We start from the raw sequence: 57671 nt of genomic DNA, 5'->3' as shown, positions 1-57671 counted from the left end.
TCCTACCTGATGGAGCAGATGCCAGAGTTGGGCTATGGCTCCATCTCGGGCAACTACTGCACCGATAAGAAGACCTCCGCCGTCAATGGCATTCTGGGCCGCGGTAAGTACGTGATCGCCGAGGCCGTCATTCCGGAGCCGGTTGTCCGCGAGCGTCTGCGCACTACCGCCAAGCGCCTGGCTGAGCTCAACGAACGCAAGAACCTCGTCGGCTCCATCATGGCGGGCTCACTGCGCAGCGGTAATGCGCACTACGCCAATATGCTGCTGGGCTTTTACCTCGCTACCGGTCAGGACGCTGCGAATATCGTCGAAGGCTCGCAGGGGCTGACGCAGGTAGAGGCGCTTGACGACGGCTCCGTGCGCTTTAGCTGCACCCTGCCACATTTGATCGTCGGTTCCGTGGGCAACGGCAAGGGCTTGGACTTCGTGGAGAAGAATCTCACAGCGCTGGGCTGCAAGGAGGACCGTGAGCCGGGCGAGAATGCCCGTCGTCTAGCAGCGTGCTGCGCGGCAATCGTCTGGTGTGGTGAGCTTTCCCTGCTCGCGGCACAGACGAATCCGGGTGAGCTGATGGAGGCGCACGTTTCTATCGAGCGTGCGAAGTAGCGGTTTGTGAATAGTCGTTTGCGACAATTCGCAAAACCTAAGACAAATCTCAGGTAAACGCGCTAGATTTCTGTAGTAGGCAATTAAAATTTTGTGGGCAAAATATCCCGTGGTCTGATGACTGCTCTGATGACATGGGGATGTTTCGTTGCCCGTTATTTCTTAAAAATCTGTAGAGGTAGTGAAGGCACGGTTTTGATGACAACAAGCAATGTGACCCCGATCGGTATTGATGACATCGCCTTTGCGACGGGTTCGTACTGCATTGACCTCGCCGATATTGCGCCCCGACTCGGAGCGGAACCGGCAAAGTACCACAAGGGCCTGGGGCAGGAACGCTCCAGCGTGGTTGCCTCTGATGAAGATCCGGTGACGATGGCCGCGGCCGCGGTGAAGAAGATCGTTGACCGCCACGGTATCGACGGCGTGCGCACCATCATGTTCGCCACTGAGACCGGTATCGACCAGTCGAAGGCCGCTGCTGTCTATGTCCACGAGCTGGTCGGTCTTGACCCGCACGCGCGATCTGTCGAGCTGAAGCAGGCTTGCTACTCCGGTACCGCGGCGCTGCAGTTCGCGTGCGCTCTGGTGGCCCGCAATCCGGAGGAGAAGGTCATCGTTGTCGCCTCCGACATTGCCCGCTATGACCTGGACTCCGCTGCGGAGCCGACCCAGGGCGCAGGTGCTGTAGCCATGCTGGTGACCGCTAATCCGCGCATCCTGGCTATCGATGCGGCTTCGGGCGTCTTTACCCGCGAAGTTATGGACTTCTGGCGGCCGAACCACCGCAGCCAGGCGTTGGTGGAGGGCAAGCTCTCTATTAGTGCTTACATCGACGCTGTTCAGGGTGCTTACGAGGACTACCGTGCCCGCGGCGGTGTGGACTTCAGCGAGATTGACTACTTCAGCTACCACCAGCCGTTTACCAAGATGGCCTACAAGGCGCACCGGCAGCTTTCGGCCAATAACGGTGTGGAGCTCACCGCGGAGGACGAGGCCCGCCAGCTCGGCCCAACCACCGAGTACAACCGCATCATCGGTAACTCCTACACCGCATCGGCCTACTTCGGCCTGCTCTCGCTGCTGGATACCGAGAAGGACCTGGCTGGTAAGAAGGTCGCTGTTGTCTCCTACGGTTCCGGCTCGGTTGCTGAGTTCCTCACCGGCAATGTGGTCGAGGGCTACGAGTCCCAGTTACGCGCCGCAGATAATGCGCGTGAACTGGCTGAACGCGTGAAGCTCGATGATCCGACCTACTACCGCCACGCTCAGGTGACGCATGAAGATCCGGGTGAGTACTCCAACCTGGGAGACGACGCCCTGATTGGCACCGGCCCATTCAGCTTCACCGGTGTTGAGGGGTGTAAGCGCATCTACCGCGCTCGTTAGCCCCCGGGGGCACCCGCGCTAGTACTTAGACGGAACCGAATCCTCTTTTTTCGCGCCTAACAGTAATAAGAACTGTTTTTCGCGGGGAAGGGGATTTTTCGTGTCCGCACGTTTTACTGGAGGCAGTGGCGGAGGCTTGCTGCACTTTTCGGAAGATGCAGTGACAGCGGCTGCCCGAGAGATCGAGCAGCGCGGCCGTGAAGGCCATGAGCGGTGGGGAAGCGCTCCTGATATTTCCGCAGCAGATTGTGGCCAGGGTTTTGCCGCCCAGGGGCGCCGTCTGCAGCAGGCGGCAGCGAGGCTGCGTGAGCACGGGCAATCGATGTACGCGGGACTTGGCAATCATGCTCCGGCAGTGCGGGAACAGTGGCGTGTCTTTGCAGGCTGTGACAGCGCCGGGAGCGCCGACCTCGGTGGAATTGAGGTAGTGGACTGATGCCATGGGTTGCTCGAATTCTTCCGATATTGGTGCGTGTTATTGGCCGTGGAAGCCGTATTGGAGCCAAGCGCGGGGTTGGCGGCATCGGCAAGAATCTGCCCAAAGTCTTGGATAAGGTGCGACGCGCTGACGGCTGGAAGGGCAGCGCCCTGTCCAAGTTCTCTAACTCCGTGGGGTTGATAGCCTCCGCGATAACTATTGCTATGGCTTTCGATTGGGGCGGTTTGAAAGGCGATGCCGCCGACGCCGCCAAGGAGCGCTGCGATAAAGCTGCGCAGGACTGTGCGAATCAGGATGAGCAGTCCGCCAATGGCGCGCAGAGCGTCGGCGAGTGCGGCAAGAAAGTCGACGAGGTCCTTGAGGATTGCGAGAAGCAGGCCGAAGATATGGCTGAGCAAACCGACGGCATCCTCTCTCAGTGCGAAGCGCTTGTCGACGATCCGGAGGTCGGCGCCGAAGCCGCACAAGTGGCCCAGCAGGTGTGCAACAGTCTCGTCGACTCCACTGGTCAGCTCTACGATGCTCGCAATGTCTGCATCGAGCAGTGTCTTGAGCAGGCAGCGTGTGACACTGAGGCCGCGGTGGTCGCCACCCCGCCGCAGCCTCCTACTGTCCCTGCCAGTTCGGGTGCTACCTCGGCGGCCTGTGCAGAGGTGGCTGAGTCTGGGAGTGGCGAAGGAGCTACTGTAACCGGTGGCAACGGTGCTATCGCTGGTGGAATTGGGGTCGTTGCCAACGTTGATACTGGGGTAGAGGCAGGCGTTGCTGCTGGGATATCCGTTGGAGGTGCCATTGGCGCTGCCGGGGCGACCAGTATCGCTGGAATTGCGGGGGCTGTGGGTGTTGCGGGCAGTGTCGCGTCCTCACTGCTCAACTTAGACATGTGCACGGAGACGGAAGAGCCAGTGTGCGAACAGGCGCCTGCGCCAGCGCCAGCACCAGCACCAGCTCCTGCGCCGGAGGACTGTGTGCCGGAACCCGAACCAGAACCCAAGCCCGAACCTGAACCCGAGCCCGAACCTGAAAATGTTCCTGAACCGCCTCCTCCAGCTGAGAAACTAAAGCACTTGGGAATCGAGCTGCCACAGGAGACGCAAGCAGAACAGCGAGCGGAACCGCAGCCAGAACCACAAGCAGAGCCGCAGCCAGCACCAGCCCAGGATTCGGCAGCATCAGTGCAGGAATCTGCTTCAGCTGTGCCCGAGCCCCCTGAGCAGCCCAACGCCCAGGAGCTTGTGGGCGCGGTCAATTCGCCAACGGCAGGTGAGTGGTAATGGGGAGTAAGCATGCCGCGAAATATGACCGGATTGGGCAGGCCTATTACGACGCTGCTGCAATGACTAGGCAGGAGTTCGATACGGCGGTACAGAGGGCACAGAAAGAATTGCAGGGTTTGGAGGAGCGTCGTAAAGCACGCGAAATTAAGGAGAGGGAGGTGGCGGCGGGCGTCGAAAAGCAACAAAAAACCGCCCGACCGAAGGGAACCGTTACGCGGTTGTTCGGGCGGGCGGGGAAAGGGACGCCGACGGTGAAGTCGATTCGGGGCGTGTCCTGAAGCGTGGCCTAGTGACTACTTGCCGGGAATCAGCGAGTGCTCCGGGTTTTCCGGCAGCTCCTTGATGAGCCACTCCATGTCGCGGTTAGTTGTGCCCTTGATAGTGGCGGTCGGGTCTGCGAAATCTGAGTACTTCTTGTCGTCACCGACCGTGGCCAGCAGGAAGCCTGTGAGTGCGGCGCGCGCGACCTCCTGGTACTTCACCTTGGAGGAAGAGAAGCCCGCTAGACGACGGAGAAGAGTTGTTTCCGAGAAGCTGCCCTGGTCAGCCTTGTCTACTTCGCGGTAAACGACATCGCCCTTCCACTGAACAGCCAGGCGAGCCGGGTTACCGCGATCGAGCCACTGATCCTCGCCAGGGGCCAGGACGAGGCCCGGAGCCGAGACATTAGTTGCAGCGGCGCTGGAGGAAGGCGCGGTAGTTGCGGGGAAGACGCAGCCAACGCCGGAGATGAGGTCGTGACCAGCGGCGGCGAGGACGGCTACGCCAGCGCCCATGCCGTGGCCGGCAACGCCGAGTTTCTTCGGGTGGACGACGACCTTGCCCTCTCCGAGGCGGACACCAGCGAGAATCTGGAGCGCTGTCTCCAAATCGTTGGCGAGACCACGGTGATCTGCCACGATGCCATTTTCGGTGTCCGGAGCAGCGACCGCGATGCCCCACGAAGCTAGGTGACGCAGCGTGGCGTGGTACTCCTCAATCGGTGTGCGCCAATCGTGTGCGAAGGCGATACCGGGGATGCCATTGCCCTCGGCAGGCGTGTAGACCTTTCCCGGCAGGCCAGTAAAAGCGAGATCACCGACCATGACGCGGTGCGGTCCACGCTTGGAAAGATTAGATGTCAGAGTCTTCAAGTTGTCAGCCACAGTGAATAGCTTAACTATAAGGTGCATACCTTTGCTGAAAAAGTGCCAGGATGAGCGAGAATGTCTATTTCGTTATGACGATTTTCCGCTTCGCGGGTTATTCTGTAGGACATGTGTGGAATCGTTGGATATGTGGGCCATCAGCCCGCCCTGGATATTGCTGTCGATGCGCTACGACGCATGGAATACCGTGGCTATGACTCCGCGGGGGTTGCCATTGTCGACGATCAGGGGCATATCACTGTAGAGAAGAAGGCCGGTAAACTCGCCAACCTCGAGGCTGCCCTTGATGCGGATGGGCGCGACAAAATCACTGGAACCACCGGAATTGGGCACACCCGCTGGGCTACCCACGGTCGCCCAATTGATGAGAATGCCCACCCACACCAGTCCTATGACGGCAAGGTGGCTATCGTCCACAACGGCATTATCGAGAACTTTGCTCCGCTACGTCAGGAGCTGGAGGATGCCGGCATTGAGCTGAAGTCCGAAACCGACTCCGAGGTCGCCGCGCACATGCTCGCCCGTGCCCTGGACGGTTCCGACGGCGGATCTACCGCTGGTGATTTCGAGGCCTCTGCGCTGTCCGTGCTCAACCGCCTCGAGGGTGCTTTTACGCTGCTGTTTACTCATGCAGACCACCCGGACCGCATCATCGCTGCTCGTCGCTCCACTCCGCTGATTGTCGGTGTGGGCGAAAACGAAATGTTCCTCGGCTCCGATGTTGCGGCTTTCATCGCACACACCCGCGAGGCCGTGGAGCTGGGTCAGGACAACGTCGTCATCATCACCGCAGATGATTACCGCATCCTGGATTTCGCCGGCAACGAGCAGCAGGGTCGACCATTCACCATCGACTGGGATCTCGCCGCAGCCGAAAAGGGTGGCTATGACTCCTTCATGATGAAGGAAATCCACGAGCAGGCTGCCGCCGTCCGCGATACGTTGGCCGGTCACCTCGTTGACGGCCGCATCGTTCTCGACGAGTCCCGCCTGAGTGACCAAGATCTGCGTGACATCGAGAAGGTCTTCGTCGTCGCCTGTGGTACCGCATACCACTCCGGTTTGTTGGCCAAGTACGCCATTGAGCACTGGGTTCGTATCCCGGTCGAGATTGAGGTCGCGTCCGAGTTCCGCTACCGCGATCCGGTGCTGGACCGCCAGACGCTGGTGGTCGCTATTTCGCAGTCGGGCGAGACTGCTGACACCCTTGAGGCCGTGCGACACGCAAAGAGCCAGGGCGCCCGCGTGCTGGCTGTCTGTAACACCAACGGTGCACAGATTCCACGTGAGTCTGACGCCGTGCTCTATACGCACGCCGGCCCGGAGATTGGTGTTGCTGCAACCAAGTCGTTCCTGGCGCAGGTAGCCGCAAACTACCTGGTCGGTTTGGCTCTTGCCCAGGCACGCGGCACTAAGTACCCGGACGAGGTCACTCGCGAGTTTGAAGAGCTGGAGACCATCCCGGCACTGATTGACAAGGTCGTCGCTAAGGGCGATGAGTTCATCGACACGGCCAAGGAAATCGGTGCTATTCCGACGATGCTCTTCCTCGGCCGTCACGTTGGTTTCCCAGTCGCACTTGAGGGTGCGCTGAAGCTCAAGGAGCTTGCCTACATTCACGCAGAGGGGTTCCCGGCAGGCGAGCTCAAGCATGGCCCAATTGCACTCATCGAGGATGATCTTCCGGTCGTCGTCGTAGTGCCATCGCCGAAGGGGCGCGCCGTGCTGCACTCCAAGATTGTCTCCAACATCCAGGAGATTCGTGCCCGTGGTGCCAAGACCATCGTGATTGCCGAAGAAGGGGATCAGTCGGTGGTTCCTTTTGCGAACTACCTGATTGAAATCCCGGAGACGTCCACGCTGCTCCAGCCGCTGTTGTCTACGATTCCGATGCAGTTCCTGGCAGCTGAGATCGCTCGCCAGTGCGGTAACGAGGACATCGATAAGCCGCGCAACCTGGCTAAGTCAGTCACCGTCGAGTAGTTCGTCCTGCTTTCGTCGGTACTGCTCAATCTCCGCATCGAGTTCTTCATCCGTGAGGGACTCGATGCGTTTTGCTTCTTCCTCGGATAGGTCCCAGACCTCATCGGATACATGGCAAAATGACAACATCCAATCGAGGTTGCGTTTCTGAATCGTCTTCATCTTCCGTGTCACACGCTGATGAAAAGTTTGCTTGCCGACGTTCTTTAGCGGCCCAACCGGAACGCTAGTCGCGGTGTCCCCATTACGGGAAGTCCACACTTCTGTTCCGTCGGGGTATCTGTCGATATCCCAGCCCTCGTGCGTTTTTAGATTGTGGTGTCGGCGGCAGAGACAGTGCAGATTCTCAGTGTCAGTCGGCCCGCCCTGCTTGGGATTGTCGTGGTTGTACGGCTGAATATGGTCCAGGTCGCACTTGGCTGCCGGGACGTCGCAGCCGGGGAAGCGGCAGGTACCGTCACGCCCACGGACGCGAGCCACCTGGCTCTCGGTGGGGCGGTAACCATCCACCTTGCTGTCGGCGGAGATACGGATGTGAGTTGCGCGGGCAAGCCATTCTTCGGTGGCTACCTCGCTCAACCAGCCGACGCCATCAATCCATGCTGGCCCACCGCCGACCTCGCGGTAGACATTGATGACAATCTCGGCATTGGTCGATTTCTGTGCCAGCTGTAGTAGCGCTTCCGCCTGCGTGCACTGTTCACCACGATTGATTGCTGTGTTGCGAATCCCCTGAATCCTGGCCATGAGCTCGGTCGCGCGGTCGTTTTCAAGGATTGCTGTGACCTTTTTGTGCTTGCCATCGCCCGTGTCGGAGAGTGCGACCGCTTCGCCTTCTGGAACCCGTTGGGTGCCGTCGTTGCGGGCGCAGTCGTTGTACTCAGAAACCAAGTCGCCGATTAGACGAGACAGCGTGTAGACACCAACCATTGCTTGTCGAGGTCGCGTCGGAGTGAGCATTTCCAAAAGATGGGGCTCTACCGTGTCGAACTGATCTGGTGACAGCCCGGCAACGCCATTGGCGATGGCGCGGAGATGGGCTAACGAGAAACAGAAGGTGGATTCGATGAGAGCCCGGACTTTTGGTAGGCGTTCGAACATCAGCGCAATTTCGCACAGCGTAGAACACTTGCCGCGGCTAAGGCCGGTTCGAATGCTTATGCGGGCAAGATGGTGATTGACATCGACCTCCTCACCGGGAGCGCAGATATCGATCAGTTGAAGGTCTGCGGCGTTGATGGCACGGGCCGCGCTGCTAATCGGGTCGTCGGATTGCTGGTTGGCCCATGAGGGCTTTTGACCTGGTGCTGGAAGTTCTGTGGGCGGCGATGACATTGGTTATCCCCCTGATTACTACGTGTCCGCCGGAGAATTGAAGATTGAGTTCTGTGGTGGAGAGAAGCATGGAGAGGCTGTGTCAACCAGTCCCGCCAACCCCTGTGCACCGGACAAAGAACTTTCGCTTACAAATTTTCCCTACAACCCAAATCGTACACCTGTTTGAAAAACTGTCAATAGAATTCTGGAAATATGTTCTAAAATTCTGTGCTGAATTAGATCCGGCCCCTCCGTCCGAGCCTCCTCCGTCCGAGGCCCCTCGGCAGGGCGCCGTACAAAGGCAGGACTCGCTGTCGCGGATGATGCGGGACATTACCAGCTTCAGCGCCATCCAGTTCCTCCAAGAACTCGTGAATGCGTTCGAGCGTATTGGGGGAGTAGAGCAGTGCGAGGTGATCAGACCAGTCGCCACCGCCAGTGGCATTGTTGACGTTCGTAATGTGGTGACCCTCTTGTTCGGGCAAAAAGGCGCCGGTCCACGGGCGAACCACGGTGTCAAAAGGGGTGCCGATATTCAGGTAGTGCGGACCACGTCGGGTAATGCCACGCGCTGCGCGGTTCAGAGTCGCAATGTAGTCAGAGTCCAGCAGCTGTTGAATGCAGGCACGGCCGACAAGGCGGTCGACGAGTTTGTGCATCGGTAGGCCGCATCGCTCAAGGGCACTGAGCCTTCGGCGCATGCCCCACGCAGTAGTGCCTCGGTGGTTTCCCGCAAGCGAGATGACTGCACGCACGGGGCTGTTGTCGGAGGCGTACTGCTCGGCTTCTTCTTCGTTGAGGCCACGGTTCAGAGCTTCGTCGTAAAGCGAATCGATGCTCGCGTTGGCGTAGCTGCGGCAGTGTAGACCGCCCTGGGAATGACCGATGAGGTCGAGGCGGGGTAGGGAGAGTTGGGCACGGAAGCGGTCGAGAAGGTCGGTGACTTCAGCGAGCGCATCGCTTAAATCGGTGGTGGCTTTGACGCTACGGAGACGGCTGACCAGCGCGGCGGGGTCGGAGCCGTAATCGAGTGAGAATACGGGGCGATTCCGGGCGAGGAACGGCCCCAACATGGCGAAGGAGTTGAACGAGTTCATCCAGGTGCCGTGAACCAGGACAATTGGTGTGCGACCGTTGTATCTGTCCAGGTCAGGAGTGACTTTGCCGTCGAGGATTTCGCGAACGTCCTGCACGCCGTGGGGGATCCATTCGGGATGACGCAACGAGCGCAGGTATGCCTGGGGAAAGGCGCGCAGTAGAGGGCCGAAAACTCGCGTGCTCGGGGAGTAGTCATCCATAGGGGCTAATCGTAGGCTGGGTTTATGACGTACTGCTACACAGCTGCCGAAATTCGCGCCGCGGAACAGCCCTATCTGGACGCACAAACGCGTGACGACGAACTCATGCGCCACGCAGCCGCCGCTGTGTCGGAGGTGGCGGAGCGGATGCTCTCAGAGGCATCTCCGGAGCCTGGTCGCGGTCGCGTGCTGCTGTTGGTTGGATCGGGAGGCAATGGTGGCGATGCACTCTATGCTGGCCGAAACTTGTCCTCGGATGGGCATGGCGTGGATGCGGTTTTGCTGGGCTCGAAGCCACACGAGCGGGCACTGAAAGCTTTTGAACTCGCAGGTGGGCGGGTGCTGCCGTTGGGGTGTGACCGGGAGACGGGTTTATCGAAGATTCTGTGGTCGATTAGTGAAGACTACGCACTGATCATCGACGGCATCGTGGGGCTCGGAGGTCACGGCGCGCTGCGTGAAGAGGCCGCGTGGTTGGTGCGCGAAGCGCGGTTGGGCAAAGTTCCCATTCTCGCGGTTGATGTGCCGAGCGGCGTAGAAACCGATACTGGGCGTACTTTTGACCCGCCTGCCCAGACCATCAATCCAGACCCTGATTTGGAGGAGAGACAGAACCCGTACTTGCCATCTCACGTGGAGGCCACGACAACGGTGACTTTCGGCGGTCTGCGCTACGCGCACTCGCTGTCCGAATCCTGTGGCACCGTCGAATTACACGAAATTGCGCTCGATGCCTTCTCCCTCGAACTTCCAGGACTGGGGCAGACGCTCTATGAAAACGGTACCTACAATGCCGTCCACCACCAGACTCCGACCGTGGAGTTCTACGAAGCCCTAGGCGGGAGCTTTCCGGCACCACTTGGCGCGATGACCCCGCTCGAACCCGGTGCAGCTGACCACAAGTACTCCACTGGAGTTACAGGAATCGCTGCCGGAAGCGAAGCGTATCCGGGCGCAGGTCAGCTGTGCGCCACCGCTGCCGTGCATGCGACCAGTCCCGCGGTCATCTATGTCGGCGACGCGGCCGCACGCAACCGCATCACCGCAGCCTTGCCGACGGTCATTGCGCAGCAGGACTCGGTGGATCGCAAAGAGGTACGCGTCGATGCCTGGGTCGTCGGTCCCGGTCGGGGCACTGATGAGAAAGCCGCCGAGGAACTGCGAGACATTCTGACCACTGACAAACCAGTGGTCATCGACGCTGACGCACTGACACTGCTGTCGAAGCATGAGGACATCCGACAGCTCGTTCGTGAGCGCGGCCAGGAGCGCAACCTGCGCACTGTTCTCACGCCGCACGCCGGTGAATTCGAGCGCCTGACCGGGCACGAGGTCACTAACCCCATCGCAGATGCGCGTGAACTTGCCGAGCAGTTCTCCTCCGAAGTGTTGCTCAAGGGACGCCGCACTGTGATGGTCAATCCGACAACGCAGCGCACAGTCGTGGTTGACGCGGGTAGCTCCTGGGCAGCCACGCCGGGCTCTGGCGATGTACTGTCCGGGCTCCTCGGCGCCTGGGTAGCGCGTGGCGAAGCCCTCTATCTACCAGCAATTATTCATGCGCGCGCCGCATTTTTGGCCGCGCAGACAGAGTTCGGACCAGCACCCTGCAGCGCCCAGGACATCGCCGAATCCATCCGAGATGCCACCGCATGGTTCACCAACGAAGGCAGCAGTGGCAAAATACGGCTATGACTTCCTCGGCACCAGCCATCCTGACCCATACCGTTAATCTCGACGCGATCACCCACAATGTGAAGACCGTCAAGGCCATCGCAGGGGTGTCGGAATTCATGGCCGTCGTCAAGGCGGACGGCTACTCGCAGGGTGCGCTGCAGACCGCGCGTGCCGCGCTGGCCGGCGGGGCAACGCAGCTCGGTGTCGCAACAATCGACGAGGCGCTCTCCCTCCGCGAGGAACTCCGCGCCACGCTTGACGACGGCCACACCATCCCCATCCTCGCCTGGATCTGGGACGCAGCAGCCACCTCGTTGGTGCAGCGCGCTGTGGCTGCAGATATTGACCTCGGTCTGCCGTCGATGGCTCATGCGCTGGCCGTGGCCAATGCCGGGCGGGCGCTGTCGGTGACACCACGTGTGACGGTGATGGTCGATACGGGTTTGGGCCGCTCGGGATTCTCTATGGCCAATGGGGACTTTGAGCATGCGGTCGCTCAGCTGGTTGAGCTGCACAAGACCGGTGCTCTGAATATCACCGGTGCTTTCACGCACTTTGCGTGCGCGGATGAGCCGGGCAACGAGAGCGTCGATAAGCAGGCGCAGAATTTCCGTGCTGCGATTGCGGCACTGCGTGAGGCGGGGCTGGACGAGCTGATTAACCATGCGGCGAATTCGCCGGCATCGTTGTCGCGTCCGGACCTGGCCTTCGACATGGTGCGCCCAGGGCTGGCGATTTATGGTGGCGAGCCAATTGTGGGTGCCACCCATGGATTGCGTCCGGCGATGCGGTGGGAGGCGTCGGTCATTTTGGTCAAGAAGCTGCCGGCGGGGCAGTCGGTGTCCTACGGGCAGACGTGGACAGCTGACCGCGATACCACCGTCGGCATCGTGCCCTGTGGCTATGCCGACGGCATGATGCGCTCGGCCTCCGGGCATTTCGAGGTGAGCATCAATGGCACGCGCTATCCGCAGGTAGGGCGCGTGTGTATGGATCAATTCGTCGTCGACCTGGGACCCGACACCGATGTCGAGGCCGGCGACACTGCGGTTATCGTTGGTGATCCCGCACTGGGGGAGCCCGGTCTCGATGACCTCGCGAAGGCATCCGGCACCATTAACTACGAAATCCTCACTGCGCCAAAGGGACGCAGCGAGCGAAAGTGGGTGCGCAGCCGCATCGCGCCAACCGCAGAGGACATGCGTGACCTCGGCGAGGAAATTGGCCGGGAGTTGGCAGCTGGGGATCTGGTGATTCTCGATGGCCCACTCGGCGCGGGCAAAACGACCCTCACGCAGGGCATCGCCCGCGGCATGAATGTGCGCGGTCGCGTGACGTCGCCGACGTTCACAATCGCCCGCGAGCACCGTCCGCTGGCAACCGACGGCGTCACCCTCATCCACGTCGACGCCTATCGACTCTTCGGCGAAGAGGGACCCGGCTCCGATGGCGAGGCCTTCGATGCGCTGGACTCGCTCGATTTGGACACCGACCTTGAGGACAGCGTCGTGGTCGCCGAGTGGGGAATGGGGCTCGCCGAGGTGCTCTCCGAGCGCTATCTACAGGTGAGTATCGATCGTTCGCGTGACGACGATGCCCGCGTCGTCACCTGGACGTGGAGCAAGTAGCTTCAAGTCGGTTCAAGTAGGTTACTGAGTATGAACATTTTGGCCGTTGACACATCGACTCCACAGGTCACCGCGGGAATTGTCCGCGATGGTGAAACCGTGGCCGAAAAGCTGCACCTGGATGCCCGTGCGCACAACGAGGTGCTGGTGCCGCTGATTCAGCAGTGCCTCACTGACAGTGGGGTGGCGGCAACCGAGCTAGATGCCGTGGTTGTCGGCTGTGGGCCGGGGCCGTTTACGGGCTTGCGCGTTGGTATGGCCACCGCAGCCTCCTTCGCCGACGCTCTGGGAATTCCCTGCTACGGCATCTGCAGCCTGGATTCGCTTGCGGGTGGGGTTGGCGATGAACTGGTCGTCACCGATGCCCGCCGCCGCGAGGTGTACTTCGCCGCCTACCGCGATGGCCAGCGGGTTTTCGGTCCGGCAGTGGCCAAGCCAGCCGACGTCATGGAGCTGCTCAAGGAAGAACTTGCAGCAGAAGCCGCCGACTTCGCGCCGAGCCAGGCCCGCGGCAGTCTCAGCCACATCGAGCAAATTGCCGGGCTTGAGGTTGCTGCCGAACAAGTCTTTCCCACTCCGACAGCCATGGTTGAAGCGGTCGACTTTGACTCCGCGCCGGGCCCACTGGTGCCGCTGTACTTGCGCCGTCCGGATGCCGTTGTCCCGAAGGCTATGAGATGAGCGTCGTCAAGCTAGTGCGTCTCGGACCTCCTGCGGCCAAGGCGTGTGCGGCGATTGAGGCGGAGCTGTTTGCCGGCGACGATCCCTGGCCGGAATCGGCCTTTATGGCAGAGCTGGCCGCGCCGAACAATTTCTACGTCGGGCTGATTGCAGATGTAGACGAGGACGAAGAACTGTGCGGCTATGCGGGGATTACCAAGCTGGGGCCTGCGGGGGCCGCCGAATACGAGATTCACACCATCGGGGTGGGGAAGAAGTGGCAGCGCCGGGGCTTTGGGACGCAGCTGATGGACGCGCTGATGGCAGCTGTGGCGGAGGATCCGGGCCCGGTGTTTTTGGAAGTTCGCACAGATAACGAACCCGCAATCGCTATGTATCGGCGCTATGGCTTCGAAAATATGGGGCTGCGAAAGAACTATTATCCGGGCTCTGGGGCGGATGCGTACACGATGTGTCGGCCTGAGTTGGCCAGCTAGATGTTGACGTATTGACTAATCTGCGTTAAACCAGGCACATGGCTAAAACCTTTGCAAAACAGCTCGTAGAAACCCTAGAGAAGCAGGGGGTCAAGCGAATCTTCGGACTCGTTGGAGATAGTTTGAACCCCATTGTCGACGCTGTGCGCGAGTCCTCCATTGAGTGGGTGCACGTTCGCAACGAAGAGGCTGCCGCCTTCGCCGCCGGCGCGGAGTCCCTGGTCACCGGCGAATTAGCAGTGTGTGCGGCCTCCTGCGGCCCGGGTAATACCCACCTCATTCAGGGCCTGTATGACTCCCACCGCAACGGCGCAAAGGTGCTGGCGCTGGCATCGCACATTCCTTCCCGCCAGATTGGCTCGAACTTCTTCCAGGAGACCCATCCGGAGTTCATCTTCAACGAGTGCTCCGGTTACTGCGAGATGGTCAACTCCGCTGAGCAGGGTGGCGTTGTTTTGCATCACGCTATCCAGTCGACCATGACTGGCCACGGTGTTTCCGTGCTGGTTCTGCCGGGCGACATTACAACGCATGAAGTGGAAAATGATGAGTTCGTCACCTCCACAATCAGCAGCGGTCGCCCAGTCGTATTCCCTGACGCCGGTCAGGCCGCCGCGCTTGCCGACGCAATCAACGAGGCTAAAACGGTCACGCTTTTCTGTGGCGCAGGCGTGAAGGACGCCCGCGAACAGGTGCTCAAGCTTGCGGAGAAAATTAAGTCGCCGGTGGGACATGCGCTGGGTGGCAAGATGTACATCCAGTACGACAATCCCTATGACGTCGGCATGTCCGGCCTGCTGGGCTACGGCGCCTGCCACGATGCCTCCAACGATGCTGATCTGTTGATTCTGCTCGGTACTGACTTCCCGTACAACGACTTCCTGCCGACTAAGAACGTCGCACAGGTCGATATCGATGGTCGTGCCATCGGTCGTCGTACCACGGTGAAGTACCCAGTCGTCGGCGATGTGGCTGCCACAATCGAAACCATCCTGCCGCACCTGGATGAAAAGACCGACCGCTCCTTCCTGGACAAGCAGCTGCGGAACCACGAGCGCCTGCTCAGCCACGTCATCGAGGCATACACCCACGACGTTGAGAACATGCGACCGATTCACCCGGAGTATGTGGCCGACCTGATTGATAAGTACGCCGATGACGATGCCGTATTCACGGTCGACACCGGCATGGGCAATGTCTGGGCTGCACGCTACGTCACACCGAATGGCAAGCGAGAGCAGATTGGTTCCTTCCGTCACGGCACTATGGCCAATGCACTGTCGCAGGCCATTGGTGTGCAGGCTGCTGACCGGGACCGTCAGGTCATTACCTTCAACGGTGACGGTGGCCTGTCAATGCTGCTCGGTGAGCTCATCACCGTGAAGCAGGAGCAGCTGCCCATCAAGATGTTTGTGTTCAACAACTCCTCGCTCGGCATGGTCAAGCTGGAGATGCTGGTTCAGGGGCTGCCGGAGCACGAGACCGATCACGACGCGGTGGACTACGCCGGAGTCGCAGAGTCGTTGGGTATCAAGGCCATCCGAATTGAAGATCCGGCCGATGCGCCTCGCCTGATTCAAGAGGCGCTGGCATACGACGGTCCGGTGCTGGTGGATATGATCACCGACCCGAATGCCCTGTCCATCCCGGCAAACATCACCTGGGACATGCTGATGGGATTCTCCAAGGCCGCTACTCGCACCGTCTTCGGCGGCGGCGTTGGTCAGATGATCAACATGGCACGGTCGAACCTCCGCAACATCCCGCGGCCATAGTGGGGGTAGCGCTCTCGAGATGCGGGAGCGGGTGCGGTGCGGTACCTCTGTTTCCATGATTAAAGGTTTTCTGGTGAACCCTGACCTGACGCATCGCATCGTCGAATTTGAGTTGGAGGCCGCTGCTACATTCCTCGGCGGAGTTTCCTCCGACCGTGTTTCGGTGGCGTTTCAGGAAGACGGCGCCGATTACGCCGCTCTCTACAACCCGACGGCCAAGGCTGAGGGCGCTGAACCGAATCCGGTCGCGTCCCTCGGCCGCAATGAGGCTGCTACGGGCAACTCGGCTTTCTTTACCGACCCCACCACCGCAATTTGCGGAACGGTCGTATTTGTCGACGCCGAGGGCAAGGATATCGGCGACGAGGAAATCGAGCGTATTAAGCACGGTATGCGCGCCGTGCGCCACTACCGCGATGACTACCCAGAGGAATACGCTCTCTGGCGTGCCGCTGTGCGGAACCTCGGTCGCCTCGAAATTTAAACTCGGTCGCTGGTAAGCGACCCGGTGGTGCGCTAGTACCATGACTGCTATGACCGAGTTGACCCTGCTGGCAATCGAGAGTTCCTGCGATGAGACTGGCGCTGCAGTGATGCGTGTGCGCTACGACGACACCGACACCAGCACCCCCGCCATTCCCGAGGTGGAAGTGCTTGCCGACGTCGTCGCATCCTCCATGGAGCAGCACGCCCGCTTCGGTGGTGTGGTCCCGGAGATTGCTTCCCGCGCTCATTTGGAAGCCTTGCAGCCAGTAGTCTCCGAGGCGCGCGCGCAAGCAGCTGCCAAGCTCGGTATCGATACTTTTATCCCAGATGCCGTCGCCGCTACCGTGGGGCCCGGTCTCGCCGGTGCGCTGCTGGTCGGTTCGGCAGGCGCGAAGGCTTATGCCGCCGCCTGGGGTGTGCCTTTCTACGGCATTAATCACCTTGGTGGCCACGTTGCTGTCGGAGCTCTCGATGGCGCAGATCTATCCAACGCAGTGGCGCTGCTAGTTTCCGGCGGGCACACGCAGCTGCTGCGCGTACAGGGGGTTGGTCGTCCGATGGGGGAGCTCGGATCGACGCTTGACGACGCGGCCGGAGAGGCATACGACAAGGTTTCGAGGTTGCTCGGATTGGGTTACCCGGGCGGCCCGATTATCGATAAGTTGGCTAAGCAGGGTAACCGCAAGGCCATCGCGTTTCCTCGCGCCATGATGCGCCAGCAGGATGCGCGCCATGACTTCTCCTTCTCCGGCTTGAAAACCGCCGTGGCCCGCTATGTCGAGGCGGCGGAGAAGGAAGGTCGTGAATACTCCGTAGAGGACGTCTGTGCTTCCTTCCAGGAGGCGGTCTGCGATGTATTGACCAAGAAGGCCGTTCGCGCAGCTCAGGATGTGGGGGCCACTACGCTGCTGCTCGGTGGTGGTGTGGCTGCGAACTCGAGGTTGCGTGAACTCGCAGCGGCGCGAGCTACCTCGGCAGGAATTACGCTGCACGTGCCACCGATTAAGCTGTGCACCGACAACGGTGTCATGATTGGCGCAGCTGCCGCCTACCTCATTGCCGCGGGGGTCAAGCCCTCTGGCTACGCCTGCCCGACCGACCCCTCCATGCCTGTGGAAGATCCTGTAATGCAATAAGCAGTGATTGCCCCTCGGATCCATGTTAAATTTCGTTAACTGACTTTGACTTGTTTCTCTGCCATGGATCGCAGGACAATTACAGGAAAGCGCTTGCCCAAAAATGAGTAAAGACTACAGCGAGTGGGAACTTCAGCCATCCGATAATTCGCATAATCAGACTGAGCTGTTTGCGCCGCAGGGTGAACTGCAAACAACGCAAGCACCGCAAGTTGAACATCAGCGCGGTCGTGCTCGGGGAGTGCTATGGGCAGTCATCGCGCTGCTGCTTGTGGTGATTGTCGCTGTAGCGGCGGTGCTTTACCTAGTTGTGAGTGGTCGAGGTGAGCAATGGTTTGGTGCAGGTGCCAAGGATGAAGTAACGCCGAAGCTCACTGTTACTGCGACTGCGACGGAGACCGTGAAGGTGAAGTCGCCGGAGAAAGCCAAGAAGGAAACTACGAGTACGGCTACGCCCGATTATCCGATTAGTGGGGATTGCGAGGCATCGGCGTTCCCGACTACGGAGGAAAACTTTACGATTGTCGCCTGTGACGGATGGTGGGCGCTGGGTGGGCGCGCAAACAGTGGTGGACTGGCGGTCTACCAATGGGACGAAGGTGCCTGGCAAAGGAGGGAGCCAGACAGTCGTTACACAACCGGTTCTGGTGGCCCGTGCTTTAGCGATGAGTACATCAAGGAACACGGAATGACGGTTACTGTGTTCGGTCGTATGGCGTGTAACCCCGACAAGCTGACCAATTAGCATTAGCGCTCACTATTGTTGAGTGTTAGCACTTGCAGGGGTAGAGTGCTAACGAAGGTTGTTTGACACACAGTTGTTCACCCGCGACGACGGCTGTGCACGGCAGACCAACCGGCACAAGAACATCACATCACCGCATGTATGGAGGAATTCATCGTGGCGAACGTCAACATCAAGCCGCTGGAGGACCGCGTCCTCGTCCAGATCAACGAAGCAGAGACCACCACGGCTTCTGGCCTGGTTATCCCGGACTCCGCTAAGGAGAAGCCGCAGGAAGCTACCGTTATCGCAGTTGGTCCGGGTCGTTGGGCCGATGACGATGACCGCATTCCTATGGACGTCAAGGAGGGTGACATCGTCATCTTCTCCAAGTACGGCGGCACTGAGCTGAAGTACCAGGGCGAAGAGTACCTGCTGCTGTCGCAGCGCGACATCCTGGCTGTTATCGAGAACTAAAGGGAGGACGTACCCACACATGGCGAAGCTTATTGCTTTTAACGAAGAGGCTCGCGAAGGCCTCAAGCGCGGTGTGGACACGCTTGCCGACGCAGTCAAGGTCACGCTTGGCCCGAAGGGTCGCAACGTTGTCCTGGACAAGGCCTTCGGCGGTCCGCTGGTCACCAATGATGGTGTGACCATCGCCCGCGACATCGACGTTGAGGATCCGTTTGAGAACCTCGGCGCGCAGTTGGTTAAGTCCGTTGCGGTCAAGACCAATGACGTTGCCGGTGACGGTACTACTACCGCAACGCTGCTGGCACAGGCGCTGGTCCACGAGGGTCTGCGCAACGTTGCAGCCGGCGCAAACCCGATTTCGCTGAACCGCGGTATTCACGCTGCATCCGACAAGGCGGTTGAGCTGCTGAAGCAGCGCGCCACCCCGGTCAGCAGCTCTGCTGCCATCGCACAGGTGGCAACCGTTTCCTCGCGCGACACTGAAATTGGTGACCTGGTTGCAGGTGCCATGGACAAGGTCGGCAAGGACGGCGTCGTCTCTGTGGAGGAGTCGCAGTCGATTGCCACCGAGCTGTCCGTGACCGAGGGCGTGTCTTTCAACAAGGGCTTCCTCTCGCCGTACTTCATTACCGACGTCGAGGCTCAGCAGGCAATTCTTGACGGTGCACAGGTGCTGCTCGTTCGCGAGAAGATTTCCTCCCTGCCGGAGTTCCTGCCGATTCTGGAGAAGATTGCCGAGTCCGGCAAGCCGACTCTGATTATGGCTGAGGACATCGAGGGCGAGGCCCTGTCCGCGCTGGTTATCAACGCTATGCGCAAGACCTTGAAGGTTGCCGCAGTGAAGGCACCGTACTTCGGTGACCGTCGTAAGGCGTTCATGGATGACCTGGCAGTTGTCACCGGTGCAACCGTCGTTACGGCTGACACTGGCATGCAGCTGAAGGACGTAGGACTTGAGGTGCTGGGTAACGCACGCCGTATCACCATTACCAAGGACGAGACCGTTCTGGTTGACGGTGCCGGCACCGCTGAGGCCGTAGAAGAGCGTCGTAACCAGATCCGTGCCGAGATTGAGCGCACTGACTCTGACTGGGACCGCGAGAAGCTGGAAGAGCGTCTGGCGAAGCTCTCTGGCGGCGTGGCTGTCATTAAGGTCGGTGCTGCTACCGAGACCGAGGTCAACGAGCGCAAGCTGCGTGTCGAGGACGCCATTAACGCTGCTCGTGCGGCAGCTCAGGAAGGCGTCATCGCCGGCGGCGGTTCCGTACTGGTGCAGATCTCCCGTGAACTCGAGGCATTCGCTGACGAGTTCGAGGGCGACGAGGCAGTCGGTGTCCGTGCAGTTGCCAAGGCTCTGACCCGTCCGGCTTTCTGGATTGCTGAGAATGCTGGTAAGGACGGTGCTGTCGTTGTCTACCACATTGGTGAGCTGGAGAACGGCAACGGCTACAACGCTGCTACTGACACTTACGAGAACCTGATTGAGTCCGGCGTCATCGACCCGGTCAAGGTCACTCACTCCGCAGTCGTCAACGCAACCTCCGTGGCGCGTATGCTGCTGACCACCGAGGCTTCTGTTGTGGACAAGCCGGAGGAAGAGCCGCAGCACGATCACGCTCACTAATTGTCAGTGAGCTAGTGCCCGGGCCTTTGGCACGTAAAATGCTCCCCACCTTTCAATCTGAGGGTGGGGAGCATTTTGGTTTTTATGTGAACTGGATGGAGTCCGAGAGAGGGGAGGGACTACATGGCAGTAACTAGAACGCGTTCAAGTTCGCGTTCACGTGCGGCCGGCTTAGCTCGAAGGATTTCATTTCGTTCAGATTCGCTGAGACCGCCCCAGACACCGTATGGCTCACCAACCTTGAGTGCGTGACTACGGCACTGCATAAGAACAGGGCAAGAACGGCAGATAGCCTTCGCACGGGCTTCACGCAGGCTGCGTGCGCGTCCGCGCTCGCCTTCCGGGTGGAAGAAGGTCGCGGAGTCCTGCCCGCGGCAAGAGCCGTGCAGCTGCCAATCCCACAAATCCGCATTGGGCCCGGGCAAGTGGTCGATGTACGTCATCGGAATTGATGTCTCCTTCATTGAGCTTTCTTGAAGCAGTGAGCTCAAGTGTGGAGGCCAACAATGAACGGTTGGTAAACCTAAGGAGGCCAGCCGGGATACTACGCAAACAATTCCGTCAAACTCTTACCAAATTTTTAGAAACGGCCAGGTCGTCGAGAACGCAAACCGTCGACAAAGCCTGCGCAGTAGTCCCATGGGGCGTAACGGGAGGGGTCTGGATCGAATTGTGGCTCGTGAACCGGGGATGCCTGGCCAGACAGGAGCATCAGGTAGTGGTTTTCCAAAACCTCCCAGTTATAAAAGTGCTCGTCACCGCAGTCCTCACACAACATGCAGACGCCCAGTAATCCCTCTGGGCTCAAAGCGGTGCGGAATAGGCGAACTGCGGCCAGATCTTCAAGAACCTCTCGACGTTCCTGGTCTGTCAGTGGAGCAAACGGCTCATCCGGCTCGAGAAAGCTTGCCGGGTCATTGGGATCTCCTTCGAACGGATCCCGCGGCATGGATGAGAAAAAGTTGTGGTTCACAACCACTACCGTAACAGCTCTGTACGGCAATCCTGTCGATTGGCGATGCACTTAGTTGGGGTTTAGTTCACCTTGGAATAACCCTCAGCTAGCTTTCGGCTAACCCTTGTCGGGCACCTGTCGCTCCGCCTAATTGTCGCGTTTCATCACTGAAGGACTACCCTGTATATAACGTTTGGCAACCACGAAGCGATAGCGCCCCTGGCCGGATGTCGGCAAGGGTGGAGCAGGAGGAGTCCATGACCAACCCCACGGGAATTAGCCTCGGCGGAGACAATCCCAACAAGATTCCACTAGTCGGCCTTACATTCGATGACGTCCTGCTGCTGCCGGATGCTTCGGACGTTATCCCCTCCGGCGTTGATACTTCGACGCAGCTCACTCGTGAGCTGCGTCTGAACATTCCGGTTGTGTCCGCTGCTATGGACACCGTCACCGAGGCCCGCATGGCTGTTGCCATGGCCCGCCAGGGCGGTATGGGTATCCTGCACCGCAACCTGTCTATCGAGGAGCAGGCTCAGCAGGTCGAGATTGTGAAGCGCTCTGAGGCTGGCATGGTGTCCGACCCGGTGACCTGTTCCCCGGATGACACCATCGCCGAAGTAGATGCCAAGTGCGCTCGTTACCGCATCTCGGGCCTGCCGGTCGTCGATAAGGACGGCAAGTTGGTCGGTATCTGCACCAACCGTGACATGCGTTTTGAGGCAGACCTGAACCGCAAGGTTTCCGAAATCATGACCCCGATGCCGCTGGTCGTGGCTGAGCAGGGTGTGTCTGGCGATGCGGCGCTGAACCTGCTGCGCGCTCACAAGGTGGAGAAGCTGCCGATCGTCGATGGCGAAGGCCGCCTGACTGGTCTGATTACCGTCAAGGACTTCGTCAAGAAGGATCAGTACCCGAATGCTTCCAAGGATGGTTCCGGCCGTCTGCTGGTCGGTGCTGGCATCGGTACCGGCGAGGACTCCTGGAAGCGCGCGCACGCATTGGCTGACGCAGGCGTAGACGTGCTCGTTGTTGATACCGCTCACGCCCACAACTCAGGTGTACTTGAGATGGTCTCCCGCGTTAAGAAGGAATTCGGCGAGAACATCCAGATTATCGGCGGCAACCTGGCTACCCGTGGCGCTGCACAGGCCATGATTGACGCGGGTGCAGATGCCATCAAGGTCGGTATCGGCCCAGGCTCGATTTGCACCACTCGCGTTGTCGCAGGTGTGGGCGCCCCGCAGATCACCGCCATCATGGAAGCCTCTGTCGCAGCTAAGAAGGCTGGCGTTCCGATTATCGCCGATGGCGGTATGCAGTTCTCCGGCGACATCGCCAAGGCTCTGGCAGCCGGTGCATCCTCCGTCATGCTCGGTTCGATGCTGGCCGGTACCGCTGAGGCTCCGGGTGAGGTCACCTTCGTCAACGGCAAGCAGTACAAGATGTACCGCGGCATGGGCTCGCTGGGCGCCATGCAGGGCCGCGGCCTGACCGGTGAGAAGCGCTCCTACTCCAAGGACCGCTACTTCCAGGCTGATGTCAAGAGCGAAGAGAAGCTAGTTCCGGAAGGCATTGAGGGGCGTGTTCCGTTCCGCGGCAGCATCGACTCCATCGTTCACCAGCTGGTCGGTGGTCTGCGCGCAGCTATGGGCTACACCGGTTCCGCTACCGTCGAGCAGCTGCATGACGCACAGTTTGTCCAGATCACCGCTGCAGGCCTGCGCGAGTCGCACCCGCACGATATCCAGATGACTGTCGAAGCGCCGAACTACTACCAGCGCTAAACTGGCTTAGTCGAGTTAAATTCCACGGAAAGGGCATGTGAGGAAAGCTCATGCGCGACATCGTTGAAATCGGTATTGGCCGCGAGGCACGCCGGACCTACGAGTTGGACGATATTGCACTCGTTCCCACTCGTCGTACCCGGTCGTCCAAGGACGTCGATACCTCCTGGCGAATTGACGCCTACGATTTCGAACTCCCGATGATGATGCATCCGACAGATGCCATCGCCAGCCCGGAATCCGTCGCTGAGTTTGCTCGTCTGGGCGGTTTGGCGGTTCTCAACGCCGAGGGTATCTGGGCCCGTCACGCCGATGCGCAGGACAAGATCGCCGAGCTGGTGGAGTTGGCAAAGAATGCCGCCACCAAGCGTGAATCCGAGGCAGCGAACCGCAAGCTGCAGGAACTGCACTCTGCTCCAATTGATACTGACCTGTTGGTTGAGCGCATCAAGGAGATTCGCGCAACCGGCGCGATTACTGCAGTTCGTGTCTCCCCGCAGCATGCCCGTGAGCTGGCTCCGCTGGCTATCAAGGCCGGCATCGACTTGTTGGTTATCCAGGGCACGCTGATTTCCGCAGAGCATGTCACGGCTCAGGGTGAACCGCTAAACCTCAAGGACTTCATCGGCAGCCTGGACGTTCCAGTTATCGCCGGTGGCGTTGTCGACTACCAGACTGCGCTGCATCTGATGCGTTCAGGCGCAGCTGGTGTGATTGTCGGTACGGGCTTTACGACGTCCCCGGATGCGCTCGGTATCGATGTGCCAATGGCTACCGCTATTGCGGATGCTGCAGCTGCTCGTAAGGACTACCTCGATGAGACCGAGGGGCGCTACGTCCACATCATTGCCGATGGCGGCATTGATACCGTCGGTGACATTGCCAAGGCAATCGCCTGCGGTGCGGATGCTGTGGCACTGTCCAGTGTGCTGGCAACCGTCCACGAAGCTCCGGGGCAGGGCTACGCCTGGCCGTCTGTTGCGGCACACCCGAAGTACCCGCGCGGTGCGGTGTGGCCGGTCGTCGACGATGAGAAGGAATTGGTCAGCCTGGAAGAGGCTCTGTTTGGCCCGTCCGCTTCGCCGTTCGGTGACCGCAATCTCGCCGGTGGCCTGCGTCGCGCGATGGCCAAGTGCGGCTTTACCAACCTGAAGTCCTTCCACCGCGTTGAGCTGTCGGTACGTCCAAAGGGTTTTTAATCAAAGTAATCGGATAGTTTTTTCGCAAAACTACCTTACTGAAAAGCCACCTCCGCTTAGGGTTAGGAACATGAGTTCCGCGCATTAGCGTTACGCCCTTAGAGAAGGTGGCTTTTCCCATGAGTAAACAACGCGATTTCGATGTTGTAATCGTCGGTTCCGGTTTCGGTGGTTCTGTTTCTGCTTTGCGGTTGACTGAAAAGGGCTACCGAGTGGCAGTTCTCGAAGCTGGTCGACGGTTCGAAGATAAAGACTTTGCCAAGACCAGCTGGCGGCTTCACAAGTACCTGTGGGCTCCTAAGCTGGGACTCTTTGGTGTCCAGCGTGTGCACATGTTGAAAGATGTCATGATTCTCGCTGGTGCCGGCGTCGGCGGTGGTTCTCTTAACTACGCAAACACTCTGTATAAGCCGGGCACCGAGTACTTCCAGCACCGTCAGTGGGGGCACATTACCGACTGGGAGTCAGAACTCACTCCGCACTATGACAATGCATCTCGCATGCTCGGGGTGGTCACCAACCCATCCGACACGCCTGCCGACGTCGTCATGCGTGAGGTAGCCGAAGATATGGGTGTGGGCCATACTTTCCGCTCGACTCCGGTGGGTGTGTTCTTTGGCGCCAAGACCGGTGGTCAGGGTGCGCCGGGGCAAACAGTTTCCGATCCTTACTTCGGGGGGATTGGCCCGGACCGTACTGCTTGTACGGAATGTGGTGAGTGCATGACTGGTTGCCGTCACAATGCTAAGAACACCCTGGTTAAGAACTACCTCTACTTGGCGGAGAAGTTTGGTGCGCAGGTCTTTGACCGCACTACCGTTACCGGTCTGCATCCTCAGGCTGATGGCTCCTGGGTTATTGACACTGAGCGCACTGGTCGTTGGGTAGCTAAGGGCAAGCAGCAGTTTAGCGCTAAGCGCGTCATTCTCGCCGCCGGTGCATGGGGCACCCAGAATTTGCTGCATCGCCAGCAGGCCGATGGGCACTTGCCGCTGCTGCCGAAGTCTTTGGGCAAGCTGACCCGCACTAACTCCGAGGCTATTTTGGGCGCGATGGGTACGAAGGTGGACCCGGAAAATGACTTCTCTAACGGTGTAGCCATCACTTCGTCATTCTTCCCAGATGAGGACACCCATATCGAGCCAGTGCGCTATGGCAAGGGTTCTAATGCCATCGCAATGCTGCAGATGATTATGACCGAAGGAGGTCGTGCAACTCCGCGTTGGCTGCAGGCTGTGGGAACCGTCGTAAAGCATCCTAACTACCTGACGCAGCTCGTGAATCTGCGTAAGTGGTCGCAGCGCACCGTGATTTCTCTGGTGATGCAGAATCGCGACAACTCGATTACGACGTACCTGCAGAAGATTGGGCCGGTGCGTTTCCTGATGAGTAAGCAGGGCGAGGGCGAGCCGAATCCGACGTGGATTCCGTCGGGTAACGAAGCTACGCAACGTGCGGCGGACAAGCTCAGTGCACGTGGTCGGAATGGTCGTGTGCTGGCTGGGGGCACTATCGGTGAGTTGGCAAACATTCCTTTGACAGCTCACTTCATTGGCGGCGCAACGATTTCAGATTCACCCGAAAACGGCGTTGTTGATCCGTACTTGCGTGTGTGGGGTTACCCGACGCTCTCGATTCACGACGGTTCGGCGATGGCAGCCAACCCGGGAGTGAACCCGTCACTGTCGATTTCCGCGAATGCGGAGCGTGCAACGTCGCTGTGGCCGAATAAGGGTGAGGAAGATCAGCGTCCGGCGCAGGGTGAGTCCTACGTGCGCCTGGATCCGATTGCTCCGGTGAACCCGGCTGTGCCGGAAGATGCTCCGGCTGCACTGAACCTGGGTATGCCTGCAGTCCGTAAGTCTTGATAAGCTTTAGGGCGTGTCTGAACAGGTGACTAAGCCCGTCCTCGTCGTGGACTTCGGTGCGCAGTATGCGCAGCTCATCGCGCGACGTGTGCGCGAGGCAAAAATTTATTCCGAAGTGGTCTCGCATGATGCGACGACCGAAGAAATTAAGGCCAAGAACCCGGCTGCGCTGGTGCTGTCCGGCGGCCCGTCCAGTGCCTACGCCGAAGGTGCCCCGAAGCTCAACCCAGAGTGGCTTGAGCTGGGCATTCCGGTGTTTGGTATTTGCTACGGCTTCCAGGCGATGACTGAGGTGCTCGGCGGCACGATTGCTGCTACCGGTGACCGTGAGTACGGCCGCACGCAGCTGAACGTCGTCGACGGTGGCGGTGTCGCTCACACTGGTGTGCCGGAGACACACGAGGTGTGGATGAGCCACGGTGACGCGGTGTCTAAGGCACCGGAGGGCTTCACCGTTACGGCGTCCACCAAGGGTGCTCCGGTAGCGGCTTTCGAGTGCTTGGAAAAGCGCATGGCCGGTGTGCAGTACCACCCGGAGGTCAACCACTCGCCGTATGGTCAGCAGGTTCTGGAGAAGTTCCTGTATGAGATTGCTGGCCTGGAGCCGGACTGGACTGCCGCTAACATCGCGGAAGAGCTGATTGAGCAGGTCCGTAATCAGGTCGGTGAGACCGGTCGCGCAATTTGCGGTCTGTCTGGCGGCGTTGACTCCGCAGTTGCCGCCGCGCTTGTGCAACGCGCTATTGGTGACCGTCTGACCTGTGTCTTCGTCGACCATGGGCTGCTGCGCCAGGGCGAGCGCGAGCAGGTTGAGAAGGATTTCGTTGCCGCAACTGGTGCGAAGCTGATTACCGTCGACGATTCCAAGGTCTTCCTGGATGCTCTGGCTGGTATCACCGATCCGGAGACCAAACGTAAGACCATCGGCCGTGAGTTCATCCGCTCCTTCGAGCGCGCTGTCGCACAGGCGCTGGAGGGCGCTCCGGAGGGCGAGACCGTGGACTTCCTGGTCCAGGGCACCCTGTACCCGGATGTGGTTGAGTCCGGTGGCGGTTCTGGTACCGCCAACATTAAGAGCCACCACAACGTCGGCGGTCTGCCGGATGACGTTGAGTTCACCCTCGTTGAGCCGCTGCGCCTGCTGTTCAAGGACGAGGTCCGTGCGGTCGGCCGCGAACTGGGGCTGCCGGAAGAAATCGTCGCTCGCCAGCCGTTCCCGGGCCCGGGTCTTGGTATCCGCATCATCGGCGCTGTCGATGAGGAGCGTCTGGATACCCTCCGTCGCGCCGACGCCATTGCACGCGAGGAAATGACGGCCGCAGGTATGGACGAGGTTGTCTGGCAGTGCCCGGTCGTCCTGCTTGCCGACGTCCGCTCGGTCGGTGTCCAGGGCGATGGTCGTACTTATGGCCACCCAATCGTGCTGCGCCCGGTTTCCTCTGAGGATGCGATGACCGCTGACTGGACCCGCGTTCCGTACGACACTTTGGAGAAAATCTCCACTCGTATCACCAACGAGGTGCCTGAGGTCAACCGCGTGGTCCTGGATGTGACTTCCAAGCCACCGGGAACCATTGAGTGGGAGTAAGCCACTAGTTGGCAAGGGCCGTGTCTGTGAGTTGTGCAAACTCGCGGGCACGGCCCTTTTCCGTCAGGGCCGAATTGTTCTTGGCGATGGTGATGCGCTTATCGGCGGCTAGGGTGTGGAGAGCTGCGCTCACGGCATCGTCGTCAAGCATGGCGAAGTAAGACAGCTGGTCGGTGAAGAAGACGTAGTTGTCGCGCAGACGTGCGGTGAAGAGGACCGCGAGGATGCGGGCCTCTGGTGAGTCGGCGGGATAAGGGCAGCGTTGGGCGAAGTCGTCGGGAAGTTGTGTGGCCATCGGGAGGAAGCCGAATTGCCGCGGCAGGATTGCGCAGGTAGCGGTGATGGCGGACAGAACTAGGGTCACTATGCAGGCGATCGGTGTAGAGGAGATTCGTTCGGCGACAGCAGCAATAATCCATGAGCCGGGGAAAATCAGCAGCACGCTTACGCTGGAGGTCCAAGAGATGTCGTTTGGTGACTCACGCATCGGCTCGGCGAAATAGGATGGCCGAGTTTCTTTGGTGGGTGTTTTTGCGTGGCGCGGGAAAATGGTGATGCCAATGAGTGCGAGTAGAAGCGCAATCAGGATCCACCAGCCAATGGCGCCGATGATATGGGCGTTAAGCAGCGCGAGCAGCGTAATCACTGCGGTGATGACGCCAATCGCCGTCCCCAGCCGCACGGGGTTATTGATAAATTTTGTCGTGCGTTGAGTTGCGTCTTGGTAAGGCCCTGAAGAGTGTTGGCGTCGGCTGCATTCAGTCATACTTCTTAAGTTTAGTAGCGGTGGAACTATAGATTGTTGAGAGTCGTGTGGCTAGTGTTATGACCATGAGCATTGTAAAAATTAACGCTATTACCGTTCCTGAGGGTGCGGGAGAAGAGCTCGAACGTCGCTTTTCCGCTAACTCTTCGAAAATGACCGATGTCCCGGGTTTTATTGGTTTCCAGCTGCTGCGTCCAACCGCAGGGGAGAGCCGCTACTTCGTCTTCACTGAGTGGGAGAGCGAGGAGGCCTACCAGGGGTGGCGTGAGGGCCGTGCGTTCAAGGCATCGCATGAGGGCGAAAAGCGCAAGCCGGTGTCGTCGTCGGCTGATTTGCTCGAATTCGATGTAGTCCTGGATGTGAAGGCGTAAGCATTACGCAATGTAGTGTTCGGCTGAGGTTAGAGCGTCGCGCGGTGGTGTGCGGCGCTTTTCTTCGCACATTAATATCGAACGTACGTGCTATTTAGGGTAATGTTTAATCCGCTTGTTGGGAAAGAATATTCGAGCAGTGTTCGTGGTGGGCGGGGGGGGCAGTGGGATGGCAGTGGGATGAGGTGGAACAAGAAGTGACAACGGCGGTCAATATTGCTGCGGGGCAGTCTAAGGAACAGACTATTGCGGCATTGCGGCAGGCGATGGCAGCCCAGTCTGGTGGGACTGCAACTGGTGCAACCTTTGGGCTCGGTGAGGCTCTGCCGGTGCCGGAGGCGTTGGAAAATACGTTGGCGGGAGCAGTGCGAAAAGGGGCTGTCAGTGTCATTGAACAGCCCGGTGCGGTATTGGCAGGCCTAATCGCGGAAGTTACGAAGACAGGTCATGTTGCGCTAGCTGGACTCGCTGAACAGGGGTTGCTCTCCGTGGTGGAGTTGGGCGGGAAGCTATCGAACATTGTCTGTGTGCCAGATCCTGGAATGCAGCCGCTTGAAGTAATTGGGCTGTTGGCGGACGGCGTTGACTTGGTGGTGGCTTCGTTGGCGCGCACTCCGCCGCCGTCGCAGGCACGTCCGCTGCAGGCACGACTGCGCACGAGTGGTTGTGCTCTGGTTTTTGTCGGGCAGCAGTGGCCGGGCGCTGAGTCGGAAATTTCCAGCTCTGTTGCTGGTGTTTCCGGGATTGGTACTGGTTATGGCCGGATTCGGGCAGTGGATTACCACGTCAGTGTGTCGGGGACGCGGTTTCCGCGGAGGCAGTGCCGTTGGCGGGTGGGGGAACAGGTGGAACAGAACAATGTGGTCGCCTTTCCCGCACAGAGGAGGTCCTAATGGCAGCGGCGGAATCGAGCCGTGTGGTGGCGCTATGGCTTCCTGATTGGCCAGTGCAGGCAGCGCATCTAGCATCTGTGACGTCGCAGGCTAATCCGCTCAGTCCAGTTGCAATTGTGGGTGATAGCGGAGTCGCTGCTTGTTCTCCAAGTGCGCGCCGTGCAGGGGTGCGGCGCGGGCAAAGTCGTCGCCATGCGGAAGCGTTGTGCCCGGAACTGGAGGTTGTCGAGGAAAGTGCGGTGCGCGACGCTGCGGAATTCGAATCCGTGCTGCAACGGTTGGAGGCGGTGGCAGCTGGTGTCGAAGCTCTACGGCCAGGCTTGGCGGTTGTGGCAGCGCGAGGGGTAATGCGTTATTACGGCGGACAGGATGTGGCCTTGGAAAAGCTGCTTGATGCCGCTGCGGTACCGGGCGTGGACTGCAGCTTGGGACTCGCAGACGATATTGTGACGGCTATTTTGGCAGCGCGCAGGGGAGTGCTGGTAGCTCCCGGGGAGGATGAAGGCCAAAGATTTCGGCAGGGAATCTCTCTGGTGGAGCTGAGGGCGGAAAGTGCACTGGAGATGCCCGCAGAGCTTGCGAAGTCGTGGCAGGAACTCGGCCTGCGCACATTGGGGGATGTCGCTGCGTTGCCTAAGCGGGATATAGCCAACAGGTTTGGGGCGCAGGGGGCTAGATGGCACGATTTGGCCTGCCGTGGGGAAGTGCGGTTGGTGGCACCGCGATCTTTGCCGCCAGGACTGGCGGTGAGCTACCAGTCTTGGGAGAGTCCACTCCGAAGAGTGGATGAGGCCTCATTCGTCGCGCGCTTTCTAGCTGGGCAACTGCATGAAAAACTTTTTAACCATGGGTATTCGTGTTACCGCTTAGCGGTGGTGGCGCAGTTTAGTGACGGCTCAGAGGTGCGCAGAGTATGGCGCTGCACTGAGCCACTGGCAGAACAGACTACGGCTGACAGAGTTCGGTGGCAGCTCGATGGCTGGCTGAATAACAGGAATCGGCAGCAGCCACGAGGGAACAGCGACACTGGTGCTGGAACTGTTGACGGCGCTGAGGAAAATGACGGAGATGATAGCCGCGGAATCGTAGAGCTGCAGTTAGAGCCACTGGATGTGGTCGCCGCCGGGACTGTAAAGCAGGATTTGTGGCACGGTAGTGATGATGCGCGAGCTAAAGCGCGCCGGGCTGCAGAGCGTGTGCAGGGGTTACTGGGGCCAGAGGCAGTACAGCAACCAGTCATGCAAGGCGGGCGTGGCCCAGGCGAAAGAGTGGGATTTGTCGCTTTCGGAGAAAACCCCAAAAACACAAAAACCGCGGAAATTAATCAGCCATGGCCGGGAGCTGTTCTTGCTCCCAATCCGGCAATTATTCCTGCGACTGCGAATGCAGAGGTGGAAGTGCTCGACGCCGATGGGCACACCGTGGGCGTAACTGGGCGAGCGACCATGACGGCGGAACCGTCCCTGGTGCGACATGGAGTAACAACATATCGCGTGTCATCGTGGGCTGGGCCCTGGCCGATTGATGAGCGCTGGTGGGTACCCGATGAGGCTCGCCGAGCGGCAAGAATACAAATCCGTGCGGTAGCGAATGACGGTACCATCGCCGCCTGGTTGCTCATAGGGCATGCCGGCGCATGGAGAATCGAGGGTGCTTACGCGTAGAGACGCAGTGGAGGAGGAGTGCGTCGGTGGGCAAACCGATTACTTCGATTGGAAGTCAATAACCAGGCGGTTCGGATTGCTCAACGAGAAAACCTTGAACGGGGTCTTATCTCCCTTGAGCCCGACGACATACTGAGTCTGCCCCTCGAAGGTTCCGGCACCGACGACTTCCTTAATAACGGACGTCGATGTCGGCTTGACCGAGTCAGAGGGGAAGTCCTCCATCTGGAAATCAAAGGGGTAGCCCATGCCCCGCAAGTCGATTACCAGCTTGGCTGTGCCGTCGGCAGAAATCGGCTTGCCGGAGCCCTGCTGGGTTGGGACATCCTCGTAACGGACGAAGTATCCCGGTGTGCCCTCGCCGGTGAGTTCAAAGACAATACGGTCATAACCGTCGTGGGAACCGACGCGGACATCTTGAATACCCAAGTAAGCGCCATCGGAAGGAGCAGCTTCTGCAGAAGAGCTATTGAAATCGCCCTCCGGAGCAGCATCGTCATCCATGGTGGTCTGCGCCGCCGCAGATGAGCTAGTGGAGCTGCTAGAGCTGCTCGACAAATCGGAGGTGCCAGCGGTTGAGTCAGTTTTCATAGACAGTGCAGCAGCCGAGTCTGAGGAGGAGTCAGAGGAGCAGGCACCGAGAGCTAGACCCAATGCGAGGCACAGGGATGCCGCGATACGGGTACGAGTGCGCGAAGCATCCAGCGATTTCGTATTCATACGTCCGACGGTATGTGCGCAGTTGCGGAATTTCAACAAGTTGAACTGCAAAAGTCGAGGTCAAAGTTATTTGTTGTCAAAGTGTTGCACAATAGTAATAAAACAGGGGTGAACGCTGCGACCTAAGACCCAATCGCAGGGGGCACTCAATTACGCTTAGGCGTATGAGCCAGGCCAAATTTGATACCACCTGTTCCGCTCAGATGACTGAGCCGCTTCCCGGTACTGCGAAGACCGGAAAGCTCTTTATTGCGTTGGAGCACCAACTCGGTTGGTCGCACGATATTTTTGACGGCGGGGTATGGGGAGCAGAGATCACCGGTCAGGTAGAGGCCTGGCTGTCTGAACGCGGCGGCGCGTTGCAGCTGATTCGAAAGCCAGGCCGAATCGGCCAGCAGCCGTGTGATGGCGTTAACGTCTATATCGCGCATTGTGAATCAGTGGATGGCTCTGAGGTTTTTCTCGAACATCGCATGGTTGCCGATGTTGAAGACCTGATGACTCTGGATATCCGCCCTGGCCAGCCCACCGAGGGGGCCACTCGTCTGGACCATCCACTGTTTCTCATCTGTACGCACGGTAAGCGCGATCGTTGCTGTGCGATTAAAGGTCGCCCGCTCGCTGCTGCGATGCACAATCTCTACCCAGAGGTTGTGTGGGAAACCTCGCACTCTAAGGGGCACCGCTTTGCGCCGGCCAGCGTGCTGTTGCCATGGAATTACAGCTTTGGACGTCTGAGTGCGATGGATGCCAAGGGGGTCATCGAAGACGCTCAGCAGGGCATCGTGCATGCAGAGGGCTGCCGCGGCCGTGGTATCTACACCCCGCAGGGGCAGGCGGCCGAGTTGGCTGTGCGTCGTCAAGCAGATGCGTGGGGCGTAGACGATGTCGCACGCGTTGACGTCGACGGCACGACTGCAGTCGTCGCGCTTTACGACGGCCCCAGCGACCGCGACAAGGTCGTGGAATATGAAGTGGCCCTGGAGAAAATCACCACGGAAGGCGTTGTGTCTTCCTGCGGTGATGCTCCAGGGCCAAAGAAGGGCTGGGCTGCGGTCGAGGTAACCCGCCGCTAGCTAGTGGCTAGCTAATGTGCGCGGCTACCTGCGCATAATCTTCTTGGAGAGCCAGTTGCCGAAGATCTGCGCCAACTGGACGATGAAGATGATGACCAGGGTTGTCACCAGGGTGACGTTCCAGTCGAATGCCTGGTAGCCGTAGGTGATTGCGAAGTTGCCCAGTCCGCCACCGCCGATGTAGCCGGCCATAGCCGACATATCGACCACGGCGATGAAGGCGAAGGTGTAGCCCAGTACCAGCGGGCCCAGTGCCTCCGGCACGACGACCGTGCGGATGATGCGCCACGGACTTGCGCCCATCGCACGGGCGGCCTCAATCACGCCGGGGTCGATGGACATCAAGTTCTGCTCCACCAGGCGCGCGATGGCGAAGGTGGCGGCAATCGACATGACGAACACTGCGGCTTCGGTGCCGATGGTGGTGCCGACCACGTTCTTTGTCAGTGGGCCGATGGCCGTAACCAGGATGATGAACGGGATTGGGCGGACAAAGTTAATCAGGACATTGAGGACCTGGTAGACAAACTTGTTGCGCAGTACGCCACCATCGCGGGTGGTGTAGAGCAGCACGCCGATTGCTAGACCTGCGACACCGCCAATCAGCATGGCGACACAGACCATGTAGAGCGTCTGGCCGAATGCCTCGCCCAGCATCGGGCCGAGGCTATCCCAGTTGGTGTCCTTGCCACTCACCGATGGCAGAGAGTTTAAGAGACCGATCATGATGCAAGCTCCTCTACCTGTGTCAGTTCGGAAATAGCAGCAATGGCGGCATCGAAATCAGAGGAATCCGAGGCGGAATTACCTGTCAGCGGAGTCAACCGCAAAGTAAGGCGGCCGTAGGACTTCGCCTGCACATTGGCGACCGCGCCGTGTGCCACCGAGGCGGCGACACCGTGGGCACTAGTGGCCTGTGCCAGGGCACCGAGGTCAACACCGTCATTGATAGTGATGGTGACCAGGCGAGCTGCTGCGCTCTCGGCAGACTGATTCACCGAATCGCGTTCACGACCAATTGGAACATCGCGCAGTGCGGTGGTGGCGAAGCGGCGGCCAACCTCAGTCTTGGGGTTGGCAAAAACCTCGTGGACCGTACCGGTTTCGACGATGTGACCATTTTCCATGATGGCCATGCGGTCAGCGATACCGCGTACAACCGACATATCATGGGTAATCAGCACGATAGTGACACCCATTTCGCGATTGATGCGACGCAGCAGATCCAGGACGCCGGAAGTAGTTTCCGGGTCGAGTGCCGAGGTGGCTTCGTCGGCAAGCAAGAGCGTCGGTTCGGTGGCGAGCGCACGGGCGATGCCGACACGCTGCTTCTGCCCACCCGAGAGCTGCTCGGGGAAGGACTCCGCCTTGTCGCCGAGACCGACGAACTCCAGCAGCTCCTGGGCGCGAGCGCGGCGCTTGGCCTTCGGCATGCCGGCCAGTTCCAGCGGGTATTCAACGTTGCGAATCGCGTTGCGCGAATGGAAGAGGTTGAAGTGCTGGAAAATCATGCCGATATTGCGGCGCAGACTCCGTAGCTGGCGCTCGGAGATGCCGACGATGTCGGTGTCATCCAGCAAAACCTGCCCGGAGGTTGGCTTTTCCAGGCCGTTAATCATACGGATGAGCGTTGATTTACCAGCGCCGGAATAACCGATGACGCCGAGGATTTCGCCGGGTTCAACGGTTAGGTTGATGTCGGCGAGCGCGGTGACGTCGCCGAATTGCTTGTTCAGCTCGCGGAATTCGAGCTTCGTTCCCTTGTTGGTCACGAGTGAATCAGTGCCCCTTGGTCTGTGTTCCCTGGTGTTGGGCGGTGCTTAGGTGGCAGTGTCGTTAGTTCTGCTCGCGCTGCTGCTCTTCGACGCGATCCAGAATGTCCTGCAGCTCCTTAGCCGAACGGTCAACCGGAACCGAGGTGCCCTTGGAGTCCTCTGCGACTGCGTCCTGGACCTCCTTGGAGTGCCAGATCTTGGAGAGCTCCGCGTACTTCGGGTTGTCAGCATTTTCAGCCTTGGTGACAAAGACGTTGATGTACGGCTCTGCCTCCGTGGAGTTCGGGTCATCCTGGAAGATGGCGGTATTCGGGTCGATGCCGGCGCGGTCCAGGAAGGAGTTATTGATAATGGCAGGCTTACCCTCACCGTAGGCGGCCGGAGTCTGAGCGGCATCCACCGGCAGAACCGTGACCTTGGAAGCTTCCTTATCGATGTCAGCAGGGGACGGGGTCAGCAGGTCATCCTGCTTCAGCTTCAGCAGGCCAGCCTGAACCAGCACGTTAATAGCGCGGCCCTGGTTGGACGGGTCGTTCGGGATGACGACCTCGGTGCCCTTTTCCAGCTCATCAACCGACTTGTGGTCCTTCCAGAACAGAGCCAGCGGGACAATTTCGCTCGAGCCAATCGGAGTCAGGTCCGACTTTGCGCCGACGTTGTACTCAGCCAGGAACTTGATGTGCTGGAAGAGATTGACGTCGAGCTGGCCCTCATCGAGTGCGCGGTTCGGGGTCTGGTAGTCGGAGAAGGGCTGAACATCCAGATCGATGCCCTGTTCGGAAGCCTTCTGCTCGAAAACGGTCCAGGCCTTCTTGCCGGCATCCGTGGTGCCGATGCGAATGGCATCATCCGAGCTGCCACAGGCGGTAAGGCCGGTTGCGGCGAACGCGACAGTAAGTACACCGGCGGAAAAACGCTTGAGGTTCATCGAGGGGTCTCCTTATTTAATGGGATTTGTTAGCTGAAGTTTTAAGGCAGAACTAGACCAAGCTGTCTTTAATTCTGGGGTTAAGGCTAGCACTTGCCCAGGTAGTGCTGAAAATTCAACTTCAGCCTAAACAGTCGAGCGTGGCTGAGGTGTGACTTACGGATGCGTCCCGGGGGTGGTGCTTAATACACATACTAATCGAAAATACGTTTGAATACAGTCCGGAGGGTGGGTTAATGTTCGTGGCATGGAAAACATCTCGGGCGGACAGTCGGAGCAGTCCGGTCGGCCACTGAGCTGGTCGCGGATTGAGCGTATTCTATCGGGTAAATTTTCAGGAAAACTACAGCCTAATGGCAGCTTCAACGGCTGGAGGGGGCAGCTGTCAGATTCCATCGTTGGGGCTTTTGAAGCTCCGGAAAGCGGTGTTAGTGGCGGAGGTGGCGTGTCATTTTCGCCTGCGGATATTAAGGCGGAATTGCACTGTCGTTCGAGTTATTCATTCCTGCATGGCGCATCGGATCCGGAAGAATTGGTGTCCGAGGCTGCGCGTTTGGGGTTAAACGTGTTGGGGCTGGCAGATCGCGATGGTTTCTATGGAATCGCTCGTTTTGCCGAGGCTGCAGCGGAGGCTGGTATCGCCACAATCATCGGCGCGGAGCTGGGGCTTCCGCAGCGGCCCCTCACAGTGCTGGGGCGGGGGCCCGAGGGCTATCGGCGCCTGAGCCACACGCTGTGTGATGCGCATATGTCGGCAGGGGAGAAGTCCGTCGTCCGCTATCCCTCGCTGCCAGAGTTAGGGGAGGCCGCAGGTGGTTTCTGGCAGGTGCTTGCCGACGTCAGCTGGGTCGGCGACTTGGAAGAGCTCATTGCGGCCTTCGGTGCGGAGAACGTGGCGCTCGAGCACCGCCTGAGCTCCACAGCAGAGGCGGCCGATGATGAGGAGGCTATTTCGGCCGCAGCTGTGAAGTATGGCCTGCGGGAGGTGGTTTCCTCTGCTGCGACGGCGGCCTCGCCTGCGGCAAGCCGGTTGGCCGGGGCGAAGCAGGCCCTTGCTGTGCGGGAGGACTTAGACGGGTTCGAGTCACGGCTGGAGCCCGCAGGCGGAGCTTGGTTGCGTTCGTGGGAGGAGCTATCGGCGGCAACACGGTATCTGGGGGCGCAGGTGCTGCAGGCAACACAGGACATTGCAGGTGAGTGTGCTTTTACGCTTGATCTCATTGCGCCTGAGTTGCCTCGCTGGGAGGTTCCTGCTGGTCACGATGAGGATTCGTGGCTACGGGAAATTGCTCGTGCGGGGGCGCGGCGGCGGTATGGTCCGGCCGATGGAGCTGGGGATAGCTCCGTGCAAGCGCGGGCGTGGGCGCAGTTAGAGAATGAGCTGACTGTGATTCGAGAGCTGGGTTTTCCAGGCTACTTCCTCATCGTGCATGACCTCTGTGAGTTCTGTCGCCGGGCGGGAATTCTGGCGCAGGGGCGCGGTTCGGCCGCTAACTCGGTGGTGTGTTTTGCGCTGGGGATCACCAATGTTGACCCCATTAGTGCCGGGCTGTTGTTCGAGAGGTTTTTGTCGCCAGAACGGGATGGGCCACCGGATATCGATGTAGACATTGAGTCTGGTCGTAGGGAAGAGGTCATCCAATACGTCTATGAAAAGTATGGTCGTGACAATGCCGCGCAGGTGGCCAATGTCATTACCTACCGGCGGCGCGGTGCATTGCGCGATGCGGCGCGGGTGTTGGGGTACTCGCCGGGCGTTATCGATGCGTGGGTCAGAGACCGGGAAGCGTGCCCGCCGGAGCCGGTGCAGCAACTGGCGGAGCAGCTTCGTGGGCAGCCTCGTCATTTAGGCATTCACTCTGGCGGAATGGTGATTTGTGATCGGCCGATTGCGGATGTCGTGCCAGTGGAATGGGCACGCATGGAAGGTCGTTCGGTAGTGCAGTGGGATAAGGATGACTGTGCGGCAGCGGGACTGGTGAAATTCGACCTGCTTGGCCTCGGAATGCTGGAGGCCATCCACCATTGCATTGACTTGGTCTATGAACAGCATGGGCGCCGAGTGAACCTGTGGGAAATAGATGTCGCTGAACCGGAGGTTTACGAGATGTTGGCACGCGCGGACGCGGTGGGCGTGTTTCAGGTGGAATCGCGCGCGCAGCTGGCCACCTTGCCCCGACTGAAGCCGAGGGAGTTCTTTGATCTGGTGGTGGAGGTGGCACTCATTCGCCCAGGCCCCATTCAAGGCGGTAGCGTGCACCCCTACATTCGCCGCCGAAATGGACTCGAACCAGTGACCTATGAGCATCCAGTGCTGGAGAAGTCCCTCGGGAAGACACTGGGCATCCCGCTATTTCAAGAGCAGCTGATGCAAATGGCCGTCGATGCGGCGGGTTTCAGTGGGGCGGAAGCGGACTCGCTGCGTCGCGCTATGGGGTCGAAGCGCTCAGTGGCCAAAATGGAAGCGCTTCATGCCCGTTTTCTGGCTGGGCTGGAGCGCACCAGTGGCATTGATGCGGATATTGGGGAACAACTGTGGAACAAGATAGTGGCCTTTGCCGCCTACGGTTTCCCGGAATCACACGCGCAGTCGTTTGCCTCCTTGGTGTATTTCTCGGCTTGGTTTAAGTACCACTATCCGGCGGAGTTCTGTGTCGCATTGCTCCGTGCCCAGCCCATGGGGTTTTACTCTCCGCAGTCGTTGATTGCCGATGCTCGCCGGCACGGTATCGGCTGCGATGGTCCGGATATCTCGGTTTCAGGCGTGGAAGCCAGCGTCATCGATGGGCGTATTCGGTTGGGGCTCGGTGCCATTGCTGGTGTGGGCAATGATGTGGCGGAACGTATCGTCGCAGCGCGGCCATTTGTCAACGCAGCAGATGTCGCCCGCAGAGCTCGGCTGAGTGTTGGGCACATGGAAGCACTGGCGCGCGCAGGGGCGCTTGGGTCGCTGGGGATTGACCGTCGGCAAGCACTGTGGGCGGCGGGCGTGGCGGCGACGGAAAGTGAGGGCATGCTGCCGGGGCTCACGCTTGCCGACGCACCTGCGTTGCCCGGCATGACGGAGTTTGAGCTGGCAGCTGCCGATTTGACGGCAACGGGAGTGACCCCGGGGCAGTACCCGGTGGCCGCGTTGCGGGCAGACCTGCAGGAACGTGGAGTGGTGCCTGCGGCGGAACTGAAAACAGTGCCCGACGGAACACGAGTAGAAGTGGCGGGAGTCGTGACGCATAGGCAACGTCCGGGGACCGCTGGTGGAGTGACATTTTTGGGAATGGAGGACGAAACTGGGCTGGTGAATGTGCTGTGTACGCCGGGGCTGTGGAATCGATTTCGGCCGGTAGCGGTGAATTCGCGGGCGATGGTGGTGCGCGGTATCGCGCAGACAGCCTCTGGTGCGGTGACAATCGTGGCCGATCGTCTGGTGGATATGTCCGAGGCTCTGGGGCAGCCAGTGGTGGCAGGTCGAAGTAGAGATTTTCGCTGACTACTAGAATGGATTGTCATGCGCCAGACCTATGAATCCTCGTTAGCACCGGATGGGAGTGCAATCGCCTTTATTGTCCGCGATAGCGGCTACCCGCGTGCGGTACAGCAGGAGATTACTCCGGAGGGGCTAGGGGCGGAGCGCCCCGTGAAACTGCCGGTGGAAGGCCCGGTTACCAGGGTGCTGCACTCCCCGGATGGAAAGTGGATCGCCTGCGAGGTCTCTCCGTACGGTACGGAGCGACTGCAGACCTGGCTGGTATCCACCGATCCGGAGGTCGACGGTGCCCGCCCCCTGCGTATGGATGCGGATATGCGCGCCACACTGGTGGAATGGGATAACGATCTCCTAGCGATGAACGCGGTCGATGCCCAGGGCATTAACTATGCGCGTTTGGTCAACCCGACGAACTCAAAGTATGAGGTCATTGATAAACGCACTGACAGCCAGCTGGTAGCGGCTGAAGGCGGGTTTGGCCTCGTGCGGGTGGGGCCGCGAGGCCACCGTGAGCTACTGCTGGTCGGACCGGGGCAGCAGTGGCAGCCGCTGCTGCCGTCCGATCCCGGCTCCACCACAGATGCCGGTGTCTTATTGGCGCATCCGGGGCAGGAGAAGCTGACCGCGTTCGTGCTCTCAGATCATGGCGCGGAACAGCGTCGCATCCTGCGCCTGGGTATTACTCCCGATAGCGGTATCAGCACTACTGAGCCGCGCACAGCGGAATCGACCGCAGCGGAGATTTTGGATATGAAGATCGGCATCGAAGTTGATGTCGAGGAGTTCATTGGCAATCCGGATCAAGACGTCGAAGAATTTGTCATCAGTGAGGATTCCTCCACTGCGGCTGTGCTGTGGAACAGCGGTGGGGTCAGCACGCTTGAGGTGCTTACCCTTGGCCTTCACCCGCAGACTGACGACATGCGGGTGATGGTGCGCCGCAATGTGGAATTGCCGGGCATGGTTGCGCGCGAGCTGTCAATCTCCGGTGACGGTGAGCTGATCTCCCTGACAGTAGAAGGGCCAGGCCTTGCGCCAACGGTGGAGATTCTGCGCAATATCGGTGGTGTCATTGAGCCATTGGATATGGAACGCACCGAACGGATTTTGGCTCTGGAAGAGAAGAATCTGGAGACCATGCCGGCTCCAGAGCTGGTCTACTTTGTCTCCCGCGATGGGTTGGAACTGTCTGGCTGGCTCTACCTTCCGGAGTCGGTGCGCAATAGTTCTAATGACGTCTCCGGAAACGCACTACCGCCGGCTTTCATCCACATCCACGGCGGACCAGAACTGCAGGCGAAACCCATCCACCACGATGTTCTAGCCAGCATTGTGGAGGCGGGCTTCGTGGTGTTCACTCCTAATGTGCGCGGTTCCTCGGGGTCCGGTAGGTCATTTGAGCACGCGGGCGACCGCTATGGACGCTTTGCCGCTATTGCGGATATCGCAGCGGCGCGTGCCTTCCTCGTTGATGCCGGGCTGGCGGATCCAGAACGCATTGCGCTGGGCGGGCGATCCTACGGTGGCTTCATGTCGCTGTTGGCCTCGGCATGGTACCCGGATCAGTTTGCGGTCATCGTCGATGCCTGCGGAATGACAAGTTTTGAAACCTACTACCAATCCACCGAGCCTTGGTTGGCGCAGGCCGCGTTCCCCCGATACGGCTACCCGTACCAGGATGCTGAGCTCCTGCGCGATATCTCACCGCTGCACCGTGCGGAGGAAATGAAGGCTCCAACCCTATTCATTCACGGCGAGTGGGATACCAACGTGCCTCCGCGAGAGTCTGGTCAGATGCGCAACGCCATGGACGCATACGGCGTGCCCACCGATTTTCTGGTGGTCGAGGGAGAGGGCCATAAGTTCTCGAAGCCGAGGAGCCGAGCGCTAATCGGTGAGACCATCATCGCGTTTTTCACCGAGCACGGTGTGTGCGATGCGGCGCCTGCCACGACAGCGGCAGCAGAAACCAACAACGAGCAGTAAAAGAAGCAGCGGAAAAGAACTGACGGAAGAAATGAATAGCGCCACGACCGAGCCAACGAACGCCGAGCCAACGAACTCCACAGACTGGATTACGAGCCACACCTGCCACGTGCTTTTTGACCGGCCTGTCATCCCGCCGAACACCGGAAACGCTATCCGCATGTGTGCGGGCTCTGGAGCTATGCTGCATCTGGCCAAGCCACTGGGGTTCAACTTCGATGACAAAAATCTGCGTCGCGCCGGGCTGGATTACCATGACCTGGCCGATGTGCGTATTCATGACTCCATCGATCAAGCATTGGAGACCTTTGCCAGCCAAGGGTGCCGCATTTTTGCCTTTACCGCACACGCTGACACGTGGCACACAGACATTGAGTACACGAACACCGATGTTCTGCTCTTTGGCCCGGAGCCAACCGGGTTGGAACAGTCAGTGCTCGATGATCCGCGAATTACACAATTAATCCGAATTCCGATGCTGCCAGCCCGTCGCAGCATGAATCTTTCCAACGCCGCAGCAGTGGCTGCTTATGAAGTCTGGCGTCAGCAGGGCTTTATGGGCGGTAAATAGGGTCTAGGCGAGGGCTGTTACGGGGCATTTCTGGGCATTATTCGCTCCTGTGCCTAAGATAAATGCCATGGCAGCGACAAAGCTTGATGGCAAACTCTACCGAGACGAAATCTTTGAAGACCTGGAAAAGCGCGTTGAGCGTTTGAAGGAAGCCGGCTACACTCCGGGGCTGGCCACCGTGTTGGTTGGTGATGATCCAGGCAGCCACTCTTACGTCAAGATGAAGCATCGCGACTGTGAGCAGATTGGTATCGCCTCTATCCGCCGTGACCTTCCGGCTGACACCACGCAGGAAGAGCTCGAGGCAGTAATCACCGAGCTGAATGAAAGCCCGGAGTGCACAGGCTACATTGTTCAGTTGCCACTGCCGAAGCACCTGGATGAAAACCGTATTCTGGGGCTCATCGATCCGGAGAAAGACGCCGATGGCCTCCACCCGGTAAACCTGGGCAAGCTGGTCCTCAACGAGCCAGCACCACTGCCGTGTACCCCAAACGGCTGTATCCACCTGCTGCGACGCTTCGGCGTTGAGCTCAACGGTGCCAAGGTTGTTGTTATCGGCCGCGGTGTCACCGTTGGTCGCCCAATCGGCCTGATGCTCACTCGCCGTAGCGAGAACTCCACCGTGACGCTATGTCACACCGGCACCAAGGACTTGGCCGCTGAAACCCGTCAGGCTGATGTCATCATCGCCGCTGCTGGTGTCGCTCATATGCTTACTGCAGACATGGTCAAGCCTGGAGCTGCTGTGCTCGACGTGGGAGTTTCGCGTGTCGACGGCAAGCTGGCCGGTGACGTTGCCGATGACGTCTGGGACATTGCCGGTTACGTATCCCCGAACCCAGGTGGTGTCGGCCCACTGACTCGCGCTTTCCTTGTACGCAATGTCGTCGAGCGCGCTGAAAAGCTCGCTGGCCTGGCCTAATCAGCCAGGAGGAACAACTCGTGTCGAAAAGGGAAATTGCGCAGCGTGCCCGGCGGGAAGATCTGCCGGATCCAATGCTGAACCCGCACAGCCCGAAGACCCCGCCGCCGGGGGCATCGTGGCCAATGTGGGTGCAGTATACGATTTACGGTGCGCTCTTTTTCGGCATGTCCGCCTTCGTTGTGTTTCTGGGGCTGGAGCGGTGGCGACGCGCCACATTTATGCTGGGAAGCACAATGATGCTGCTCGGCGTGGCTAGGCAGTACCTGCCGGACAGCATTTTAGGTGTGTTCTCTGTGCGATCCCGGGCCTTTGACCTATGGTTTTGCTCCATAATCGGGATGGGAATCGTATTCCTCGCAGTCAGCGTGGATGCGTTGGAAAGCTAGCTGACATTAGCTGACATCGCGAGCGAGGAAACTACGCACAATCGAATCCACTCGCTCGAACTCCGTCAAGAATCCGTCGTGACCCACGGCGGATTCAATCTTTTCTAGCCCCAAGCAGTTGCCCAGATTGCGGGCGAGGTGCTCCTGCTGGTGGAAGGGGTAGAGAATGTCCGTGTCCACACCGGCAACCATGGTCGGCACGGTTGACGAGTGCAGCGCCTCGTTGAGGCCACCGCGACCACGGCCAATATTGTGCCGATTCAAGGTATCGGTGAGCACAACATACGAGCCTGCATCGAAACGCTGGGCAAGCTTCTCCGCTTGGTGATCCAAGTAGCTTTCTACCTGGAAGCGATCTTCCGTGCGCATCGCGCCCAGCGGATCCTCACCGGGCTGCGCTGCCGCGCCAAAGCGATCATCCATCTCCAGCTCGCCACGGTACGTCAAATGCGCGACCCTGCGTGCAAAACCCAGACCTCGGGCCGGAGTCACACCGCGGTCGTAGTAGTCGCCGCCATGCCAATCGGGATCGGACTCAATGAATTGAATCTGCGCAGACTGAATACCAATCTGCCAAGCAGACGCACGTGCGCCGACACACATCACCAATGCCTTGCCGACGAAATCAGGGTGCATCAGTGACCACTCAAGCGCGCGGGCCCCACCCAAGGAGCCGCCAATGACAGCTTGGAGGCGGGAAATTCCCAGTTCCTGCAGCGCAAGGTGCTCCACCGTCACCGTGTCGCGCACGGAGATAGCGGGAAAGCGAGAGCCCCAGGGCTTGCCGTCGTCCGGATGTGGACTGGAAGGGCCGGTTGTACCGCGACAGCCACCGATGACGTTGGTGCAGATAATGCAGTACTCGTCGGTATCCAGTGCGCGGGCAGAGCCAATCATCCCGTTCCACCAACCCGCAGTCGGGTGGTACTCATCCGAGGGGCCGGAAGCGTGGGCGTCGCCGGTTAGAGCGTGCTCGAGGAGGATGACATTCGAGCAGTCGTCGTTAAGCCGGCCCCAGCGTTCGAACTCGACGGTGACGTCGGGGATGACCGCGCCAGCCTCGGTTGTGACATCGCCGATAAAGACACGCCCCGGCTCGCCCTCGGGTGGGAGGGCGGCCGGGGTAGATGGGGAAAAGCTCATGCCTTATAGACTACTTAGTCCGTTCTGTGTCCGTGTACAAACGGTCTACGCGAGTGCTGCGAAGCCGCCCTCGAGATCGGCGATGATGTCATCGATGTTCTCGATACCGACAGAGAGGCGAACGGTGGCCTGGGAAATACCGGCGCGAGTCAGACCCTCCTCATCGGACTGGGAGTGAGTGGTGGTGGCCGGGTGGACAACCAGCGAGCGGACATCACCGATGTTGGCGACGTTGGAGTGCAGCTTCAGAGCGTCAATGAACTTCCAAGCCTTGGCGGTGTCGGCATCCTTCAGGTCGAAGGAGAGCACGCCGCTGGCGCCGGAAAGGCCCAGCTTGTTCAGGGTCTCGTACCACGGGGAGCTCGGCAGGCCAGCGTAGTTGACCTTGGCGACCAGCGGGTGGTTCTCGAGGAACTCAGCGACTGCCTTGGCGTTTTCATTGTGGCGCTCGATGCGCAGAGCCAGGGTGTCGAGACCCTGAGCCAGAACCCACGCATTGAACGGAGCTGGAGCAGCACCGGTGTCGCGGAGAATGCCAGCGCGAGCGCGCAGAGCGAAGGCCGGGGCGCCCAGGTCAGCGAACTTCAGGCCGTGGTAAGCCTCGTCGGCCTCGGTGAAGTTCGGGAAGATGGAGCGGCCGTTGCGGGTCTGAGTCCAGTCGAACTTGCCGCCGTCGACGATGACACCGCCGAGGGAGGAGCCGTTACCGGTGAGGAACTTGGTGGTGGAGGAAACCACGACGTCAGCACCGTGCTCGAGTGGGCGCAGCAGGGCCGGGGTCGGAACCGTGTTGTCGACGATCAGCGGAACGTTGTTGCGGTGTGCAACCTCGGCGATGGCAGGGATATCGAGGACGTCGATCTGCGGGTTGGCGATGGACTCACCGTAGAAACCGACGGTGTTGTCCTGAACTGCTGCCTGCCAGGACTCCGGGTCATCCGGGTTCTCGACGAAAGTGCAGTCGATGCCAAGGCGCGGCAGGGTGACCTTGAACAGGGTCTCAGTACCGCCGTAAAGGCGTGGCGAAACGACGAAGTGGTCGCCTGCACGAGCCAGGGTGAGGACAGCAGCGGTCTCAGCTGCCTGGCCGGAGGAGAACAGTACGGCAGCGACGCCGCCCTCGAGGCTGGCGATGCGCTGCTCGACGGCATCCACAGTCGGGTTGGTCAGGCGGGAGTAAATCGGGCCTGCATCCGAGAGGTTGAAGCGGTTGGCAGCGTGCTCAGCGGAATCGAAGACGTAGGAGGAGGTGTTGTAAATCGGCAGGTTGCGCGCGGAGGTCTGTGCGTCCGGAGCGAAACCGGCGTGAATAGCGCGAGTGGACAGGCCCCAGTTGGCGGCGTTGCTGTTGTCGTACTTGGTGGTCATTTCAGATACTTCCTTGCGGTTTTTGAGATTGTTCAAAACGTTGCTTACAAACAATAGTGAACCAAGCTGTCTATTGCAAAGTTTTGGAAAAACCCAAGGTAAGAGGGTGTGTATATCTGTGTCGAGAGTGCTATAGTCCGCTTAGTACGGATTGGTTTGATTGGCTCTGGGGCGTGGTCGGTTGTGGGGGGGGGCGGGCGCTGCGGTGCCGAGTGTCGGGCGAGCCAAGCCGGAAGCTGTCAAGGCCGTTAAGGAAGTCAGGGCATAGAAAAAGCCCCTCACGCCATGTGCATCAAATGCAACATGAGCGAGGGGCTATCGCCCGAAACCGGCGGTCAGCCTAGGTCGGCCTAGGCCAGCCTGGGCCAACCAGGCCAGCCAGACCAGCCAGACCAGCCAGGAGCAAGCAGCTAGTCCTACTTCTTCAGACCGTCGATGATCTCGTTGAACTCAGCGGACGGACGCATAACTGCGGAGGTCTTCTCATCGTCCGGCAGGAAGTAGCCACCCAGGTCAGCCGGGGAGCCCTGAGCATCAATCAGGGTCTTGGTGATGGACTCTTCCTTCTCCGTGAGAGCCTTAGCAACCGGGGCGAAAGCTTCCTTCAGCTCGGAGTTCTCGTCCTGCTTGGCCAGCTCCTGTGCCCAGTAGAGAGCCAGGTAGAAGTGGGAGCCGCGGTTGTCGATTTCGCCAGCCTTGCGGGACGGTGACTTGCCCTCGTCGAGCAGGGTAGCGGTTGCCTTATCCAGGGCCTCAGCCAGGACGCGTGGACGTGGGTCGTCGTCATGCTCAGCGGCGTAGCGCAGGGACTCGGCCAGTGCAAGGAACTCACCCAGGGAGTCCCAGCGCAGGTGGTTTTCTTCCTGAACCTGCTGGACGTGCTTCGGTGCGGAACCGCCTGCACCGGTCTCGAACAGGCCGCCCCCGGCCATCAGCGGCACGACCGACAGCATCTTGGCGGAGGTGCCTAGCTCCATGATCGGGAACAGGTCGGTGAGGTAGTCACGCAGAACGTTACCGGTTACGGAAATGGTGTTCTCGCCGCGGCGGATGCGCTCGAGGGAGAACTTGGTAGCGGACACCGGATCCATGATGCGGATATCCAGACCCTCGGTGTCGTGATCTGCCAGGTACTCGTTGACCTTGCTGATCAGGTTGTTGTCGTGTGCACGCTGCGGGTCCAGCCAGAACACTGCAGGGTCGCCAGTGATACGAGCGCGGTTGACGGCCAGCTTCACCCAGTCGCGGATTGGGGCGTCCTTGGTCTGGCAGGAGCGCCAGATGTCACCCTCGGCGACGTGGTGCTCAATCAGAACCTCGCCAGCGGAGTTGATGACCTGCAGGACACCGTCAACCGGAATCTGGAAAGTCTTGTCGTGGGAGCCGTACTCCTCAGCCTTCTGAGCCATCAGGCCGACGTTCGGGACAGAGCCCATGGTGGCCGGGTCGAAAGCGCCATTGGCGCGGCAGTCCTCGATAACAGCCTGGTAGACGCCTGCGTAGGAAGAGTCCGGGATGACTGCGAGGGTGTCGCGCTCCTCACCGTCCGGGCCCCAGCCCTTGCCGCCGTTGCGGATTAGTGCAGGCATGGAGGCGTCAACGATGACGTCAGACGGAACGTGGAGGTTGGTGATGCCCTTATCGGAGTTGACCATGTAAAGGGCCGGACCTTCCTTCAGGTCCTTCTCGATAGCGGACTTGACGGCCGCCGCAGTAGCGTCGTCAAGCTTGTGCAGACCATCGAGCATGGCGCCCAGGCCGTTGTCCGGAGTCAGGTTGGCGGCAGCCAGCTTGGACTCGAACTTCGGGAAAACAGATGGCAGGAAGGCCTTGACAACCTCGCCGAAGATCAGCGGGTCGGAGACCTTCATCATGGTGGCCTTCAGGTGCACGGAGAACAGGATGTTCTCGCGCTGTGCGCGGCGAATCTGAGCGCGCAGGAAGTTGTCCAGGATGTGGACGTTCATGCCCGTGCCGTCAATAATCTCGCCCTTGAGGACCGGCATGTCCTTCTTCAGGGTGATGATCTGGCCGTCGTTAGCCTCGAGCTGGTAAGTCAGCTTGTCGTCTTCCGGCATGACAACCGACTTCTCATTGTGGCGGAAGTCGTTGGAGGCCATGGTGGCGACGTTGGTCTTGGAGTCTGCGGACCAAGCGCCCATGCGGTGCGGGTGCTTGCGGGCGTAGTTCTTCACCGGCTCCGGAGCGCGGCGGTCGGAGTTGCCCTCACGCAGTACCGGGTTAACGGCAGAGCCCTTGACCTTGTCGAACTTGGCGCGGTCGGCGGTCTCCTCGTCGCCTTCCGGCTGCGACTTGTACTTCGGAATGTCATAGCCCTTTTCCTGCAGCTCTGCGACAGCGCGCTTAATCTGCGGGACGGATGCAGAGATATTCGGCAGCTTGATGATGTTGGCGTCCGGCTCCTTGACCAGCTTGCCCAGGGCTGCCAGCGCATCCTCTACCTTCTGCTCGTCCGAAAGACGCTCCGGGAACTGAGCCAGAATGCGGCCTGCGAGGGAGATGTCGCGGGTTTCAACATTGACACCAGCCTGGCTTGCAAATGCCTCCACGATTGGCTTCAGCGAGTAGCTCGCCAGCAGAGGGGCTTCGTCAGTACGGGTCCAAATAATTGTCGCCATAATTCATGTCTCCTATCTGTTTTGTTCCACGATAACCCAGTTTTGAATCTTGGGTTGTGTCGGGGCATAGCGCAAAAACAGTGATAGTGATATGAATAACGCAATTATGTGAGGCAAGTCACGAAATGTGCAATTATTTGTCGCTTATTCGCCGCTTTTCATTCCATTTTTCGCTTTACGACGGTCCCAGCGCTCAAACCCTTCAAATACGAAAAACCGCGCTGGGGTGTCGTGCACGCCGGCGCGGTTGTTCAGGGCAGCCTAGTTAGTTCTGCGTATTGTTCGGAGGATTGTTCTGGCCGAACTGGTAACCCTGAATGTTCTGAGACTGGGGGTACTGCGGAGCATAGCCCTGCCCCGGCGCCGACTGGGTAGTCCTGACCAGTTTCTGGCCGCGGAACCATGCGCGCATGTCCTTGAGGAACATAAGAACGCAAGCCGCGATCAGCATGGCACCTGCGAGGAAGAGGACTACATCCACCCAGGAGCTCAAGAACAGGAGGGGGATGATGGTCATAGCCAACGCCAGTGGTGCCACGGTGACGCAGAAAAAGATTGGTGCCGTCGAGTCTTCACCGCGGAGGATGGAGTGAATCCAGTATGCGGTCAAGGTGACAAGCATCATTCCCAGCAGTAACAGGAGCGGAACAAGAACGAGGGCGGCTGCAGCGCCCATAATGTAGCCGATGTCATCCCAAGAATCACCCAACGATGACTCTAGGCTGCCGAGATCGTTGGCGCCCTGGATGCCGAGCGTGATTGCGTACAGAACTGCGATGATGCCAATCAGAGTTGAAAAACCGACCAAGCCGGTAGTGATTCGGGGGATGAGTGGCATGCGCTGCCACATGTTCTGCAGTGTGGCGTTTGCAGGCAGCGGTGGTACATCCGTGGTCACCGTGGTGGTTACTGTCGCAGGACTGGTTTGAGTCGGGGCGGACCACTGTGCTTGCTGGGTTTGCGTCTGGAACGAGGATTCCTGCGCAGTGGGTACCGGGCGATTTGCCAGCTCGCGCAGCGTCGCGATGGTGATGGTGGCGTTCTCATCGGACAGCAAAGCGTCGTATTCGCGACGACGTCCCTCATCGCCAAGCACCTGCAGCGCAGTGAGCTTCTCCTGGAACTCGCCGGAGTACTCCGAGACGCCAGCATCTCGCAGTTCGGAGAGCTGATTAGAAAGATTTGCATGGAGTTCTTCGGTGCTGGCTGCGCTATCCAGCTTCAGAGACTCGTAGAGGTTATAGCGGTCGCCCATAGTGGATCAAGATCCTATCGGTATTGCAGTTCGAAATATCTTTTAAAACAATTTACCCGGTAGCTAGTACGGAAGCATCGAAGACCCGGAGCGCTCGATGGGTAGGAAGTCCGTGGCGCTCGGAGGGAATGGTAGTCCTCGGCAAACAATGCCGATTGCAAAATGTATTAGTAGAACTTGAGTGAGCGACTTCCACTAATGGCCGTAGATGTTATTCCGCGCACAAATACCCGGGGAACAGGCGGATTAAATAGCGAAATTTTTGTGTTGCGGAGTAGAGTCTCATTTTTCCCTTGCGGCTCCCCTCACGGTTTTGGGAGCCCGTCTTGGGTCGAAAGTCGAGGGGAACTGAGAGTCCACCAACTGGCGTAAGAAGAGAAAAGGAGACGGTCGCAATGACGTCGTCAAGCGAAGTAACAACCCACAACGACGACCACAAACCGCGTGCGCGTCGTGCGGGAGCGTTTAGCTCGCATCGCCGTCCTGTTCCGGTGCAGGACGACATCTCTGATCTACGCCGAATCTTGGTGATTGTGGCTCTGTCGGTCGGTGCATTCGGCATCGGCGTTACCGAGTTTGTGGCCATGGGCCTGCTGCCTTACATCGCTGATGCCTTCGGACGTGATGAGGATGCCGCAGGGCGCATGATTTCGATGTACGCACTCGGTGTTGTCGTGGGCGCACCGCTAATTACCGTGCTGACCGGCTCGATTCCGCGCAGGCGCATGCTCCTGCTGCTGATGGCAGCATTTACCATCGGCAATGGTGCGACGGTATGGGCAGGCACACTGGGCTCCTTCGAAGCGGTCATGGTCTCGCGCTTCATTGCCGGTCTGCCGCACGGCGCGTATTTCTCGGTGGCGGCGCTGGTGGCGGCCTCCCTGGCTAAGCCGGGACAGCGCGGCAAGATGGTGGCTCTGTCGGGCGTGGGGTTGTCGGTGGCGACTGTGATTGGTGTGCCGGCCGCGCAGGTGCTGGGACAGATTTACGGTTGGCGCAGCGCCTTCGCGTTTGTCGCGGTCATCGGGCTGATTGCATTTGTTTCGCTGTGGTTCGCCGTGCCGCATATGAACCGCATGCCGAAGACACGTCCGATGGATGAGCTCTCGGCTCTGGTGACACCGCAGGTGCTGCTGACCGTCGCGATTGGCACCGTTGGTTTCGGCGGCATGTTCGCGGTTTACACCTACATCACCTGGACTATGACTCGCGAAGCGGGCATGAGCGAAAACCACATCTGGATTGTGCTGATGGCCTACGGCATCGGCATGGTTGTCGGTACTTACATCGGTGGCTGGCTCTCCGACCGCATCGGGGAGTGGGGCATCATGGTTGCGCTGGTGCTGATGGTAATCATGCTCAGCGTCTTCTACTTCACCTCACAGAATGCTGTGCTGGGCACGATCAACTTCCTCCTTATCGGTCTGCTGGGATCGGTATTGGTGCCTAATCTGCAGACCCGTCTGATGGATGTCGCCGGTCGCGCACAGACGCTGGCGGCAGCACTCAACCAGGCCGCATTGAACATGGCCAACGCATTCGGAGCGGCGCTCGGTGGTTGGGTCATTGCGTCCGGTTATGGCTACCGCGCACCGGCTTTGGGCGGCGCGACGTTGGCGATGTTGGCTATCTTCATCGCTCTGCCGACCATTGTTCTTTACCGCCGCTCACAGGCGAAGAAGGCCGAGCGCATCGAACTGCGCTAGGGGTCTTCAAGGCGTAGTGCACGCATAGGTAACGTATGAGGGCATGAGCCTTACAATCGCGACAATCAATGTCAACGGCATCCGCGCCGCCGTCAAGGAGCGCAGCGAAACCAATCTGGGATTGCTGGAGTGGCTGAAGCACACCAGTTCCGATGTCGTTTTGCTGCAGGAAGTCCGCGCCACCGACGACCAGGCACGCAAGGCCCTCGCGCCCGCTTTCGATGCCGGATGGCATTGGGTCGGTGCTGAAAACCTGGGTGCCAAGGGGCGCGCCGGCGTGGGCATTCTCTCGCGCTTTCCGCTTAACGACGTCCAGGTGGGCATCGGCTCCGAGGAGTTCGAAGAATCCGGTCGGTTTATCAGTGGTGTTGCCCCGGCAGCGGACACCGGCCTGGATGTGGATGTCCAGATTGCCAGCCTCTACCTGCCCTCTGGTGCCGCCCTGAGCGAGAAGCAGGATGAGAAGTACCGCTTCCTCGATGCCTTCTCCGACTACCTGGCCGAACTGGGTGCCAAGGGGCGCGACGGTCACCACGCAGTCATCGGCGGCGACTGGAACATCTGCCACCGCGAACAGGATTTGAAGAACTGGAAGACCAACCGCCGCAAGAGCGGTTTCCTACCGCAGGAGCGTGCCTGGATGGACTCGGTCTTCGGCTGCTGGCCCGATGAGGTTCCCCAGGATTCGCAGGTACAGGCCAGCGACAAGGAGCTGGAATCCGGTGCCTTCTCCGATGGTTCTGTGTGGGAGGCCCCGAAGCTCAATGCAGATCCGGTGTGGTTTGATGTCACTCGCCGTCTGCACCCAGAGGCCGACGGTCCCTGGTCCTGGTGGACCTACCGCGGTAAGGCGTTCGATACCGATGCCGGCTGGCGGATCGACTACCAGGCGGTAACCGAACCAATGCTCAAGCGTGCCGTCAGCTCGGTAGTGGATAAGCCTGCCGCCTACGACCTTCGCTGGACGGACCACGCGCCGGTGATCGTGGAGTACGCCTAAACCCGGCATACGCCTAACCCCGAGCGGACTAGTGTGCTCCGACGTCAGCGAACTCTGGGATTATCTCAGGCTCGGGAGCAGTTACGAGATGCCGGTTCTGCCGCAACATGGAGGCGATGCCGTCAACGATGGCGTCGGCCCATTTGTCCTGCATAGCGGGGTCGGCCAAATCGCGGGTGAGTTTTTCAGCGCCCACCGCTCCCAGCGATAGCGCAATTGTCGGCGCATGTGGCCGCGAACTCTGGTTCACCGCCACTGCCGGCGCCAGGCCGGTGCGAAACTCGGTTGGCACCCCGTTTGTGCTGTAACTGCTGTGCGGATTGAAACCTCGGTACACCATTCCGTCGCGCACACCCGCCGCCAACTGCCAATCGGCAGGAGCATCGTCCTCAGGTTCGAGAGACTTCACCACAGCGGATACCGAAAAGCCACGATCGCCGATGTTATCCCCAGAAAGAGTTTGGCCCTCTGATGAGCGACCGACGATTACGGTGGCTGCGCTCGCCGTGTCGTCGGCAAGCGAATGCGCGCCAACGATTGCGCCGCGCTGACGGAGCTTGTCGCTGGCGCGTTGCACGATGCTGTCGATGTGAGCGGAAGTATCCCCACTCAAACGCAGCGCGCGAGGCAGGTAGGCGTTGATAGCCTCGATGGCCTCGCGGTGAGAGTCGACGGTGATGCGCGCGCCGGCGAGCGGATCGACAGCCTCGTCGGGGGAGGGGACGATTGGCTGGCGCGGAGGCATCCACAGCGGATTGGGGCGCGCCGGGCGGTGTGGGGAACTGTTGACAACAGCGTGCAACTCTTCCGGTGAAAACATCTTGTTGACCGCGAAAATCATCACCGAGCTGTTGTGATACACAGGCGTGAGCCCCGGCGCGTGCCATGCCCAGGAACGCATCGACAGCGCCTCCGTGCCATCCGTGTTCACACCCGGCGGGGAACTAATGATGTAGTGCACTCCCAATTTCTTCGCCATGGCATCGAACTCTGGATGTGAGCCCAGCAGGTCAACGTTTATCGGCAGCTTGTTGCTCGCCTCGGCAGTTTTGTCGGAGAAGGAGAAATGGCGGAACAGGGTCGGCAGTCCGGCGATGGCATACATCCACGCAGAACCGTCACGACGGTCATTGAGAATATGCCCCTCAAACGCATGCGGCTGTGCGGACAGCCAATCAATAGCTTCCATGTCCGCAGCGGTCACAAACGTGCTTCCGAAACTCTGGCGAATTGCCTCGCGCTGAGCAGGCCCACTCGCCCAGGTCGCAGGCACAATCGCCAGTGCCGCTACGAGCCCCATCGCCAGCGCAGGATTCCACGACTTGGTCGGCTGATCTCGCTTTGCGACGATCCACTGCGCCGCAGCCACAATCCCGACAACGGCAGCCGCGACTGCGTAGCCGACCAGCACTGCGCGCAGAATTCCCATAACCGCCTGCATGCGGTACGGCATGTCGTAGAAGAAAGTGCCAATAAACTTCAGATAGGTGCCGAACGGCTCTGACCAACGGGACTGCGCACTATCGGACACCACAAAGAGCAGCCCGAAAACCAGTGCCGGCCACGGAGCCCATGGGCTGTCTGGCAGGCGAGAGACAAGCGCCACCACCAGGCCGATGAGCACAAGAACCAGAACAGTCCGGGAAAAGATGGGCTCGTCAGCATAGCGGGAAAACCCAATCAGAGTTCGCCACAGTGATTCGGAGCGGGAAATCTCAATTTGGCCGGTAAAGCCCGCAACGGATTCGCCTTGCCCCCTCGCGGACAAAGCTGCCGGGAGAGTCATCACCAGGGCGAGCGCGCCGATAATTAGCGTGCGAACTAGGCCACTGACGCTCGGTTGGGTAATCAACCACAAGCCAACAAAGAGCACGGCAGCAATTGCGCCGGCCGGGTGGGTGATAAACGTGCCGACCAGGGCAAGCGCAGCGGGGACAATATAGCCCCGCATGGTCAAAGCCGCAGCAATCGGCAAAGCGGCCACCGCGAGCAGATACGGCATGGAGGAGGTGCGCCAAAGGGCCACCCAAATCTCCGGAAGCATCAGCGTCGCGACGGCAGCTGCGGGACCGGCATAGGCCGCCCACTTAGGACCAACTGCGGTGCGGGCTAGCACCGCAGTTGCTGCGGGAACAAGCAGCGCCGGGGCCAAGAACGCAAACACGTTGGAATCGAGGAAGACCGAGCCGGGCAGCAGCCCCGCCATGGCATGCCAGCCGGTGGGGTAGAACATTTCGGCCCCGGTCTCCTGATTCATCAGGTCACCGGCCGCGGTGGGCGAGGCTATTGCATGCTCGTCAATGAACCGGAGGAAGTTGGTATGCCAGAGCATGTCCCAGGCTTCGCGGATAGCGCCGGGGCCGCCAGGGACGTCGTTAAGCACGAGCATGGCGCGCATCGAGCCGACTACCGTAACTCCGACGACAATCATCGCGGTGACAACGCCGGAATCGAAGCCGTCTTCGGGCGTTGCTCGGGGGACGAATCTGCGCACCAGATAGCCAATAGCACAGAACCATGCCCACATGCCGGCCACGAAGAGCCAGGTGTAATCCAGCCCGAGCGCGTGAGACAACCATGCGGAAAAACCGGTCACACCCAGCATTAATGGGCCGGCAGATGCCAACGCGAGCGTGGGACGTAGCCCACTGGCCCAACCGAGAACTGCGCCTGGGACCAGCAGGATGAAGACGGCAACCGCAATGGCAGCGAGCATGGGACTCCTGACGGATAAGAGAATTGAATTAGTCCAATAATACCTGTGGGTTAGTTCGGCACTTGGGACGCGAGCGCCTAAGATTTGAAGAAGGACTGATGGGACTTCAGCCGCTGTAAAACCCAAGCGCGAATCTGCGCGGGACTTGAAGCGAGCTCGGTGCGGACCAGGAAAGGAGAGGACATCCCCAGTGAAAAACGGCGAGAGCGATAACAAGCGGCACCAGATGGCCGATTTGGAAGCCATCGCACGGAGTCTGCAGAACGACCCTGGCACTGCTGTCAATGTCCCAGTGGTCGTGACTTCCGGTGTCATTGTTGCGTTTATCGTGCTGTCTTTTGCCTACGCGTGGCCACTGTGGATTTCCCTCGGACTCATTGTTCTGCTGGGAGCCGTGATGGTCGTGTCCTACACCCGTAGGCCACCCGTAGCCCCGCTCGAGTTGACCCAGGGGGAGCGTGAGCGTGTTCGCCGTGTTCTCTCTGAACACGGCATTCGCCCAGCGATCACGTTGGTGCGCGCACTGTACCCCGAGGAATCGCCAGCCGCTGCGGCGCGCACCGTCAAATTGCTATCCGATCGAATGCTTGTGGAGCAGGGGGACGAGGGGCGTCGGGGCTAGCTTTTGGCAGTCGGTTTCCTGCAAAAGCCCGTGGTGTTGTCGAAACGGGTACGTCGTCGACTCTCAACTGCGGGCCTCGCGCTAGACTTATTGGCTATGAGTGAAAGCAAGGGTCCTGAGGCAACTAATCCTGCACCGAGTGCTCGTAAGCAGCGCGTTCTGTCCGGCATTCAGCCGACCGCAGATTCCTACCACCTGGGCAACTACCTGGGTGCATTGAAGAACTGGATTAATCTGCAGGATGACTTCGACGCTTACTACTTCATTCCAGACCTGCACGCCATCACTGTCGAGCAGAATCCGAAGGAGCTGCGTCAGCGCACTATCGCAGGTGCCGCACAGCTGATTGCACTCGGTATTGATCCGGAGAAGTCGGTGCTCTTCGTGCAGTCGCATGTGCCCGAGCACGCGGAGCTCGGATGGGTGTTGACCTGCTTGACTGGCTTTGGTGAAGCCAGCCGTATGACGCAGTTCAAGGACAAGTCCTCTCGTCAGGGCGCGGAACATACCTCCGCTGGTTTGTTCGCGTACCCCATGTTGATGGCTGCCGACATCTTGCTCTACCGCCCACAGCTGGTGCCGGTGGGGGAGGATCAGCGCCAGCACCTCGAACTGACGCGTAACCTGGCGCAGCGCTTCAACTCCCGCTACAAGAAGACCTTCGTGGTGCCGGATCCACACATCATGGAAGGCTCCGCGAAAATTTACGACTTGCAGGATCCGACCTCGAAGATGAGCAAGTCGGGTGCAAATCCGAAGGGCATTATTAACCTCTTGGACGACCCGAAGGTCTCCGCCAAGCGCATTCGCTCGGCCGTTACCGACAATGACGGAGAGATCCGCTTCGACCGTGAGAACAAGCCGGGCGTTTCCAACCTGCTGGTCATTCAGTCGGCGTTGACCGACAAGCCTGTCGACGAGCTCGTTGCCGGCTACGAAGGCGCTGGCTACGGCCAGCTGAAGGCTGATACCGCAGATGCGCTGGAGGCATTCACCACGCCACTGCGTGCACGCTATGAGGAGCTCATGGCCGATCGTGGTGAGTTGGAACGGATCCTGGCCGAAGGCGCTGACCGTGCCCGTGAAGTTGCCGCCAAGACACTTGCAGATGTGTACGAGCGAGTCGGGTTCCTGAAGGCCGCCAACCGTTAATTCAGCTGTAGACTCTGCGCTTCAGTCTCCGTACCGAAAGCTGGCACGTTAAGGTAGGGGACATGGCAACCTCTACTCAAAAAGATCCGAAGAGAACGGACCGCTATGGCATCGAGCGTGTACACGCCGATGAACCGAGCGCAATCGACCGCCTCCGCGAAAAGTGGGCGTGGTTCGATCACGTTATGCGGATGCAGGAGCGCTACTCCGAGCAGGGCGGTAACTTTTTTGCCGCCGCTGTCACGTACTTCTCCGTGCTGTCGATTTTCCCCCTAATCATGACGGCATTTGCCATCCTCGCGCTTGTGCTGCGTGGCAATGAGCAGCTGCTTGAGCAAATCCAGTCCGCTATCACCGACTCCATCGATGGGTCGATGGGCGACACCATCAACGCAATTATCGAAGGCGCGATCGATCAGGCAGGTGGCGTCTTCACCGTCGGTTTCATTGCCACCCTGTGGTCGGGTCTTGGTTGGATGGGCAACCTCTCCAACGCAGTGACACAGCTGTGGAAGCGCCCGCTGGGCGCTAGCAACTTCGTGGTGGGAAAGGTTCGCGACCTGCTGCGTCTGCTGGGCATGCTGGTTATGATCCTGCTGACCTTCGCTGTCACCGCAGCCGGCTCTTCCGGACTGACCCAGTCCCTGCTGGACAAGATTGGTCTGGCTCATGTCCCGGGAATCACAATTATTGCGGGATTGATTGCCATCGCCATTGGTCTCGTTGCCAACTGGCTGCTGTTCTTCTGGATGCTCGCTTTCCTGCCGCGCGGGGGCGCCCCGTTCCGCTCTGCGGCAAAGGGTGCGATTATCGGTGCGATTGGCCTTGAGGTTGTCAAGCAGCTCGGTAGCGTTTTCTTCTCCAACGCCCTGTCGAACCCGGCCGGTGCAGTTTTCGGTCCGGTCATCGGTTTGATGGTCGTTTTCTACCTCATCTGGCGCATCACTATGTACGCCACCGCCTGGACGGCGACGACCGAAG

49 protein-coding genes (2 of these 49 running past the window's edge) are annotated in these 57671 nt (G+C 59.6%); 34 read left to right on the top strand and 15 right to left on the bottom strand.

What is annotated here, in order from left to right; all coding sequences use genetic code 11:
- The 5 genes from HMPREF2547_RS01065 to HMPREF2547_RS01045 all read left to right on the top strand — a co-directional run.
- A protein-coding gene (locus HMPREF2547_RS01065) for a hydroxymethylglutaryl-CoA reductase (NADPH) (RefSeq protein WP_016422099.1) crosses the window boundary here: on the top strand, positions 1-609 show its 3' portion. It extends 447 nt beyond the left edge of the window; only the last 609 of its 1056 coding nucleotides appear in the window; its start codon lies beyond the left edge, outside the window; it ends in the stop codon at positions 607-609.
- A 198-nt stretch (positions 610-807) separates the two neighbouring features.
- The gene (locus HMPREF2547_RS01060; protein WP_070429831.1) at positions 808-1998 is read left to right on the top strand and encodes a hydroxymethylglutaryl-CoA synthase; all 1191 of its coding nucleotides are present in this window, start codon (positions 808-810) and stop codon (positions 1996-1998) included.
- Positions 1999-2098: 100 nt separating this feature from the next.
- The gene (locus tag HMPREF2547_RS01055) at positions 2099-2434 is read left to right on the top strand and encodes a hypothetical protein (RefSeq protein ID WP_049169972.1); all 336 of its coding nucleotides are present in this window, start codon (positions 2099-2101) and stop codon (positions 2432-2434) included.
- 32 nt (positions 2435-2466) lie between these two features.
- Positions 2467-3711, top strand: a complete 1245-nt coding sequence (locus HMPREF2547_RS01050) for a procyclic acidic repetitive family protein (protein WP_246819588.1) — start codon at positions 2467-2469, stop codon at positions 3709-3711.
- Positions 3711-3992 (top strand): hypothetical protein, encoded by a 282-nt coding sequence (locus HMPREF2547_RS01045; RefSeq protein ID WP_049190377.1) that lies wholly within the window; start codon positions 3711-3713, stop codon positions 3990-3992. Before HMPREF2547_RS01050 ends, HMPREF2547_RS01045 begins: the two co-directional genes overlap by 1 nt.
- Positions 3993-4007: 15 nt before the next feature.
- On the opposite strand, the gene HMPREF2547_RS01040 is transcribed toward HMPREF2547_RS01045, so the two are convergent.
- Complete coding sequence (locus HMPREF2547_RS01040) at positions 4008-4859, bottom strand: dienelactone hydrolase family protein (protein WP_049169967.1); 852 nt, start codon at positions 4857-4859, stop codon at positions 4008-4010.
- A gap of 111 nt (positions 4860-4970) precedes the next feature.
- Between HMPREF2547_RS01040 and glmS the strand changes: the two genes are divergently transcribed.
- Positions 4971-6845, top strand: a complete 1875-nt coding sequence (glmS, locus tag HMPREF2547_RS01035) for a glutamine--fructose-6-phosphate transaminase (isomerizing) (protein WP_049193252.1) — start codon at positions 4971-4973, stop codon at positions 6843-6845.
- Here glmS and HMPREF2547_RS01030 read toward each other — a convergent pair.
- Together HMPREF2547_RS01030 and HMPREF2547_RS01025 are read right to left on the bottom strand one after the other, a co-directional pair.
- On the bottom strand, positions 6828-8180 hold the full coding sequence (locus HMPREF2547_RS01030; RefSeq protein ID WP_049169963.1) for an HNH endonuclease signature motif containing protein: 1353 nt from the start codon (positions 8178-8180) through the stop codon (positions 6828-6830). The two genes, glmS and HMPREF2547_RS01030, sit on opposite strands and share 18 nt — an antisense overlap.
- A gap of 218 nt (positions 8181-8398) precedes the next feature.
- The gene (locus HMPREF2547_RS01025; RefSeq protein ID WP_070604459.1) at positions 8399-9460 is read right to left on the bottom strand and encodes an esterase/lipase family protein; all 1062 of its coding nucleotides are present in this window, start codon (positions 9458-9460) and stop codon (positions 8399-8401) included.
- Between the two features lie 24 nt (positions 9461-9484).
- Between HMPREF2547_RS01025 and HMPREF2547_RS01020 the strand changes: the two genes are divergently transcribed.
- The 10 genes from HMPREF2547_RS01020 (at position 9485) to groL (ending at position 20144) form a co-directional block, all read left to right on the top strand.
- Positions 9485-11155: an NAD(P)H-hydrate dehydratase gene (locus HMPREF2547_RS01020; RefSeq protein ID WP_070604457.1), complete on the top strand. Its 1671-nt coding sequence runs from the start codon at positions 9485-9487 to the stop codon at positions 11153-11155.
- Positions 11152-12765: an alanine racemase gene (gene alr / locus HMPREF2547_RS01015; protein ID WP_070545672.1), complete on the top strand. Its 1614-nt coding sequence runs from the start codon at positions 11152-11154 to the stop codon at positions 12763-12765. The genes HMPREF2547_RS01020 and alr overlap by 4 nt, the downstream gene beginning before the upstream one ends.
- 30 nt (positions 12766-12795) lie before the next feature.
- On the top strand, positions 12796-13446 hold the full coding sequence (gene tsaB / locus HMPREF2547_RS01010; protein WP_049190362.1) for a tRNA (adenosine(37)-N6)-threonylcarbamoyltransferase complex dimerization subunit type 1 TsaB: 651 nt from the start codon (positions 12796-12798) through the stop codon (positions 13444-13446).
- On the top strand, positions 13443-13922 hold the full coding sequence (gene rimI, locus HMPREF2547_RS01005; RefSeq protein ID WP_049190359.1) for a ribosomal protein S18-alanine N-acetyltransferase: 480 nt from the start codon (positions 13443-13445) through the stop codon (positions 13920-13922). Before tsaB ends, rimI begins: the two co-directional genes overlap by 4 nt.
- A gap of 38 nt (positions 13923-13960) precedes the next feature.
- Positions 13961-15697: a pyruvate dehydrogenase gene (locus HMPREF2547_RS01000; RefSeq protein ID WP_016422112.1), complete on the top strand. Its 1737-nt coding sequence runs from the start codon at positions 13961-13963 to the stop codon at positions 15695-15697.
- A gap of 55 nt (positions 15698-15752) precedes the next feature.
- On the top strand, positions 15753-16181 hold the full coding sequence (locus HMPREF2547_RS00995; protein WP_042388422.1) for a hypothetical protein: 429 nt from the start codon (positions 15753-15755) through the stop codon (positions 16179-16181).
- Positions 16182-16239: 58 nt separating this feature from the next.
- The gene (gene tsaD, locus HMPREF2547_RS00990) at positions 16240-17319 is read left to right on the top strand and encodes a tRNA (adenosine(37)-N6)-threonylcarbamoyltransferase complex transferase subunit TsaD (protein ID WP_070595976.1); all 1080 of its coding nucleotides are present in this window, start codon (positions 16240-16242) and stop codon (positions 17317-17319) included.
- Positions 17320-17422: 103 nt separating this feature from the next.
- A complete protein-coding gene (locus tag HMPREF2547_RS00985; RefSeq protein ID WP_049169953.1) occupies positions 17423-18064 on the top strand; it encodes a hypothetical protein in 642 nt (213 codons plus the stop codon).
- A 156-nt stretch (positions 18065-18220) separates the two neighbouring features.
- Positions 18221-18520: a co-chaperone GroES gene (groES, locus tag HMPREF2547_RS00980; RefSeq protein WP_005510054.1), complete on the top strand. Its 300-nt coding sequence runs from the start codon at positions 18221-18223 to the stop codon at positions 18518-18520.
- Positions 18521-18539: 19 nt separating this feature from the next.
- A complete protein-coding gene (groL, locus tag HMPREF2547_RS00975; protein WP_070604455.1) occupies positions 18540-20144 on the top strand; it encodes a chaperonin GroEL in 1605 nt (534 codons plus the stop codon).
- Between the two features lie 119 nt (positions 20145-20263).
- On the opposite strand, the gene HMPREF2547_RS00970 is transcribed toward groL, so the two are convergent.
- Both HMPREF2547_RS00970 and HMPREF2547_RS00965 read right to left on the bottom strand, forming a co-directional pair.
- The gene (locus tag HMPREF2547_RS00970; protein WP_016422117.1) at positions 20264-20587 is read right to left on the bottom strand and encodes a WhiB family transcriptional regulator; all 324 of its coding nucleotides are present in this window, start codon (positions 20585-20587) and stop codon (positions 20264-20266) included.
- A gap of 137 nt (positions 20588-20724) precedes the next feature.
- On the bottom strand, positions 20725-21093 hold the full coding sequence (locus HMPREF2547_RS00965; RefSeq protein WP_038629374.1) for a DUF5319 domain-containing protein: 369 nt from the start codon (positions 21091-21093) through the stop codon (positions 20725-20727).
- Positions 21094-21356: 263 nt separating this feature from the next.
- Here HMPREF2547_RS00965 and guaB point away from each other — a divergent pair, with 263 nt between their 5' ends.
- The 4 genes from guaB (at position 21357) to guaA (ending at position 27541) form a co-directional block, all read left to right on the top strand.
- A complete protein-coding gene (guaB, locus tag HMPREF2547_RS00960) occupies positions 21357-22886 on the top strand; it encodes an IMP dehydrogenase (protein WP_016422119.1) in 1530 nt (509 codons plus the stop codon).
- A 50-nt stretch (positions 22887-22936) separates the two neighbouring features.
- On the top strand, positions 22937-24085 hold the full coding sequence (locus HMPREF2547_RS00955) for a GuaB3 family IMP dehydrogenase-related protein (protein WP_048731529.1): 1149 nt from the start codon (positions 22937-22939) through the stop codon (positions 24083-24085).
- Positions 24086-24204: 119 nt separating this feature from the next.
- Positions 24205-25953, top strand: a complete 1749-nt coding sequence (locus HMPREF2547_RS00950) for an FAD-dependent oxidoreductase (RefSeq protein WP_016422121.1) — start codon at positions 24205-24207, stop codon at positions 25951-25953.
- A 13-nt stretch (positions 25954-25966) separates the two neighbouring features.
- The gene (guaA, locus tag HMPREF2547_RS00945) at positions 25967-27541 is read left to right on the top strand and encodes a glutamine-hydrolyzing GMP synthase (protein WP_042388426.1); all 1575 of its coding nucleotides are present in this window, start codon (positions 25967-25969) and stop codon (positions 27539-27541) included.
- Positions 27542-27545: 4 nt separating this feature from the next.
- Here guaA and HMPREF2547_RS00940 read toward each other — a convergent pair whose 3' ends face one another.
- Positions 27546-28307 (bottom strand): hypothetical protein, encoded by a 762-nt coding sequence (locus tag HMPREF2547_RS00940; protein WP_070604453.1) that lies wholly within the window; start codon positions 28305-28307, stop codon positions 27546-27548.
- Between the two features lie 65 nt (positions 28308-28372).
- On the opposite strand from HMPREF2547_RS00940, the gene HMPREF2547_RS00935 reads away from it, so the two are divergent.
- The 3 genes from HMPREF2547_RS00935 (at position 28373) to HMPREF2547_RS00925 (ending at position 31235) form a co-directional block, all read left to right on the top strand.
- Positions 28373-28678: an antibiotic biosynthesis monooxygenase family protein gene (locus HMPREF2547_RS00935; protein ID WP_038629377.1), complete on the top strand. Its 306-nt coding sequence runs from the start codon at positions 28373-28375 to the stop codon at positions 28676-28678.
- A 164-nt stretch (positions 28679-28842) separates the two neighbouring features.
- Positions 28843-29571 (top strand): hypothetical protein, encoded by a 729-nt coding sequence (locus tag HMPREF2547_RS00930; protein ID WP_246819585.1) that lies wholly within the window; start codon positions 28843-28845, stop codon positions 29569-29571.
- Positions 29571-31235 carry a Y-family DNA polymerase gene (locus HMPREF2547_RS00925; protein WP_070604451.1) on the top strand — a complete coding sequence of 555 codons (1665 nt, stop codon included), beginning with the start codon at positions 29571-29573 and terminating at the stop codon, positions 31233-31235. Before HMPREF2547_RS00930 ends, HMPREF2547_RS00925 begins: the two co-directional genes overlap by 1 nt.
- A 39-nt stretch (positions 31236-31274) precedes the next feature.
- Here the strand turns inward: HMPREF2547_RS00925 and HMPREF2547_RS00920 are convergent, their stop codons facing one another.
- Complete coding sequence (locus HMPREF2547_RS00920) at positions 31275-31955, bottom strand: AMIN-like domain-containing (lipo)protein (RefSeq protein ID WP_070604449.1); 681 nt, start codon at positions 31953-31955, stop codon at positions 31275-31277.
- Positions 31956-32119: 164 nt separating this feature from the next.
- Here HMPREF2547_RS00920 and HMPREF2547_RS00915 point away from each other — a divergent pair, with 164 nt between their 5' ends.
- Entirely contained in the window at positions 32120-33031 is a 912-nt protein-coding gene (locus HMPREF2547_RS00915) for a sucrase ferredoxin (protein ID WP_070429824.1), read from the top strand.
- Positions 33032-33055: 24 nt separating this feature from the next.
- On the opposite strand, the gene HMPREF2547_RS00910 is transcribed toward HMPREF2547_RS00915, so the two are convergent.
- The 3 genes from HMPREF2547_RS00910 to HMPREF2547_RS00900 all read right to left on the bottom strand — a co-directional run bounded on the left by HMPREF2547_RS00910 (position 33056) and on the right by HMPREF2547_RS00900 (position 35734).
- Positions 33056-33688, bottom strand: a complete 633-nt coding sequence (locus tag HMPREF2547_RS00910; RefSeq protein ID WP_224433327.1) for a methionine ABC transporter permease — start codon at positions 33686-33688, stop codon at positions 33056-33058.
- Between the two features lie 65 nt (positions 33689-33753).
- The gene (locus HMPREF2547_RS00905; RefSeq protein ID WP_048731541.1) at positions 33754-34803 is read right to left on the bottom strand and encodes a methionine ABC transporter ATP-binding protein; all 1050 of its coding nucleotides are present in this window, start codon (positions 34801-34803) and stop codon (positions 33754-33756) included.
- Between the two features lie 64 nt (positions 34804-34867).
- On the bottom strand, positions 34868-35734 hold the full coding sequence (locus tag HMPREF2547_RS00900; RefSeq protein WP_016422131.1) for a MetQ/NlpA family ABC transporter substrate-binding protein: 867 nt from the start codon (positions 35732-35734) through the stop codon (positions 34868-34870).
- Between the two features lie 247 nt (positions 35735-35981).
- Between HMPREF2547_RS00900 and HMPREF2547_RS00895 the strand changes: the two genes are divergently transcribed.
- From HMPREF2547_RS00895 to HMPREF2547_RS00875, 5 genes are all read left to right on the top strand, one after another.
- Positions 35982-39221: an error-prone DNA polymerase gene (locus HMPREF2547_RS00895; RefSeq protein ID WP_070604447.1), complete on the top strand. Its 3240-nt coding sequence runs from the start codon at positions 35982-35984 to the stop codon at positions 39219-39221.
- A gap of 18 nt (positions 39222-39239) precedes the next feature.
- Positions 39240-41204: an alpha/beta hydrolase family protein gene (locus HMPREF2547_RS00890; RefSeq protein WP_070604445.1), complete on the top strand. Its 1965-nt coding sequence runs from the start codon at positions 39240-39242 to the stop codon at positions 41202-41204.
- Positions 41205-41235: 31 nt separating this feature from the next.
- Entirely contained in the window at positions 41236-41775 is a 540-nt protein-coding gene (locus tag HMPREF2547_RS00885; RefSeq protein ID WP_049190330.1) for a tRNA (cytidine(34)-2'-O)-methyltransferase, read from the top strand.
- 67 nt (positions 41776-41842) lie between these two features.
- Positions 41843-42700 (top strand): bifunctional methylenetetrahydrofolate dehydrogenase/methenyltetrahydrofolate cyclohydrolase, encoded by an 858-nt coding sequence (locus HMPREF2547_RS00880; RefSeq protein ID WP_005510041.1) that lies wholly within the window; start codon positions 41843-41845, stop codon positions 42698-42700.
- A gap of 20 nt (positions 42701-42720) precedes the next feature.
- Positions 42721-43089 carry a DUF3017 domain-containing protein gene (locus tag HMPREF2547_RS00875; protein ID WP_083296838.1) on the top strand — a complete coding sequence of 123 codons (369 nt, stop codon included), beginning with the start codon at positions 42721-42723 and terminating at the stop codon, positions 43087-43089.
- A gap of 6 nt (positions 43090-43095) precedes the next feature.
- On the opposite strand, the gene HMPREF2547_RS00870 is transcribed toward HMPREF2547_RS00875, so the two are convergent.
- The 4 genes from HMPREF2547_RS00870 to HMPREF2547_RS00855 form a co-directional block, all read right to left on the bottom strand.
- Positions 43096-44232, bottom strand: a complete 1137-nt coding sequence (locus HMPREF2547_RS00870; protein ID WP_070604443.1) for a homoserine O-acetyltransferase MetX — start codon at positions 44230-44232, stop codon at positions 43096-43098.
- A gap of 45 nt (positions 44233-44277) precedes the next feature.
- Positions 44278-45600 carry an O-acetylhomoserine/O-acetylserine sulfhydrylase gene (locus tag HMPREF2547_RS00865; protein ID WP_048731554.1) on the bottom strand — a complete coding sequence of 441 codons (1323 nt, stop codon included), beginning with the start codon at positions 45598-45600 and terminating at the stop codon, positions 44278-44280.
- Between the two features lie 416 nt (positions 45601-46016).
- Positions 46017-48239: an NADP-dependent isocitrate dehydrogenase gene (locus HMPREF2547_RS00860; RefSeq protein ID WP_070604441.1), complete on the bottom strand. Its 2223-nt coding sequence runs from the start codon at positions 48237-48239 to the stop codon at positions 46017-46019.
- A gap of 265 nt (positions 48240-48504) precedes the next feature.
- The gene (locus HMPREF2547_RS00855; RefSeq protein ID WP_070604440.1) at positions 48505-49494 is read right to left on the bottom strand and encodes a molecular chaperone DnaJ; all 990 of its coding nucleotides are present in this window, start codon (positions 49492-49494) and stop codon (positions 48505-48507) included.
- A gap of 395 nt (positions 49495-49889) precedes the next feature.
- Here HMPREF2547_RS00855 and HMPREF2547_RS00850 point away from each other — a divergent pair, with 395 nt between their 5' ends.
- Both HMPREF2547_RS00850 and HMPREF2547_RS00845 read left to right on the top strand, forming a co-directional pair.
- Positions 49890-51200: an MFS transporter gene (locus HMPREF2547_RS00850; RefSeq protein ID WP_016422141.1), complete on the top strand. Its 1311-nt coding sequence runs from the start codon at positions 49890-49892 to the stop codon at positions 51198-51200.
- Positions 51201-51243: 43 nt separating this feature from the next.
- Positions 51244-52200 (top strand): exodeoxyribonuclease III, encoded by a 957-nt coding sequence (locus tag HMPREF2547_RS00845; RefSeq protein WP_016422142.1) that lies wholly within the window; start codon positions 51244-51246, stop codon positions 52198-52200.
- A gap of 28 nt (positions 52201-52228) precedes the next feature.
- On the opposite strand, the gene HMPREF2547_RS00840 is transcribed toward HMPREF2547_RS00845, so the two are convergent.
- A complete protein-coding gene (locus HMPREF2547_RS00840; RefSeq protein ID WP_070604438.1) occupies positions 52229-54916 on the bottom strand; it encodes a DUF6541 family protein in 2688 nt (895 codons plus the stop codon).
- Between the two features lie 190 nt (positions 54917-55106).
- Between HMPREF2547_RS00840 and HMPREF2547_RS00835 the strand changes: the two genes are divergently transcribed.
- From HMPREF2547_RS00835 to HMPREF2547_RS00825, 3 genes are all read left to right on the top strand, one after another.
- Positions 55107-55538 carry a hypothetical protein gene (locus HMPREF2547_RS00835; RefSeq protein WP_016422144.1) on the top strand — a complete coding sequence of 144 codons (432 nt, stop codon included), beginning with the start codon at positions 55107-55109 and terminating at the stop codon, positions 55536-55538.
- 96 nt (positions 55539-55634) lie between these two features.
- Positions 55635-56690, top strand: a complete 1056-nt coding sequence (trpS, locus tag HMPREF2547_RS00830; RefSeq protein ID WP_049171954.1) for a tryptophan--tRNA ligase — start codon at positions 55635-55637, stop codon at positions 56688-56690.
- A 62-nt stretch (positions 56691-56752) separates the two neighbouring features.
- Positions 56753-57671: the 5' portion of a YhjD/YihY/BrkB family envelope integrity protein gene (locus HMPREF2547_RS00825; protein ID WP_016422146.1), read on the top strand. It continues 107 nt past the right edge of the window; only the first 919 of its 1026 coding nucleotides appear in the window; it begins with the start codon at positions 56753-56755; its stop codon lies off the right edge, out of view.

This window comes from Corynebacterium sp. HMSC055G02, from assembly GCF_001809065.1.
In the GTDB taxonomy this organism is placed as follows: domain Bacteria; phylum Actinomycetota; class Actinomycetes; order Mycobacteriales; family Mycobacteriaceae; genus Corynebacterium; species Corynebacterium jeikeium_D.
This window is presented reverse-complemented; position numbering and strand designations above follow the sequence as displayed.

Bases quoted from the DNA above. Each gene is read 5' to 3' on its own strand.
- HMPREF2547_RS01060 (WP_070429831.1), top strand. From the start codon at position 808: ATGACAACAAGCAATGTGACCCCGATCGGTATTGATGACATCGCCTTT.
- HMPREF2547_RS01045 (WP_049190377.1), top strand. From the start codon at position 3,711: ATGGGGAGTAAGCATGCCGCGAAATATGACCGGATTGGGCAGGCCTAT.
- glmS (WP_049193252.1), top strand. From the start codon at position 4,971: ATGTGTGGAATCGTTGGATATGTGGGCCATCAGCCCGCCCTGGATATT.
- HMPREF2547_RS01030 (WP_049169963.1), bottom strand. From the start codon at position 8,180: ATGTCATCGCCGCCCACAGAACTTCCAGCACCAGGTCAAAAGCCCTCA.
- HMPREF2547_RS01025 (WP_070604459.1), bottom strand. From the start codon at position 9,460: ATGGATGACTACTCCCCGAGCACGCGAGTTTTCGGCCCTCTACTGCGC.
- HMPREF2547_RS01020 (WP_070604457.1), top strand. From the start codon at position 9,485: ATGACGTACTGCTACACAGCTGCCGAAATTCGCGCCGCGGAACAGCCC.
- alr (WP_070545672.1), top strand. From the start codon at position 11,152: ATGACTTCCTCGGCACCAGCCATCCTGACCCATACCGTTAATCTCGAC.
- tsaB (WP_049190362.1), top strand. From the start codon at position 12,796: ATGAACATTTTGGCCGTTGACACATCGACTCCACAGGTCACCGCGGGA.
- rimI (WP_049190359.1), top strand. From the start codon at position 13,443: ATGAGCGTCGTCAAGCTAGTGCGTCTCGGACCTCCTGCGGCCAAGGCG.
- HMPREF2547_RS01000 (WP_016422112.1), top strand. From the start codon at position 13,961: ATGGCTAAAACCTTTGCAAAACAGCTCGTAGAAACCCTAGAGAAGCAG.
- HMPREF2547_RS00995 (WP_042388422.1), top strand. From the start codon at position 15,753: ATGATTAAAGGTTTTCTGGTGAACCCTGACCTGACGCATCGCATCGTC.
- HMPREF2547_RS00985 (WP_049169953.1), top strand. From the start codon at position 17,423: ATGAGTAAAGACTACAGCGAGTGGGAACTTCAGCCATCCGATAATTCG.
- groL (WP_070604455.1), top strand. From the start codon at position 18,540: ATGGCGAAGCTTATTGCTTTTAACGAAGAGGCTCGCGAAGGCCTCAAG.
- HMPREF2547_RS00970 (WP_016422117.1), bottom strand. From the start codon at position 20,587: ATGACGTACATCGACCACTTGCCCGGGCCCAATGCGGATTTGTGGGAT.
- HMPREF2547_RS00965 (WP_038629374.1), bottom strand. From the start codon at position 21,093: ATGCCGCGGGATCCGTTCGAAGGAGATCCCAATGACCCGGCAAGCTTT.
- guaB (WP_016422119.1), top strand. From the start codon at position 21,357: ATGACCAACCCCACGGGAATTAGCCTCGGCGGAGACAATCCCAACAAG.
- HMPREF2547_RS00955 (WP_048731529.1), top strand. From the start codon at position 22,937: ATGCGCGACATCGTTGAAATCGGTATTGGCCGCGAGGCACGCCGGACC.
- HMPREF2547_RS00950 (WP_016422121.1), top strand. From the start codon at position 24,205: ATGAGTAAACAACGCGATTTCGATGTTGTAATCGTCGGTTCCGGTTTC.
- HMPREF2547_RS00940 (WP_070604453.1), bottom strand. From the start codon at position 28,307: ATGACTGAATGCAGCCGACGCCAACACTCTTCAGGGCCTTACCAAGAC.
- HMPREF2547_RS00935 (WP_038629377.1), top strand. From the start codon at position 28,373: ATGAGCATTGTAAAAATTAACGCTATTACCGTTCCTGAGGGTGCGGGA.
- HMPREF2547_RS00925 (WP_070604451.1), top strand. From the start codon at position 29,571: ATGGCAGCGGCGGAATCGAGCCGTGTGGTGGCGCTATGGCTTCCTGAT.
- HMPREF2547_RS00920 (WP_070604449.1), bottom strand. From the start codon at position 31,955: ATGAATACGAAATCGCTGGATGCTTCGCGCACTCGTACCCGTATCGCG.
- HMPREF2547_RS00915 (WP_070429824.1), top strand. From the start codon at position 32,120: ATGAGCCAGGCCAAATTTGATACCACCTGTTCCGCTCAGATGACTGAG.
- HMPREF2547_RS00910 (WP_224433327.1), bottom strand. From the start codon at position 33,688: ATGCTGGGCGAGGCATTCGGCCAGACGCTCTACATGGTCTGTGTCGCC.
- HMPREF2547_RS00900 (WP_016422131.1), bottom strand. From the start codon at position 35,734: ATGAACCTCAAGCGTTTTTCCGCCGGTGTACTTACTGTCGCGTTCGCC.
- HMPREF2547_RS00895 (WP_070604447.1), top strand. From the start codon at position 35,982: ATGGAAAACATCTCGGGCGGACAGTCGGAGCAGTCCGGTCGGCCACTG.
- HMPREF2547_RS00890 (WP_070604445.1), top strand. From the start codon at position 39,240: ATGCGCCAGACCTATGAATCCTCGTTAGCACCGGATGGGAGTGCAATC.
- HMPREF2547_RS00885 (WP_049190330.1), top strand. From the start codon at position 41,236: ATGAATAGCGCCACGACCGAGCCAACGAACGCCGAGCCAACGAACTCC.
- HMPREF2547_RS00880 (WP_005510041.1), top strand. From the start codon at position 41,843: ATGGCAGCGACAAAGCTTGATGGCAAACTCTACCGAGACGAAATCTTT.
- HMPREF2547_RS00870 (WP_070604443.1), bottom strand. From the start codon at position 44,232: ATGAGCTTTTCCCCATCTACCCCGGCCGCCCTCCCACCCGAGGGCGAG.
- HMPREF2547_RS00865 (WP_048731554.1), bottom strand. From the start codon at position 45,600: ATGACCACCAAGTACGACAACAGCAACGCCGCCAACTGGGGCCTGTCC.
- HMPREF2547_RS00860 (WP_070604441.1), bottom strand. From the start codon at position 48,239: ATGGCGACAATTATTTGGACCCGTACTGACGAAGCCCCTCTGCTGGCG.
- HMPREF2547_RS00855 (WP_070604440.1), bottom strand. From the start codon at position 49,494: ATGGGCGACCGCTATAACCTCTACGAGTCTCTGAAGCTGGATAGCGCA.
- HMPREF2547_RS00850 (WP_016422141.1), top strand. From the start codon at position 49,890: ATGACGTCGTCAAGCGAAGTAACAACCCACAACGACGACCACAAACCG.
- HMPREF2547_RS00845 (WP_016422142.1), top strand. From the start codon at position 51,244: ATGAGCCTTACAATCGCGACAATCAATGTCAACGGCATCCGCGCCGCC.
- HMPREF2547_RS00840 (WP_070604438.1), bottom strand. From the start codon at position 54,916: ATGCTCGCTGCCATTGCGGTTGCCGTCTTCATCCTGCTGGTCCCAGGC.
- trpS (WP_049171954.1), top strand. From the start codon at position 55,635: ATGAGTGAAAGCAAGGGTCCTGAGGCAACTAATCCTGCACCGAGTGCT.